Genomic DNA, 56,285 nt, shown 5'->3' on the forward strand with positions numbered 1-56,285 from the left:
TCAAGGATCCGGTTCTGCAGAACTTTGGCAGCAGCCGCGACATCATGGTGCGTATGCCTCCGGTGACCGGCCCTGCCGGTCAGGAGCTGGGCAACAAGGTGATCAGCGTGATTAACGCGTCAGTGGATAAAAACGCCACCGTCAAGCGCGTTGAGTTCGTTGGCCCGAGCGTGGGTAGTGAATTGGCGCAAAACGGCGGCATGGCGCTGCTGGTGGCGTTGATCTGTATCTTGATTTACGTTGGTTTCCGCTTTGAATGGCGTCTGGCGGCTGGGGCGGTTATTGCGCTGGCACACGACGTGGTGATCACCCTCGGGGTGCTGTCACTGTTCCATATCGAAGTCGATCTGACCATCGTGGCGTCCTTGATGTCGGTCATCGGCTACTCGTTGAACGACAGCATCGTGGTTTCCGACCGTATTCGTGAGAACTTCCGCAAGATCCGTCGCGGTACCTCTTACGAAATTATCAACGTGTCGCTGACCCAGACGCTGAGCCGTACATTGATGACCTCCGGGACCACCCTGATGGTGGTACTGATGCTGTACATCTTTGGCGGTGCGATGCTGCATGGCTTCTCGCTGGCGATGCTGATCGGCGTGTCCATCGGTACCGTATCCTCCATCTACGTCGCGTCTGCGCTGGCGTTGAAGCTGGGTATGAAGCGTGAACACATGCTGCAGCAGAAAGTAGAGAAAGAAGGCGCCGATCAGCCTTCAATTCTGCCCTGATTGCGGTAGGTCAAGCTGAAAAAAGAGCGCCGATTGGCGCTCTTTTTTTATTTTGATGACGCAGTCGGCATTGGTGTAGGCCGAGGGAGCCGGCAGCGTGGTGAACGGGGTTATTTTGCCACTCAGCGCCGAGCGGCTCGACCTCGTGCAGGCGAATGTAACCCAGCTGTTGCGGAGTTACGCCGCTGAAACGCAGCTCAAAGCTCTGCTCGGTTTTCGACAGCAGAGATTCACCGCTCTGGATAGGCTGCGAAAGCGCTCCGGCGCTCTGCAACTGGCCGTTGGCGTCCAGTTGACCCCATTCCACCATGGCCTTGAAGGCTGGCAGCGATTTACCGGAGAGCGTGCGTATATGCAGTATTGCCTGGGTACCGTTAGCTTCGGTCTTCACATGGCTAAGTGATACGCTCAGTTCGCCGAGTGCGCTTTGCAAACGTGCGCCAGTATTGGCGGTCGGCAGCAGATACACGCCGCTGGCGGAGTTGCTGTTCAACTGATTCTGGCGCTCCAGCGCCGTGGCCTGGTCGGTTAGCGTATTCAGCTTTTGGTTCAGCTCGACCATCTGGTTCTGCAATTTCGGCACTTCGCGATTCTGCGCGCAGCCAGCCAGCGTAACCAGGGCGCCAAGCAAGAGAACTTTACGATAACTAATTGTCATGGCAGTGATTTCCTATTCAATAACTCCTGTTATCAGCTTAGTCGCAATCGCGATGAAAGTCATGCGCACACCGGTACAATGCCGCGTCAAGCGGCGTGGCGTCGCAACAAATGCCCCATGCCCTTTGTTGTAACCAAACTTCGCGGTAAACTATTCTCAACTATGAGAACGCTTGTCAGGACGTGTTATGCATTGCCCTTTTTGCGCTGCTGTTGATACCAAAGTGATTGATTCCCGTCTGGTAGGCGATGGCTCACAGGTGCGCCGTCGTCGTCAGTGTCTGGTTTGTAACGAACGCTTTACCACCTTTGAGGTGGCGGAACTGGTGATGCCGCGCGTGATCAAAAGTGACGAGGTACGTGAGCCTTTCAATGAGGACAAGCTGCGTCGCGGCATGCTGAAAGCGCTGGAAAAGCGCCCGGTCAGCTCCGATGATGTGGAAAACGCCATCAACCATATAAAATCCCAGTTGCGGGCCACCGGCGAGCGTGAAGTGCCGACGAAAATGGTCGGCAATCTGGTAATGGACGCGCTGAAGAAACTGGACAAGGTGGCTTACATCCGCTTTGCTTCGGTTTATCGCAGTTTTGAAGATATCCGCGAGTTCGGCGAAGAGATCGCCAGGCTCCAGGACTGACAGGTTTCGAAATGCACAACGACGAATTGTATATGGCGCGCGCCTTTGAACTGGCGCGGTTGGGGCGATTTACTACCGCGCCGAACCCCAACGTCGGCTGCGTCATTGTGCGCGATGGCCAGATCGTTGGTGAGGGGTATCATCTGCGCGCCGGTGAACCGCATGCCGAAGTGCATGCGCTGCGCATGGCCGGTAAGCGTGCACGCGGTGCCACCGCCTACGTTACGCTGGAACCCTGTAGCCATCATGGCCGCACGCCGCCGTGTGCCGACGCCCTGATCGATGCCGGCGTCAGCCGCGTGGTGGCGGCGATGCAGGATCCCAATCCGCAGGTCGCCGGGCGCGGGCTGTACAAACTGCAGCAGGCGGGCATCGAGGTGCGGCATGGCCTGATGCTGGCCGAAGCCGAAGCGGTCAACCTGGGGTTCCTCAAGCGCATGCGTACCGGTTTCCCCTATGTGCAACTCAAACTGGGGGCTTCACTCGATGGCTGCACCGCGATGGCTTCCGGTGAAAGCCAGTGGATTACCTCCCCCCAGGCGCGTCAGGACGTACAGCGTTTACGCGCCGAAAGTGCGGCGATACTCAGTACCAGCGCCACCGTGCTGGCGGACGATCCATCGCTGACGGTGCGTTGGGATGAACTGGACGCAGAAACTCAGCGTAGCTATCCGCGTGAAAACCTGCGCCAGCCGCTGCGGATCATTCTCGACGGTCACAACCGCGTCACGCCTCAGCATAAGTTGATCCAGCAACCCGGCACCACCTGGCTGGCGCGTTTACAGCCGGATCAGGGTTTATGGCCACAAAACGTCGAACAGTTGCAATTCCCGGCGCACGGCGGCGGTATCGATTTGGTGGTGATGATGATGCAGTTGGCGAAACGTCAGGTGAATTCGATCTGGGTGGAAGCGGGCGCCCGGCTGTCCGGTGCATTATTGCAGGCCGGCCTGGTAGACGAGCTCATTTTGTACATCGCGCCAAAACTGTTGGGGGATAATGGCCGTGGCCTTTGTCACCTGCCGGGACTGGAACAACTGATCGATGCACCGGAGTTCGTCTTCAGCGAGGTGCGGCAGGTCGGGCCGGATTTACGCTTGCGCCTGAAAGCCAAACACCCGTAATCAGCCCTGCAGCACGGTAGCCCGTCGGGTTTTACAAAACCGCCGCGCAGGCGTGCAAAGAATATGATAGAATCCGCCCCCCTGCGGGGTATTGAACCCATTTTTAAGGAAAGCCCATGAACGTTATCGAAGGTGTTGTTGCTACTCCAAATGCCCGTGTGGCGATCGCAATTGCACGTTTTAACAATTTCATCAACGACAGCCTGCTGGAAGGCGCCATCGATGCGCTGAAACGCATTGGCCAGGTTGCAGACGACAATATCACCGTTGTCTGGGTACCGGGTGCCTATGAGCTGCCGTTGACCGCTCGCGTGTTGGCCAATACTGGCAAGTACGACGCCGTTATCGCGCTGGGCACGGTGATCCGCGGGGGAACCGCGCACTTTGAATATGTGGCAGGCGAAGCCAGTTCTGGCCTGGGCAGCGTTTCTCTGAACGCTGAAATCCCGGTTGCCTTTGGCGTTCTGACCACCGAAAGCATCGAACAAGCGATCGAGCGTGCCGGCACCAAAGCGGGCAACAAAGGCGCAGAAGCTGCCCTGACCGCACTTGAAATGATTAATGTTATCAAAGCTATTAAAGCCTGAATTTAGTTAAGGGGAATTCCGTGAAACCTGCTGCTCGTCGCCGCGCTCGTGAGTGCGCTGTTCAAGCGCTTTACTCTTGGCAGTTGTCAAAAAATGACATTGCCGATGTTGAATTACAGTTCCTGACGGAGCAGGATGTCAAAGACGTTGACATCGCCTATTTTCGCGAGCTGCTGTCCGGCGTGGCAGTGAATGCAGGTACGTTGGATGCTCTGATGGCGCCTTACCTGTCTCGTCAGCTCGAAGAGCTGGGCCAGGTAGAAAAAGCGGTGCTGCGCATTGCGCTGTTTGAGCTGAAAATGCGTGAAGATGTCCCTTACAAAGTGGCAATCAATGAAGCAATCGAACTGGCGAAAACCTTCGGTGCCGAAGATAGCCACAAGTTTGTGAATGGCGTGCTGGATAAAGCAGCGCCAAGCATCCGCAAGAAGAAATAAATTTTAAGGCCGGTTTACCGGCCTTAAATTCATCTGTACACCACGTCATTCATTTTGCACCGCCCGGTGCAGCGATTCCTGGTTTTGACCAAGTCAATGGCAGGGGACAGGGCCGAGTGGGTAACATGAGCGATGAAAAGTCTATTGGAATATGATTATGGCATGCGGCGAATTTGACCTCATTGCCCGCTATTTTGACCGGTTCAAGAGCGTACGCCGGGACGTACAGTTGGGCATTGGAGATGACTGCGCACTGCTGACAGTGGCAGAAAAACAGCTTTTGGCCGTCAGTACCGATACCCTGGTTGCGGGCGTTCACTTCCTGCCGGATATCGATCCGGCCGATCTTGGCTACAAGGCGCTGGCGGTAAACCTCAGCGATCTGGCGGCGATGGGCGCCGATCCTGCCTGGTTATCGCTGGCATTGACCTTGCCAAGCGTTGATGAGAGCTGGTTGAAGGCCTTTAGCGATAGCCTGTTCGAGCAGCTCAATTATTATGGCATGCAGCTGATTGGCGGTGACACCACCCGTGGCCCGCTCAGCATGACACTGACCATCAATGGCCTGATCCCTGCCGGACGCGCATTAACGCGTGGTGGGGCGCGTATCGGCGACTGGATTTACGTTACCGGTACGCTGGGTGACAGCGCCGCCGGTTTGGCCATTTTACAGGATCGTCTGTCGGTAGCCGATGCCAGCGCGCGCAATTATCTGTTGGGACGTCATTTACGGCCGCAGCCACGGGTATTGCAAGGGCAGGCGTTGCGCGATCTGGCCAGTGCGGCGATCGACCTTTCCGACGGTCTGATTTCCGATCTGAAACACCTGTTGAAAGCCAGTGAGTGCGGCGCGCGTATCGATCTGGGTGAATTGCCGATGTCGCAGGCGCTGACCGGCCATAGCGATGCCGAGCAGGCATTGCGCTGGGCGTTGACCGGCGGCGAGGATTACGAACTATGCTTTACGGTGCCGGAGATCAACCGTGGCGCGCTGGAAGTGGCGCTGAGCCATTTGGGCGCCGATTACACCTGTATTGGCCAGATAGGGCCGCTTTCCGAAGGCCTGCAATTCTTGCGCGACGACAAGGCGGTGGATTTGCCGTGGGCCGGTTTTGATCACTTTAGCGTGGAATAGGGCATTGCATGGATGAAGCGACGCGCCGGTTGCGTTTAAGCAACCCATGGCACCTGCTGGCCACCGGCTTCGGCAGTGGACTCTCGCCGATCATGCCCGGCACCGTCGGGTCATTGGCGGCGATACCGTTCTGGTTGCTGCTGATCCAGTTACCGTGGCAGCTCTATTCGCTGTTGGTGATGTTCAGCATCTGTATCGGTGTCTATCTGTGCCATCAGACGGCGAAAGACATGCGTGTGCACGATCATGGCAGCATCGTCTGGGATGAGTTTGTCGGGATGTGGATCACGCTGATGGCGTTGCCTATCAACGACTGGCGCTGGGTTGCCGCCGGTTTTGTGATTTTCCGCCTGCTGGATATCTGGAAACCGTGGCCGATTCGCTGGTTTGATCGCAACGTGCACGGCGGCATGGGCATCATGATCGACGATATCGTCGCCGGGGTAATTGCCGCCGGGGTGATCTATCTGATAGGCCATCATTGGCCGATCGGACTATTTTGATCGTGTAACGGGGCGCCAGCGAGCGCCCCGTTGGTTATTCAAACCCGGTGACGCGATGCGGCACATAGGCCGTTTCCAATTCGGCAATGTCAAGCGAGCTCAACGTCAGATCGACGGCGGCAATGGCGTCTTCCAGTTGCTCGCTGCGCGAGGCGCCGACAATCGGGGTGGTGACGACCGGTTTACTCAGCAGCCAGGCCAGCGCCACCTGAGCGCGCGAAACGCCGCGCTGTTCGGCGATGGTCGCTACACGTTCGGCAATGATCTGGTCAGTGCCTGCGGTGTCGTCATACAGGCTTTTGCCAAACTCGTCCGAGACCAGACGGGCGGTGCTCTCACCCCACGGACGCGTTAGTCGTCCGCGCGCCAGCGGGCTCCATGGCATGACGGCAATCCCTTCCGCCGCGCACAATGGCAGCATTTCACGCTCTTCTTCCCGCTGAATCAGATTATATTGGTTTTGCATGGTGGCAAAGCGCGTCCAGCCGTGTAAATCGGCGGTGTAAAGCGCTTTGGCAAACTGCCAGGCATACATCGACGAGGCGCCGATATAACGAGCCTTACCGGCCTTGACCACCTCATGCAGCGCTTCCAGTGTTTCTTCGAGCGGCGTCTCGTAATCCCAGCGGTGGATTTGCAGCAGATCGACATAATCGGTGCCCAGTCGCTTCAGGCTATCGTCGATCGATTGCATAATCTTGCCGCGCGACAGGCCACGCTCCAGATTGCTAAGCGGAAAGTACACTTTGGTGGCGATCACCACCTGGTCACGGCGCGCATAATCACGTAGCGCACGGCCGACGATCTCTTCGCTGCTGCCGTCTGAATAGCTGTTGGCGGTGTCAAAAAAGTTGATGCCCGCTTCTAGCGCCTGTTTGAGCAGCGGGCGACTGCTCTCTTCCGGCAGGGTCCAGGCGTGATTGCCACGATTGGGTTCGCCATAGGTCATGCAACCCAGACAGATGCGGGATACGTTAAGATCGGTATTACCCAGTTTTACATACTTCATGCTTGCCTCCGGTTTAGCTCCGACAGTAACTGTAGCGGATTATCGGGGCGCGAGGAGGGGGATATTGAACAAAAGGGGCTTCAGTGAAGCCCCAGAAGGTTTATTCTGCCAGCCAGTTGGTGATTTGGCGTTGAATACCGGCGGCATCAAGGCCCAGATCGTGGCGGATCTCGTCCTGGCCACCCTGCGGTACAAAGGCGTCCGGCAGGCCGATGTTCAGCACCGGTACTACGCGGCGTTTGGTCATTAACAGTTCATTAACGCCGCTGCCGGCACCGCCCATGATGGCGTTTTCCTCCAGCGTCACCAGTGCTTGGTGGCTGGCGGCCATTTCCAGCACCAGCGCTTCATCCAGCGGTTTGACGAAACGCATGTCGACCAGCGTGGCATTGAGCGCCTCGGCGGCCAACTGTGCTTCCGGCAGCAGGGTGCCGAAGTTGAGAATGGCGACTTTCTCGCCTTCGCGGCGTACCACGCCTTTACCCAGCGGCAACGCGGCCAGCGGCTCCAGTGTGGCACCGGTACCGTTGCCACGCGGGTAACGCACCGCGCTTGGGCCGTCGTTGTGGTGATAGCCGGTAAACAGCATTTGACGGCATTCGTTTTCATCGCTCGGCGTCATGATCACCATATTCGGGATACAACGCAGGAAGGAGAGATCGAACGCCCCTTGGTGGGTCTGCCCATCGGCACCGACAATACCGCCGCGATCGATGGCGAACAGCACCGGCAAATTCTGGATCGCCACGTCGTGGATCACCTGATCGTAGGCGCGTTGCAGGAAGGTGGAGTAAATCGCCACCACCGGCTTGTAACCGCCAATCGCCAGGCCGGCGGCAAAGGTGACCGCGTGCTGTTCGGCGATCGCCACGTCGAAGTATTGCTGTGGGTAATCGCGAGAAAATTGCACCATGCCCGAGCCTTCGCGCATCGCGGGCGTGATGGCCATCAGGGCGCTGTCCTTGGCGGCGGTTTCACACAGCCATTCGCCAAATATTTTAGAATAGGTCGGCAGACCGCCGGCGCTCTTCGGCAGAGTGCCGCTGGCCGGATCGAACTTGGGTACCGCATGGAAGCTGATCGGATCCTTTTCTGCCGGCGCATAACCACGGCCTTTCTTGGTCATGATATGCAGCAGCTGTGGCCCTTTCAGATCGCGCATGTTCTTCAGCGTGGCGACCAGTCCCTGTACGTCATGACCGTCGACCGGGCCGATGTAATTAAAGCCCAGCTCTTCGAACAGCGTGCCCGGAACTACCATACCCTTCAAATGTTCTTCGGTGCGCTTGATCAGTTCCTTGATCGGCGGCAGGCCGGAAAGCACTTTTTTGCCGCCTTCGCGCAGCGTGGAATACAGTTTTCCCGACAGCAATTGCGCCAGATGGTTATTCAACGCGCCGACGTTTTCCGAGATCGACATTTCGTTGTCGTTCAAGACCACCAGCATGTCCGGATCGATGTCGCCGGCGTGATTCATTGCTTCAAATGCCATACCGGCGGTAATCGCGCCGTCGCCAATCACGCATACCGTACGGCGGCCCTTGCCTTCGCGTGCGGCGGCTACGGCCATGCCCAGGCCGGCGCTGATCGACGTCGATGAATGGCCAACCGACAACACGTCGTATTCGCTTTCAGCGCGCCAAGGGAAAGGATGCAAGCCATTCTTTTGGCGAATGGTCGAGATGCGATCGCGGCGACCGGTTAGAATTTTATGCGGGTAGGCCTGGTGACCAACATCCCATACCAGATGATCGAACGGGGTGTTGTAAACGTAGTGCAACGCCACCGTCAGTTCGACGGTACCCAGCCCGGAAGCAAAGTGGCCGCTCGAGCGGCTGACGCTGTCCAGCAAATATTGCCGCAGCTCGTCGCACAGCTTCGGCAGGCTTTCTTTTGGCAACGAGCGGAGTTCCTCGGGGTTATCCGCCAGCGCCAACGTTGGGTATTTGGCTATATCAAGACTCATTCGATACTCATATCAGAGGTATGCCATTAATTGTCCATTGAGCCTGTGGCACAATGACAGCCAATGGCGATAACGTCACACGTTAATTGTCGCGTTCAATAATGAAGCTGGCTAACGCCCTTAATGGCGCGGTATTGTAAGAGTGTGCCGCCAGCGTATCCAGCGCGGCCAAGGCTTCCAGGTGCAAATCGCTGGCTTTGGCTTTGGCGTTTTCCAACCCGAGCAGCGCAGGATAGGTGCTCTTGCCATGCTGCTGGTCGGCCCCTTGGCGCTTTCCTATTTTGGCAGTTTCGCCGATGACGTCGAGAATGTCATCCTGAACCTGGAACGCCAGGCCAATCGCCGCGGCGTAACGATCGAGCTGCACCAACGCCGCTCGGCCCGGTTCACCCGCTGCCAGCGCGCCCAGGCGCACCGCGGCGCGGATCAATGCCCCGGTTTTAAGCCGGTGGATCTGCTCCAGCGCTTCCAGATTAATCTGACGACCCTCGGCCGCCAGATCCAGAGCCTGACCGCCGCACATGCCGGCAACGCCGCTGGCGCCGGCCAGTTCAGACACCATCGCCAACCTGTCGCGCAGCGCGACGTCGGGCATATCGGCATCGGCCAGGATCGAGAATGCCAGCGTTTGCAGCGCGTCGCCGGCCAGGATGGCATTGGCTTCGCCAAACTTGATGTGGCAGGTCGGCTGGCCACGGCGTAGATCGTCATTGTCCATCGCCGGCAGATCGTCGTGGATCAGCGAATAGGCATGGATGCATTCTATGGCGGCAGCCGGCACATCGAGATTATTCAGCGATACACCGAACATCTCGCCAGTAGCGTAAACCAGGAACGGGCGCAGGCGCTTTCCACCCAATAACGCGCCGTGACGCATGGCTTCGACCATCGCGTCTTTATTAAACGGCAGCGGGGCGATAAACCCCAGTAACGCATCGTCGGCACGTTGACGATAAACCTGCAACTGGCTGTTAAAGTCAGACATCAATAATTACTCGGCATCCGGGGTAAAAGACGTTAATGCGGCATCATCGTTGCTATCGTTCAATAAAATCTGTACGCGCTGCTCCGCCTGCTGCAACTTTTGCTGGCCCTGACGCGCCAATTGTACGCCGCGCTCAAATTGATTCAACGCGTCTTCCAGCGGCAGCTCGCCGGATTCCAGGCGTGTCACGATGCTCTCCAGCTCGGTGAGGGAGTTTTCAAAACTGACGTTTTGCTCGGTACTGTCTGATTGCGCGGGTTTTTTAGGCATAATTTTCTTTTTACATCATCATGTGAACAGTGGCGCCAGAGCCTATCCTAGCGGATCTTGATTAGCAAATCATGGCGTGCGCGTGTGGTTTTGTGCGCAGAGCCATACCGGATGGTGATATACTCCGCACCGTTAATTTTATCTGACCATAAAGACCGCCATGAAGTTTATCATTAAATTGTTCCCGGAAATCACCATCAAGAGTCAATCTGTGCGCTTGCGCTTCATTAAGATTCTGACGACCAACATCCGTAACGTTCTGAAGCAGTATGATGAAACCCTGGCGGTTGTTCGTCATTGGGACTTCATCGAAGTCCGCGCCAAGGACGAAAACCAGCGTCCGGTGATTGCCGATGCGCTGACGCGTATCCCCGGTATTCACCATATTCTGGAAGTGGAAGATCGTGAATACACCGATATCCACCATATTTTTGAACAAACGCTGGAGGCCTATCGCCAACAGCTGGAAGGTAAGACCTTCTGCGTGCGGGTAAAACGTCGCGGCAAGCAGGATTTCAATTCGCAGGACGTGGAACGTTACGTTGGCGGCGGCCTGAATCAGCATATTGAGAGCGCGCGCGTCAATCTGACGCGTCCCCAGGTAACGGTTAACCTGGAGATCGAAGACGACAAGCTGATGCTGGTGAAGGCGCGTCGCGAAGGTATCGGCGGTTATCCGATCGGTACCCAGGAAGACGTGATGTCGCTGATTTCCGGTGGCTTCGACTCCGGCGTCTCCAGCTATATGCTGATGCGTCGCGGCTGTCGGGTACATTATTGTTTCTTCAACCTCGGCGGCTCGGCGCATGAAATCGGCGTCAAGCAGGTGGCGCACTATTTGTGGAACCGTTTCGGCAGTTCGCACAAGGTGCGTTTCGTGGCGATTGATTTTGAACCGGTGGTCGGTGAGATCCTGGAAAAGGTCGATGACGGCCAGATGGGCGTGGTGCTGAAACGCATGATGGTGCGCGCAGCGTCTAAAGTGGCGGAGCGCTACGGCGTGCAGGCATTGGTGACCGGCGAAGCGCTGGGACAGGTTTCCAGCCAGACGCTGACCAACCTGCGCCTGATTGACAACGCCTCTGACACGTTGATCCTGCGGCCGCTGATTTCGCACGACAAAGAGCACATCATTAACGTCGCGCGGCAGATCGGTACCGAAGATTTCGCCAAAACCATGCCGGAATACTGTGGCGTGATCTCCAAAAATCCAACGGTAAAAGCGGTCAAAGAGAAAATCGAAGAAGAAGAAGGGCATTTCGACTTCGAGATCCTCGAGCGTGTGGTGCGCGAAGCCAAGAACGTCGATATCCGTACCATCGCCAGCGATATGCAACAGCAGGTCACCGAAGTGGAAACCGTGGCGGCATTTGGCGCCGACGAGGTGATACTGGATATTCGTGCGATTGACGAACAGGATGAGCGACCATTGCAACTGCAGCAGGTCGAGGTGAAGTCGCTGCCGTTTTATAAGCTTGGCAGCCAGTTTGCCGATCTGGATCAGAGTAAAACCTATCTGCTGTACTGTGAGCGTGGCGTAATGAGCCGCTTGCAGGCGCTGTACCTGATTGAGCAGGGCTACGGCAATATCAAGGTCTACCGCCCGTAGTCCTACCGACCAAGCATTGCCGGCGTTGTCTGACGCCGGCTTGCTTATCCCTTCATTGTCCTGCCGCGGTGTCCGCCAGCGTTACTTCCCATTATACGGCTTCGAATATATAAATATATTTACTGAAGTTTCTTTATTATTTTCATATTAAATATATTAAGAAATAATTGATTTTTTAATTTACGACTATCGTTATAGTTGATTTCTGTCGCAATGATTGAGCGACTGCCTGTTATTCACTGCTAGGTAATTGTCGCGGATCTGATGCTTTTAATCATAATTAATTTATGTATTTTCCGTCGTGTTTATCGGTCGTGTGAATTATTTGCGTAAGTTGTTAGCTTACGTTTTTTATAAAGGAATAATCCGCTGGCGCACCGGCTGTTTTGAACGTCAAGCTGGCGAGTGGGTTATATGAAAATAATGGATGAGTTATTTTATGCAAGGAGAAGGCCAATGGAAATCACAAGGGTAACGCTGCTTTCTGCATTGACGCTGCTGGGGTCGAGTCTGTCCGCCCAGGCGGAAATCACCCCGCAAGCCGCGGGTGCAGTGAGCCAGGTCAATCAGGTACCGGTAGTGAACATCAACGCGCCGAGTCAGGATGGCGTATCCCATAACCGCTATTCGCAATTTGACGTCGAGGCGCAGGGCGCGATCCTGAATAACAGCCTTGCCGGTGCACAAACCACGCTGGCTGGCGCGGTAGCGGGAAATAGTCAATTTAACGGTCGTGCCGCGACGGTTATTCTCAATGAGGTTGATTCAGCCAATAAAAGTATTCTTAATGGTATGGTGGAAGTGGCCGGGCAGCGCGCCGACGTGGTGATTGCCAATAAAACAGGTATCACCTGTAACGGCTGCGGGTTTATTAACGCCAGCAACGGCGTATTAACCACAGGGGAATTACAGTTCAGCAATGGCACCTTTAGCGGTTATCGGGTCGAGCAAGGGAATATCCTGGTGGATGGCCAGGGCATGAAAAAGGGTGACGTCGACTACACGGCGATCATTGCTCGCACCGCCAACGTCAACGCCGCGATACATGCCGATGCGCTGTTTGTCTCCGCCGGCAAGAAAACGCTCACTGCGGATTTGTCTGGTGCCAGCAATGCCGCGTTTTCTCGCGACAGGCCTGAGGTGTTGATTGATGTTTCCGAGCTGGGCGGAATGTATGCCGGCAAGATCAGGCTGGTGGCCAATGAAAACGGCGTTGGCGTTAATAGCGCCAATGCCAATGCGGCGCAGCAACGCTCCGGCGGCGCATTCAACCATATCAGCGTTGCCAACCGTGGTCAGATTTTTGCCAAGGGCGGCAGTGCCAGCATCAGCGCGACGACGCTATACAATCAGCGTGATATCGGCGCGGATCGGCTGAGCATTAGCGCGACCCAGTTGCAAAATGACGGCAACATCCTCGGGCCGAACGTATCGGTGACGGCGACCGAATTGCAAAACAACGCTCTGTTCCACGCTAATCGGCTGCAGGTCGCCGCTACCCGCCTGACTAACCGCGGCAAGATGCAGTCGCTGAACGCCCCGTTGTCGCTCAATGCCACCACGCTGCGTAATGACGGACAACTGTTGTCCGGCAGCAGGTTGCAGATCGGTAGCAGCAATATGCTGAACGGCAAAAACGGCGTAATTAAAGCGAACGACAAGGTCAATATCCAAGGCACCACTCTCAATAACGCTGGCAAAATTTCCTCGCTGAATTCATCGGTGAGTCTTAGCGACACCACTTTCCGCAATAGCGGCAGCGTGACCGCAGCGAGCACCGTCAGCCACGTTGGCACCAGTTTCCGCAACGAGGGCACCATGACCGCCGGCAACGGGGTGGTGACCAATAACGGGCGGGATATCAATAAGCCGTTGCCGCCGCGCAAACGTCCAACATACGGTTGGCCGTTTAGCTGGTAGAACAGAGGCAATTGCCTCCGCCAGCGTGCGGAGGCGTTGGCGGGCAAAAATGAAAAAATCGCTTCTTATCGGATTGCTGGCTGCCGCGATCGGCATTGACGCTCATGCTGAGCAGTACCCGCCACAGCTTAAAGAGGTCATCGCTCAGGAAAGCATTATCAGCGATACGCAGCGCAAGCTGTTGCCGTCGGCGCCTGCCAGCCTGATGGCGGAATCGGAGCATCCGCCGTCGTTCGATCCGCTTATTGTTGAGTCGCCCTGTGTGGTGATTCATCACGTCGCGCTGCCGACAGAGCGGCAGAATCCACGCGCTTTCAACCGGCTGGCACAATCCGCTGTTGGGCACTGCCTGGGTAGTCAGGGGTTGGCGCATATGCAAAGACAACTGCAAAATCAACTGATTGCCAGAGGTTACATCACTTCGCGGGTACGCCTGGTCAGCGAGGGGCGTGCAGCGGAAAGGTTGACGGTTGATGTGGATTACGGCCGCATTGGGCAGTTGAACATGCGTGCTGGCAGTAGCCCGCATTTTCATCCGGCGTTCACCTTTCCTCTGGCACCAGGCGAGGTGCTGGATCTGCGGCGTGTGGAACAAGGGCTGGAGAACATCGGGCTGATACCCGGTGTGCTCAGCGATATCCGCATTGTTCCGGGAGCCCGTCCCGGAGAGAGCGACATCGAGATCTTTCGCCGCCAGGATAAATATTGGCGCGTAACCGCCTGGCTGGATGATGCGGGCACGCGCTCAACCGGCCGTTACCAGGCCGGTGGCGCGTTATATCTGGATAATCTGGCTGGCGTAAACGACGTGTTGTATGCCTCGGCGGCACGTAGCATTTTTGCGGCCCAAGGCCGAGACAGTGCAAGCCGCGCGTTGTACTACAGTCTGCCGCTTGGTTTTTGGAGCCTCGGCGCGTTGGCGGGCGACAGTCGTTACCAGCAGACCATCAATGGCCATGCAGTAGATTACCGTTATCTCGGCCGCTCCGAGTATTGGGGGATGCAGGCGCGATACACTCTCGCACGCGGCATGAATCAAAAGACCATGCTGAACGGCCAGTTGCTGCAACGCAGCTACCGCTATTATCTGAATGATACCGAGATTGCCCTGCAACGCGCCAGCCTGACCAGCCTGAAGCTGGGGGCAAGCCACTTGCACTACACCGCAGACGCGCAGATCTCCCTGGCCATTGACGCGGTGGTGGGAAGCGGCGCCGACAATCGGCAACCTATGATGCAGTTTGCTGGTAGCGTGCTGCGCCCGTTTACGCTTTCTGACTATCGTCTGCGTTATCTTGGTGAGCTGTCAGGGCAAATCGCCGATGCGATGCAACCGGTGCAGGACAAGTGTTTTATTGGCGATCGTTCGACGGTAAGGGGATTTCGCGGTGACAATAAACTGATCGGCAGCAACGGAGGCTATCTACGCAATACGCTGATGCTGGAGCTCAACATGCTACAACCCTACGTTGGGGTTGATTACGGACAACTGCGTCAGCATCAGGGCGATGTCGGCGGCAAACTGGCTGGCGGCGTCTTCGGTATACAAACCGATAAGGGGCCATTTTTCATGGATATTTTTGCCGGCATGCCGTTGATCAAACCGGCAGCGTTGCCAGCCGATCGTCTGGTGCTGGGGTTCTCCAGTCAAATCGGTTTTTGATCGCCTGCCGGCGCAATGTAGCGCCGGCCATCTGGCCTAATTTTCTTCGCCGTCGCGGTAATCGTACATCCCTGGGATCAATACCAGCTGTGCGGCTACTTCAGCCGCTTTGGCTTTCCCCAACAGCAGGTCGATCAATTTCAGGCTGAACTCCATGGCGGTACCGGGACCTTGGCTGGTCAGCAACTTTACCCGTGCGTCATACACCACGCGGCGTTCCATCCATTTATCTTGCGGGATTTGCTGTTTCAAACCAGGAAAGCCGGTCATATTCCCGACCGGGAACAGATCGTGATGCTGTAAAACCAGCGCTGGTGCGGCGCAAATGGCAGCAACGTACTTACCTTGTAAATGCATTTGCCGCACTTTTTCTACCAGTAGCGGGCTGTCACGGAAACACTCTGCGCCTTTGACTCCGCCGGGCAGCACGATAGCGTCAAATGGCTGGTCAACAATAGCTACCAGTGGGGCATCCGCCAGCAGCTTTACACCGCGTGAACAGACAATGGTCAGATCGCCATCGCTGGCTACGCTGGCGGTCGTGACGTCAATGCCGGCGCGAACCAGCAAGTCGATGGCGGTGACGGCTTCGGTTTCTTCGCTACCAGGCGCCAGACAGACCAATACGTTCATAAACACTTTCCTTTCGCTTAATCAAATCAAACAGCCGGGCATTTTCCTCTAGGATAAGGCCGTGGCTGCGCGCCCGACGCAGTAGATAACCGGTAATGTAATCGATCTCGGTGTGCCGTTGGGCGCGGATGTCCTGCAACATCGAAGAAATATTATCCGCTGTACTTTCAATGACCTGCATGACGTAATACTGCAAACCTTCGCATGAGGTATGGTGTCCTTCCATTTCCATGACGCTGGAAACCTCGCGACAAATCGCCGTTATCTGCGCCGGGTATTGCACTAAATCGCCATTGCGGCAGTCATACAGCGCAGTGAGCGGATTAATGACACAGTTTACCGCCAGTTTTTGCCAGTTGGCGGCGGCAATATTATTGTGCCAGGCGACGTCTGGCAGCGCCTGATGCAATACTTCCGCCAAATGACTGAGCTGGGTGGCCGCCGGGCTGGTTGGGCCAATATGGGTGGTACCATTGGCGACATGAATAATGGTATTGCCATCGTGGCGTGCGGCGTGGGTGGTGGTGCCTTGCAGCATCGGCTGCTGCGTGGCCGGTAGCTCATCTTGCGTACCCATGCCGTTGTGCAATAACAAAATGGCGCACTGCGGATTCAGCTTGGGCAATAGCGAGCTGACCGCGCCAGAAACCTGCCAGGCTTTGAGCGTCACCAGCAGCAATTCGCTCTGGCTCAGGTGTTCGGGATCGTTGGTAGGCAAATTGCGATTAAAGGAATTGCCCTCTGGCTCGATGACGTTAACCGCGCAAAACGGCTGCGGAACGCGTAACCATCCCTGCACATCATGGCCTTGCTGATAAAGCCGCGCAAGCCACAGTTGCCCGAGTGCACCGCAACCAAGAATTGTTATTTTCATCCAGCCTCCTTGGAGTAACGGCGGTTTTCCCGCGCATATATCAGGTTTATTATAGACTTTTCCGTTGTGATTCGGGGGCTGAGCGTGGCATTGGCGTTTTGCCTGAGCCAGTAAAGCGGGTATCATGCTCGCCATCGAAATCGCCCGCTCAATTGGGCTTTAATTCAGGAGGAAGAAGTATGCCATCTTTCGACATCGTTTCCGAAATTGATATGCAGGAAGTACGCAACGCCGTGGAGAACGCGACCCGCGATCTTGGCACCCGTTGGGATTTTCGCAATGTTCCGGCCAGCTTCGAGCTTAACGAAAAAAATGAAACTATCAAGGTAGCCAGCGAGTCTGATTTCCAAGTGAATCAGCTGGTTGATATTTTACGTGAAAAACTGGCCAAACGCGGTATAGAAGGTGCGGCGCTGGAGATCCCTGAAGAGATGGAGCACAGCGGCAAAACCTATAGCGTTAACGCCAAATTGAAGCAGGGTATTGAAACCACGCTGGCGAAGAAGATCGTGAAACTGATCAAAGACAGCAAGCTGAAGGTTCAGGCGCAGATCCAGGGCGAAGAGGTGCGGGTGACCGGTAAATCGCGTGACGACCTGCAAAGCGTTATGGCACTGGTGCGCGGTGGGGATTTGGGGCAGCCGTTCCAGTTCAAGAATTTCCGCGACTGACATTGTCGCGGCGGTGATTGTACGGCATCAGAAAGCTACAGACCGGCATGGCCCGGTCTGTGTTTGCTCTAGAGCGCGTTGACCAGCGCTTCTAGCCGGCCGCGATCGGTCTGTTTGGTATCAATCTTCACGTAGGCACTGCGTTCCTCTGGCACCACAACCACATCAGCAACTCCCGGCTGAGCTTTCAAACGGCTTTCCAGCGCCGAATCCTTGACGGCCAGTTCGGAGAGCGTAATGCGCAGGCTGCTGACGTAAGGCGGTTCCTTCATGGTGCTGCTGACAACAAACCAGACGGCGGCAATCACCGCGCCAGCGATGAACACCGCGCCAGCGCCCTGTAGCCCATACAGCCAGCCGCCGAGACTGCCGCCAATCGCCACACCGATAAACTGGCTGGTGGAATATACGCCCATTGCCGTTCCTTTGTAGCCCGCCGGTGATTCCTTGCTGATCAACGACGGCAAAATGGCTTCCATCACGTTAAACGCCATAAAGAACAGCTGCACGCCAGCGATAATGCCCCACAGGTGCTGGCCGGAGAACCACAGTAGCACTTCAGCGCAGAACAGTACCGCCACGCAACCCATGAATACCTGTTTCATGCGGCGCTTCATTTCGGCATAAATGATAAACGGCACCACCGCGGCGAACGACACCAACATGGTAACCAGGTACACCATCCAGTGCTGGCTGGCGGCCAATCCGGCTTTTTCCATCGCCAGCGGCAGCGCGACAAAGCTCGACATCAGCAGAATATGCAGGCACATAATGCCAAAATTCAGCTTCAGCAGGCGTGAGTTGCTCAGCACCTTGCTAAAGCTGCCGCGCACGATGCCCGATTCGCGATTCAATATGTGACTGTCAGCCGACGGCACCACCGCCAGCGTGATGACAATGCCGGCCAGCGCCAACGCGGCGATCATCCAGAACAGCGCATGCAGACCCAGCGAATGGGTGACGATCGGGCCGAGCACCATGGCGATAGCGAAGGTAATGCCAAAGCTGATGCCGATAAACGCCATCGCCTTGGTGCGGTTCTGCTCGCGCGTCAGATCCGATAATAATGCCATGACCGCGGCGGCAATCGCCCCCGAGCCTTGCAGCGCACGACCGATAATAATGCCCCAGATCGAATCGCTGACTGCGGCGATCGCGCTGCCCAGCGCGAAGATCAGCAGGCCGCCGACGATCAACGGTTTGCGGCCAATACGGTCGGACACCAAACCGAACGGGATTTGGAAAATGGCCTGCGCCAGGCCATAAATACCGATGGCGATGCCGATCAACGCCTCGCTGGCGCCATTCAGCGCCATGCCGTAGGTGGTGAGAACCGGCAGCACCATAAACATGCCCAGCATGCGTAATGAAAATACTGTCCCTAGTCCCCAAGTCGCTCGGCGTTCCAGCGGCGTCATTGTGTTATCGTTCATGCACCATCAAACCTCAATAAAAACCATTCCGTCAGACTCTGAACGACAGCGTCTGACGGAATGGCCTCTGCAAAGATGCATCATTTTAAAGTGAAGGGCAGGGGGGGTAAACGTATTGTTGTTTAGCAGATATTACAGTTTGATCGATTTTCGACGAGACAAATAAAAAGGGCCGCTAAGCGGCCCTTTCGTTACCAAACGTAAGTCAGTAATGCGTCCGGTGAGGCGGTAGCGCTGAAGTCAATTGACATCATCACGCTCAACGAAGTGATGGCAACGATTGAGAACACAAACAGTTTGCGTGCCCAAATGCTGTCATTTTCGGTTTTGTAACCGCGCAGGGCCATGCCCAGCCACCATACGCTGACGGCTGCCGCCACCACCAGGTATTTATAACCGGCGTAACCGCTCAGGGTCAGCATCAGCGTGGCAATCATAAACGCCAGGATGTAGACCGTGATGTGGTTTTTCGCTACGGAAATACCTTTTACGACCGGCAATACCGGGATGTTGGCCGCCTGGTAATCTTTAAAGCGGAAGATGGCAATCGCATAAGAATGCGGCATCTGCCACAGGCTAAAGATAGCCAGCAGGATCAACGCACCGGCGTCGAACTCGTTGGTCACTGCGCAATAACCGATAACCGGTGGCGCAGCGCCGGACAGGCTGCCGATCAGGGTGCCGTAAACCGAGTGGCGTTTCATGTACAGGCTATAGACGCCGACATAAACTACGAAGCCCATCACCGCCAGCCACATGGCCAGCGGGTTGGCTGCGGTATACAGCAACGCAAAACCAGCAATACCCAGCGCGGTAGCGTAAACCAGAGTGACATTCGGCGCGATCAGGCCCTTTACCAGCACCCGATTCTTCGTTCTCTCCATTTTCTTGTCGATGTCGCGGTCAATGTAGTTGTTAAACACACAGCCCGAGGCGACAACCAACGAGACACCCACCAGGGTAGCGAGAAACAGGGGATAGTCGATGCTTCCTTTGGAAGCCAACAGGAATCCCCCAACGACAGAAATTAAATTGCCGAAAATAATTCCTGGTTTGGTTACTTGCAGGTATTGCTTAATCATCACGTGCAGCTCGGCTCTTAACTGACCATCATATTGATGTTGAGGTTGTACATAATCCAGAGTGAACCCACAACAACGATACCGATGATCATAGCGGTGAACAGCAATGCCACCAGGTTCCAGCGCTCTTCCGATGAGGTATTCATGTGCAGGAAGTAAACCAGGTGAACAATCACCTGGATAACCGCCATGCCGACCACGACCGCCAGGATGGTAGCATGAGAGGCGGTGCCGCTCATGACCATCGAGAATGGAATTACCGTCAGGATGACCGACAGAATAAAGCCGATCACATATGACTTAACGCTGCTGTGGCTTGCGCCGCCGTGAGAGGTTTCATGGGATGAATGGCTCATTACATAACCCCCAGCAGGTAAACAACGGTAAATACGCAGATCCAGACCACGTCCAGGAAGTGCCAGAACAGGCTCAGGCACATCAGGCGAGTCTTGTTGGTTGACGTCAGGCCATGCTTGCTCACCTGAATCATCATGATGATGATCCAGACCAGACCGGCAGACACGTGCAGACCGTGAGTACCGACCAGCGCAAAGAAGCTGGACAGGAATGCACTGTGATCCGGGCCGAAGCCTTCGGCGATCAGGTGATGGAATTCATAGATTTCCATCGCCACGAAGCCGAGACCGAACAGGAAGGTCAGGAACAGCCAGGTATTGACGCTGCCCACTTTCCCTTTGTTCATGCCGATCATCGCCATACCGTAGGTGATGGAGCTGAACAGCAGCAGGAAAGTTTCAACCAGAACAAACTTCAGATCGAAGATGTCTTTGCCTGAGGGACCGCCAGCGGTCCCGTTCACCAGGACTGCATAAGTCGCGAACAAGCTCGCAAACAAAATACAGTCGCTCATCAGGTAGATCCAAAATCCGAAGACTTTGGTTTCTCCTGCATCGTGGTGCCCATGCTCTGCATGGGCTGCGTTATGGTTAGTCAGAGTATCAGTTGACATGTTTCACGCCTGCTTTGCTGATTTGTTCATAGTGTTGGTTTTCAATGTGCTCGATTTCGTCAACCTGCACATAGTAATCAACATCTTGGTCGAAGCTCTTGGCAATCCAGACTACGATCATGCCGATGAAGCCGGCCAGCGCCATCCACCAAATTTCCCAGATCATTGCGAAACCGAATATCAGGCTGAAGAAGGCGATGATAACGCCGGCGCCGGTATTCTTAGGCATATGGATCGGTTCGTATTTCGCCGGTTTCTTATACGCTTCGCCTTTTTCTTTCATGTCCCAGAATGCATCACGGTCGTGAATTTCTGGTACTACAGCGAAGTTATAGAATGGAGGTGGAGACGATGTCGCCCACTCCAGCGTACGGCCGCCCCATGGGTCACCGGTCAGGTCACGGTTCTGATCGCGGTCACGAACGCTGACGAAGATCTGAATCAACTGACACAGGATACCGCAGGCAATCAGTACCGCACCACCTGCAGCCACCAGCAGCAGAGGGTGGAACTCAGGGTTGATGTTCTGGCTGATACGACGGGTCATCCCCATAAAGCCCAGCGCATACAGCGGCATGAAGGCAACGAAGAAGCCGATGATCCAGAACCAGAAGGCACGTTTACCCCAGGTTTCGTTCAGCGTGAAGCCGAAGGATTTCGGGAACCAGTAGGTCAGGCCAGCAAAGCAACCGAACACCACACCGCCGATAATCACGTTATGGAAGTGCGCGATCAGGAACAGGCTGTTGTGCAGTACGAAGTTGGCACCCGGAACGGCCAGCAGTACGCCGGTCATACCACCGATGGAGAAGGTGATGATGAAGCCGATGGTCCACAGCATTGCCGAGTTGAACTGAATGCGACCCTGATACATGGTGAACAGCCAGTTGAAGATTTTCACCCCGGTCGGGATGGAAATGATCATGGTGGCAATACCGAAGAAGGCGTTAACGTTCGCGCCGGACCCCATGGTGAAGAAGTGGTGCAGCCATACGATGAACGACAGCACGGTAATCGCGATGGTTGCCCACACCAGAGAGGTGTAGCCAAACAGGCGTTTCTTCGAGAAGGTCGCGGTAACTTCGGAGAACACACCGAACACCGGCAGAACCAGAATGTACACTTCCGGGTGGCCCCAGGCCCAAATCAGGTTGATGTACATCATCATGTTGCCGCCCATATCATTGGTAAAGAAATGGGTGCCCAGATAGCGATCCAGGGTCAGCAACGCAATGGTGACGGTCAGAATTGGGAATGAAACGATGATCAGCACGTTGGTACACAGCGCTGCCCAGGTGAACACCGGCATTTTCATCAGCGGCATGCCTGGGGCACGCATCTTCAGAATGGTGGCGAAGAAGTTCACACCGGTCAGCAAGGTACCCAGACCGGAAATCTGCAGACTCCAGATCCAGTAATCGACCCCGACGCCAGGACTGTACTCTTTGCCCGACAGTGGCGGATACGCCAACCAGCCGGTCTGTGCGAATTCACCGACCCCCAGGGAGATGTTGATCAGGACGACACCGACCACGAAGAACCAGAAGCTCAGGGAGTTCAGGAACGGGAAGGCAACGTCACGCGCACCGATTTGCAGCGGAACCACCACGTTCATCAGGCCGACCACGAAAGGCATCGCCATGAAGAAGATCATGATCACGCCGTGGGCGGTGAAGATCTGGTCGTAGTGGTGCGGCGGCAGGAATCCGGCCTCGCCGGCGGACGCAAGCGCCTGCTGGCTACGCATCATGATGGCATCGGCAAAACCGCGCAACAGCATGACCATCGCCACGATAATGTACATGATACCAATTTTTTTATGGTCAACGGAGGTCAGCCATTCGCTCCACAACCATTTCCATTTGCCCAAATATGTTAGCAGCGCCAGCAGTGCCAGGCCTCCAACGATAATTGCAGCAACGGTGACCATGATGATCGGTTCATGGTACGGAACCGCATCAAGCGTTAATTTTCCCAACATCAGATTATTCCTCGGCTCCGGCGTGAGCATGTTCGCCCATGTCCATACCCTGGTTCATGTCCATGCCTTCGTGTGCAGTAGTCACTGCGCTCTTGTGCGTGTGCATATCACCCATGAATTTGCCAATTGTTTCCTTGAACAAATTCGGTTTGACAGTGGAGAAGTACTCAACCGGGTTGTTTTCACTCGGCTCAGCCAGTTTGTTAAAGTCGTCGGTGGTATTAAGATTCTTGGAGGATTCTTTCACCTTGGCCACCCACTGATCGAAGTCGCCTTCGGTCGGCGTGACAATGGCGGTGAATTTCATTCCGGAGAACCCGCGACCGCTGAAGCTGCTGGAAATACCGTCGTATTTGCCCGCTTCGTTGCCGATCAGATGCAGTTTGGTCTGCATGCCGGCCATCGCATAAATCTGCCCACCTAACTGAGGAATAAAGAACGAGTTCATTACCGAGTTAGAGGTGATCTTGAATTCGACTGGAACATCCTTCGGGAAGGCCAGTTCATTTACCGTTGCGATACCCTGCTCCGGATAGATGAACAACCATTTCCAGTCCAGCGACACCACTTCAATGGTCATTGGCTTCTTGTCGGTGACAATCGGCTTGAATGGATCCAGTTCGTGGGTGGTTTTCCAGGTAATGGTGCCAAGGATGGCGATGATAATGATAGGAATGGTCCAGACGACCGCTTCGATCTTGTTGGAGTGTGACCAGTTAGGACTGTACTTGGCGTCTTTGTTGGAAGCACGGTACTTCCAGGCAAAGGCGAACGCCATGATAATAACTGGTATCACCACGATCAGCATCAAAGCGATCGCGGTGAGTATCAGTGTCCGTTGCTCAACACCTATTGCTCCTTTGGGATTCATCAGAACCATATCGCAACCACTGAGCATTACAGTGGATGCAATTAATGACAGCATCCCAATACTTTTATTGTATTTCTTAAGTCTCATCTAACGACCTCAATTACAAAGGCTCTATTGTCGTTTCATGTGTGCGGGCATTTTACGGGAAGGTTGCAGTACTGTAAACATGCTTAGGGTTGTGTCAGCGGCTTGTTGACACTTTCTGTTAAGGGGGTCACAGATGTAACGTTGCGTGACAATTTACCAATGGCAACAACGCGTTGGCGCGCTGAATCGTGACGAGTGACCTCTATGTTAAGGAAAAATAAAGGTAAGCTGTTTTAACGAGCAAAAACGGTTTTTTTTAAATGACAGGGAAAGGTTTATTTAATGTAAAATAAATGTGTATCAAAGGTGAATTTAATTTTATTTCCGAGTGCATTAGTCGGATAAAAAAATTATTTGCGCCGCAATTATATTTTTTTTGCAGAATTAATTCATCCTGCTTACGCTTTTTTGACGGCCGGCGGTTACGCCGGCCGTGGCGTCAGGCGAGCTGCGTACGGCGCAGCGCCAGATAGTCCAGCAGACTGCCCATGGCAATACCCAGCAGGCTCAGCGCAGCGCCGAGCTGTAAAACGCCGTCGGTCAGCACTGGCAGCACGCCCCAGCCCAGCGCACCAACGATCAACAGCAACAACCAGATACCCAGCAGTGAGCAACCGAGGGCCAGCAGGCGCAGCGCCCAGCGGTAGAGCTGGCGGAATTTGCTGCGTGGCATGAAGTGGTCGGTTTTTTGCGTGTATTCCAGCGTCTGGCGGCACACCGCCAGCAGCAGCAGTCCTGGCAGGGCGGCGGCAATGGAGAACAGATAGAACAACGGCCAGCCGTGCGCTTCGACAAACCAGCCGGCGATGGGGCCGACATAGACGCGACCGACGGCGGACAGCGCCGACAGCAGCGCAAACTGGGTGGCGGAGAACGATTTGTTGCACAGCGTCATCAGCAGCGCGACGAAGGCTGCGGTACCCATGCCGCCGCACAGGTTTTCCAGGAAGATGGCGCTACCCATGGTGATGATATTCTTGTCGGTAACCGCCAGGATCCAGTAGCCCAGGTTTGAAACGGCCTGCAGCAGGCCGAACAGCATCAGCGCGCGGAACAGGCTGAGGCGCTGCATCAATACGCCGCCAAACAGCGCGCCGACGATGGTGGCAAACAACCCAAGCGTTTTGTTGACCAAACCGACCTCACCGGCATCAAAGCCGACGCCGCGGATCAAAAAGGTGGTGCTGAGACTGCCGGCGAAGGCGTCGCCCATTTTGTACATTACGATCAGCAGCAGGATCAGCCAGGCATTGTTGCGCGCAAAAAAGTCGCGTAGCGGCGCGACCACTGCCTGTTCGAGGGTGCGTGGGGCGGCAATGCTGTCATCTGGCTCCGGCGCCCATAGCGTAGCGGCAATGCCGATCAGCATCAGACCGGCCATCAACCAGTAGGTCGATTGCCAGCCAAAATAGCGATCGGCCAGCCACAGCGCCAATCCACCGGAAACCAGCATCGCCAGCCGATAGCCCAGTACCGAAATCGCTGCGCCGGCACCTCGTTCTTCTGCCGCCAGCAAATCGGTTTTGTAGGCATCGAACACGATGTCCTGCGACGCAGAGCAAAACGCTACCAGTACTGCCAATGTTGCCAGCCACCACAGGTGTTGTGCCGGGTTCATAAAGCCCATCGCCACAATGGCCGCCACCAGCAGTAGCTGGCTGATCAGCAGCCAGCCACGCCGCCGGCCAAGGAACGGCGGCGTGTAGCGATCCATAAACGGCGACCAGAGGAATTTGAATACATAGGCCTGACCCACCAGCGAAAAAATGCCGATGGTCTTGAGATCGATATTCTCGACGGTCATCCAGGCTTGCAGGGTGCCGGAGGTGAGAGCCAGCGGCAAACCCGACGCAAAACCCAGTAGCAGCAGAACCACGGAGTTACGCTGGGTGAAGATATTAAAGTACTGTTTCGACATGAGATCCCTGTCTGTACTGCCCGGTCGCCCGGGCAATACTGGGCACTAACGCATTAACGTGCGTTCTGCTTGATAAAGTCGTTGACGCTGGTGTCTTGCGCCATATCGGCGATGACGTCGCCCAGCACGGTGTTGACCGCATTGGTGATTTTGTCATTGGTCGCGGTGAACGCGCCCTGCACATTATAGGTTGAGCGGTAGTTCTTCACCTGCTTGTTGCCGTTTTTCGCCACTGCAATAATGGAGATGTCGGCTTTGGTGGTGATGTTATAACGCAGATTGCCTTCGGAAACGTCGGCATACAGGTTGTTGACGATGATTTGCAGGTCTACCGCGCCGTCCGGGCCGATCATGTAGCCGCGAGCGCCCATTTGTTTTTCCAGCACTTCTTGCAACAGGAAACGCAGATCGCGTGATGGCGTGAGGGTCACCAATTGGCCGTCGCGGTTCACTTTGGCCAGCGCCTGATCTTTACGCTGGTCAGCGCCGTTGATACTGATGGTCACGCCTTGCAGAGTCGGATCCTGCGTCGGCAGCACAATCTTTGGCGTAACGTTCAGGGTATTGCTGCTGGTAGCGCAACCGGCCAGCAGTAATGCGGCCAGGAAGGGAAGACAAAGTTTCTTTAACATAGTTACTGTCTCATTCTCGATGGAATAGTAATAATCTGAGCGGGATAGCCAACAATATATTGTTGACATCATAGCATCGCCGCCGGCCGGGGGAAGTGCTCAACGCGCCCGAGTGACAATTTTTTACCTACCGTTGATAAAAACATGCTTTTTTGCCGCTCTCAATCAGATAAACCCCAAGCAAAGGCCGGCGTTGGCTGTTTTTTCACCGCAAAGTGCAGAAATTTACGATAGGAATATTCTAACGGGGGCAAAACCGGCTAATATTGAACTAGATGGCATGGTCCTCTGCCGGTGTTGTAAGGAGATCCTATGATTCGCGAGCAAATAGAAGCAAAGTTAAGGGCGGCGTTCGAGCCCGCGTATCTGGAAGTGGTTGATGAAAGCTATCGTCATAACGTTCCGGCGGGTTCAGAAAGTCATTTCAAGGTGGTAATGGTCAGCGATCGCTTTCTCGGCGAACGTTTTCTGACTCGCCATCGTTCCATATATGGCGTATTGGCCGATGAACTGGCTGACGGCGTGCATGCGCTGGCGCTGCATACCTATACCCAGAAGGAATGGGAGGGCCTGCAGGACACCGTTCCTGCTTCGCCACCCTGTCGCGGGGCTGGGACCTTGGCCTGAAGCGTAAAAACTCAGGTATCAGTGGAACTTTAGCCTCGATCTAGGGTATTACTACTGACGAATTTTGAAACGGCCTACGGGCCGTTTCTGTTTTTGACGACGACGCGGCCCATACGAGATGCAACGCAGAAAGGTCGGCAACGGCGATTTTTTAGCGGAAATCGGTAAAAGTGTGAGTTTTAACGCGCATGCACCGTCTTGCTTTCCTCGACTCGCTCCGCATGCGCCGCTATAATGTCGCGTCTTATTTTTCGGAATGGTTTCGGGACGCTCTCGGCATCAGGGAACTCGGTTCTGTAATGCAGCCGTCCTGGTTCTTGGAACGGGGTTGACCGAGCACTGTGATATTTTTGAGGTAACAAGATGCAAGTTTCAGTAGAAACCACTCAAGGCCTTGGGCGCCGTCTCTCTATTACTGTACCCGCCGATACTATCAAGCAGGCAGTAAAAAAAGAGCTGATCAATGCAGCGAAAAGCGTGCGTATTGACGGTTTCCGTAAAGGCAAAGTGCCAATGAACATCGTTGAGCAGCGTTATGGCGCCTCTGTTCGTCAAGACGTGCTGGGCGACCTGATGCAGCGCAACTTCGTTGACGCGATCATCAAGGAAAAAATCAACCCGGCCGGCGCACCAAACTACGTGCCGGGCGAGTATAAAGAAGGCGAAGACTTCAATTTCTCCGTCGAGTTCGAAGTGTATCCGGAAGTCGAGCTGAAAGGCCTGGAAAGCATCGAAGTTGAAAAACCGGTAGTAGAAGTTAACGATGCCGATGTCGACACCATGCTGGACACCCTGCGCAAGCAGCAGGCGAGCTGGAAAGACACCGACCGCGCGGTAGCAGCTGAAGACCGCGTGACCGTTGACTTCAGCGGCTCTATCGACGGTGAAGAATTTGAAGGCGGCAAAGCGTCCGACTTCGTGCTGGCCATGGGCCAGGGCCGCATGATCCCAGGCTTCGAAGAAGGTCTGGTAGGTCATAAAGCCGGTGAAGAATTCACCATTGACGTCAACTTCCCGGAAGATTACCACGCTGAAAACCTGAAAGGGAAAGCAGCCAAGTTCGCCATCGTGCTGAAGAAAGTCGAAGAGCGCGAACTGCCTGAACTGACCGAAGAATTCATCAAGCGTTTCGGCGTGGCTGATGGTTCTGTTGCAGGTCTGCGCGCCGAAGTGCGTAAAAACATGGAGCGCGAGCTGAAAGGCGCGGTGCGTAACCGCATCAAGACTCAGGCGATCGACGGTCTGGTGAGCGCCAATGAAATCGACGTGCCGGCTGCGCTGATCGACGGCGAAATCGACGTGCTGCGTCGTCAGGCTGCACAGCGTTTCGGCGGTAACGAGAAGCAGGCGCTGGAACTGCCACGTGAACTGTTCGAAGAGCAGGCGAAGCGTCGCGTTGTCGTTGGTCTGCTGCTGGGCGAAGTGATCAGCACGCACGAACTGAAGGCTGACGAAGATCGCGTGAAAGCGCTGATCGAAGAAATGGCTTCCGCGTACGAAGATCCAAGCGAAGTGGTTGAGTTCTACAGCAAAAACAAAGAGCTGATGAACAACATGCGCAACGTTGCCCTGGAAGAGCAGGCGGTTGAAACGCTGCTGGCCAAAGCGAAGGTGACCGAGAAAGCCACTACCTTCAGCGAGCTGATGAACCAGACTCAACAGGCGTAATGTCTGAACCTTGGGGGCGGCGTGCCGAACCCCGGGTGTAATCTGAAAAAGCCCGTAACTTCGGTTACGGGCTTTTCTTTTTGCCACGTGGCTGATTAATCTCAGGTTAAGCGAGGCAATTTGCACTATATTTACCCTGTTGCCGGCGCTGATTGCTGGCATGATGGTGCCTGTGCGCGCGAAAGCTGCAGCTGGCGATCGCGGAAAGTTGCGCACCGGGCTTGAAATTTCGCCCGCTGCCCCCCAACTGGTATAAACCAGGGCTGTTTGCCGAGCACGGGATGATAACGACCGTCAGGGTCATGTGGCGCGAGTCGGATGCTTGAACGTAGTCAGCGTGGCTGTTCTCAAGTAGAATCGACAAACAATGGCGCCAAGGCAATTTCTATTAGGAGACGGTAATGTCATACAGTGGCGAACAAGATCAATTTGCACCTCACATGGCACTGGTGCCGATGGTGGTTGAGCAGACCTCACGCGGGGAGCGTTCTTACGACATCTATTCCCGCCTGCTGAAAGAGCGCATCATTTTCCTGACCGGCCAGGTTGAAGACCACATGGCCAACCTGATCGTGGCACAGATGCTGTTCCTTGAAGCGGAAAGCCCGGAAAAAGACATTTTCCTGTACATTAACTCGCCGGGCGGGGTGATCACTGCCGGTATGTCAATTTACGACACCATGCAATTTATCAAGCCTGATGTCAGCACTATCTGTATGGGCCAGGCATGCTCCATGGGGTCATTCCTGCTTACCGCCGGCACCAAGGGCAAACGTTTCTGCCTGCCAAATTCGCGGGTGATGATCCACCAGCCGCTGGGTGGCTATCAGGGGCAAGCGACGGATATCGAAATCCACGCGCGGGAAATTCTGAAGGTGAAAGCGCGCATGAACGAGCTGATGGCGCAGCACACCGGACAGTCGCTGGAGCAGATCGACCGTGATACCGAGCGCGATCGCTTTATGACTGCGGAAGAATCGGTAGAATACGGTCTGGTCGACGGCATTCTGACGCACCGCAGCTAGTAGCACGCGGCCGGCGAGCGTTAAGTGCGAGCCGATAGACTATAGTAAACAGAGCGGGGATAGCCCGTTCTGTACAGCATTATCGGCGTTCCCGGTATCAGTTTGGGCGCACTGCCGCCATGATTTTCCTGCGGGACAAAGACAAAAGAAGAGGTTTACTGATGACAGATAAGCGCAAAGACGGTTCAGGAAAGCTGCTGTACTGCTCTTTCTGCGGCAAAAGCCAGCATGAAGTGCGTAAGCTGATTGCCGGTCCGTCAGTGTATATCTGCGATGAATGTGTTGACCTGTGTAACGACATTATTCGCGAAGAGATTAAAGAAGTTGCCCCGCATCGTGAGCGCAGTGCGCTGCCGACGCCGCACGAAATCCGCCACCACCTGGATGATTATGTTATCGGCCAGGAGCAGGCGAAGAAAGTGCTGGCGGTTGCGGTGTACAACCACTACAAACGTCTGCGCAACGGCGATACCAGCAACGGCATCGAGTTGGGCAAGAGCAACATCCTGCTGATTGGCCCGACCGGTAGCGGTAAAACGCTGCTGGCTGAAACGCTGGCGCGTTTCCTGGATGTGCCATTTACCATGGCCGATGCCACCACGTTGACCGAAGCCGGTTACGTAGGTGAGGACGTGGAAAATATTATCCAGAAACTGTTGCAGAAATGTGATTATGACGTGCAGAAAGCGCAGCGCGGCATCGTTTACATTGATGAAATCGATAAGATTTCGCGCAAGTCCGATAATCCGTCGATTACCCGCGACGTGTCGGGTGAAGGCGTACAGCAGGCGTTGCTGAAGCTGATCGAAGGTACCATTGCCGCGGTTCCGCCGCAGGGTGGCCGCAAGCATCCGCAACAGGAATTCCTGCAGGTTGATACCTCCAAGATTCTGTTTATCTGCGGCGGTGCATTCGCCGGGTTGGACAAGGTGATTGGCCAGCGCGTGAATACCGGTTCCGGCATTGGCTTTGGCGCGACCGTGAAGGGCGAGGCAGAAAAAGCCACCGAAGGCGAACTGCTGTTGCAGGCAGAGCCGGAAGATCTGATCAAGTTTGGTTTGATCCCGGAATTCATCGGCCGTTTGCCGGTGGTAGCCACCCTGAGCGAACTGAGCGAAGACGCGCTGATTCAGATCCTGAAAGAGCCGAAGAACGCCCTGACCAAGCAGTATCAGGCGCTGTTCAATCTGGAAGGTGTCGAACTGGAGTTCCGTGACGAAGCGTTGAACGCCATTGCCAAGAAAGCCATGGCGCGTAAAACCGGCGCCCGTGGTCTGCGTTCGATTGTTGAAGGCGCGCTGCTGGACACCATGTACGATCTGCCGTCGATGGACAGCGTAGATAAAGTGGTGATCGACGAATCGGTGATTGCCGGCCAATCCAAACCGCTGTTGATTTACGGCAAGCCGGAAGCTCAGGCATCCGGTGAATAATTCGCCAGTCAAACCAGAAAGTTAATACAAAATGGGGGATTTTATCCCCCATTTCTTTTTCCTGCATTCTTGCCGTTGAATGTAAGAGATTCATCCCCATATACTCAATAACCAGATTTTATGAAACGTTTGATGCTTGCGTCTCATGAGAATCCCCTAAATCCTGGCGGAAATTAAACTAAGAGAGAGCTCTATGAACCCTGAGCGTTCCGAACGCATTGAAATCCCCGTCTTGCCGTTGCGCGACGTGGTGGTTTATCCGCATATGGTGATCCCGTTATTTGTTGGCCGGGAAAAATCGATTCGGTGCCTCGAAGCCGCAATGGATCACGATAAGAAGATCATGCTGGTGGCACAGAAAGAGGCCTCAACGGATGAACCTGGCATTAACGATCTGTTCTCGGTCGGCACCGTAGCGTCGATCCTGCAAATGCTGAAACTGCCCGACGGCACGGTAAAAGTGCTGGTGGAAGGCTTGCAGCGCGCGCGTATCACCACCCTGTCCGACAGCGGCGAGCATTTTGCCGCTCAGGCCGAATACCTTGAGTCGCCGGCGATCGACGAGCGTGAACAGGAAGTGCTGGTACGCACGGCAATCAATCAGTTTGAAGGCTACATCAAACTGAACAAGAAAATTCCCCCGGAGGTGCTGACGTCACTGAACAGCATCGACGACGCTGCGCGCCTGGCGGACACCATTGCCGCGCATATGCCGCTGAAGCTCAGCGACAAGCAATCGGTGCTGGAAATGTTTGACATCACCGAGCGCCTCGAATACCTGATGGCGATGATGGAGTCGGAAATCGATCTGTTGCAGGTCGAAAAACGCATCCGTAATCGCGTCAAGAAGCAAATGGAAAAGAGCCAGCGCGAGTACTATCTGAATGAGCAGATGAAGGCCATTCAGAAAGAACTGGGTGAGATGGACGACGCGCCGGACGAGCACGAAGCGCTGAAGCGCAAGATCGACGCGGCAAAAATGCCGAAAGAAGCGCGTGAGAAAACCGAAGCCGAACTGCAAAAGCTGAAAATGATGTCGCCGATGTCGGCGGAAGCGACCGTGGTACGCGGTTATATCGACTGGATGTTGCAGGTACCGTGGAACGCGCGCAGCAAGGTGAAGAAAGATCTGGTCAAGGCGCAAGAAGTGCTGGATACCGATCACTACGGCCTGGAGCGGGTCAAGGATCGCATCCTTGAGTATCTTGCAGTGCAAAGTCGCGTCAGCAAAATCAAGGGGCCGATCCTGTGCCTGGTGGGGCCACCAGGGGTGGGTAAAACCTCGTTGGGGCAATCCATCGCTCGCGCTACCGGTCGTCAGTACGTGCGTATGGCGCTGGGTGGCGTGCGTGACGAAGCGGAAATCCGCGGTCACCGTCGTACCTACATCGGTTCGATGCCGGGCAAGCTGATCCAGAAGATGGCCAAGGTCGGGGTGAGAAACCCGTTGTTCCTGCTGGACGAGATCGACAAGATGTCTTCCGACATGCGCGGCGATCCGGCTTCGGCGCTGCTTGAGGTGCTGGATCCGGAACAGAACGTGGCGTTCAACGACCACTATCTGGAAGTCGATTACGATCTGTCCGACGTGATGTTTGTCGCCACCTCGAACTCGATGAATATCCCGGCGCCATTGCTGGACCGTATGGAAGTGATCCGTCTGTCCGGTTATACCGAAGACGAGAAGCTGAACATCGCCAAACAGCACCTGCTGCCGAAGCAGATCGAACGTAACGCGTTGAAGAAAAACGAGCTGACGGTTGATGACAGCGCCATTATCGGCATTATCCGCTATTACACCCGCGAAGCCGGGGTGCGTAGCCTGGAGCGTGAAATCTCCAAGCTGTGCCGTAAAGCGGTGAAGACGCTGTTGATGGACAAGAAGATCAAGCACATCGAGATCAACGGTGACAACCTGAAAGACTATCTGGGCGTTCAGCGTGTGGATTATGGCCGTGCGGATACCGAAAACCGCATCGGTCAGGTCACCGGTCTGGCGTGGACGGAAGTCGGCGGCGATTTGCTGACGATTGAAACCGCCTGCGTACCGGGCAAGGGCAAGCTGACCTATACCGGCTCGCTGGGTGAAGTCATGCAAGAGTCGATTCAGGCTGCGTTGACGGTGGTGCGCGCGCGCGCCGACAAGCTGGGCATCAATGCGGATTTCTATGAAAAACGCGATATCCACGTGCATGTGCCGGAAGGTGCGACGCCGAAGGATGGTCCAAGCGCCGGTATTGCGATGTGTACCGCGCTGGTCTCTTGCCTGACCGGTAACCCGGTGCGTGCCGATGTGGCAATGACCGGCGAGATCACCTTGCGTGGTCAGGTGCTGCCAATCGGTGGCCTAAAGGAAAAACTGCTGGCAGCCCACCGCGGCGGTATCAAGACCGTATTGATTCCGTATGAGAACAAACGCGATCTTGAAGAGATCCCTGACAATGTTATTGCCGATCTTGAGATTCATCCGGTACAGAAAATCGATGAAGTTTTGAACATTGCGTTGCAGAACCCGGCCTTCGGTGCACAGCCGATCGCGGTAAAATAGTGACGTATAGCAAAATCCATTGATAAAACTTATGCTGGCAAGCCATTTCTGACTTGCCAGTATTTTTTTGTGCCGCTAAGTTAGACTACTGTTGGCCTGCGTTCTGTCCTATTGTGGGCACTTGCACAGGTTCGACGGGCTTGATATAACAGCTGCGCTGTCGCGCCGTAGGGATTTTTCGGCGCGACGATAGAATTCTAGAGGGGATGATAGAGTGAATAAGTCACAACTGATCGACAAAATTGCCGCAGGTGCTGATATTTCCAAAGCGGCAGCTGGACGTGCTTTAGATGCAATCATTGCATCCGTAACTGACTCCCTGAAGGAAGGGGATGATGTAGCTCTGGTTGGTTTCGGTTCTTTCACCGTGCGTGAGCGTTCTGCCCGCACCGGCCGTAATCCGCAGACCGGTAAAGAAATCAAAATCGCTGCTGCCAAAGTACCGGCTTTCCGTGCAGGTAAAGCGCTGAAAGACGCGGTAAACTGATTGCAGCGTCTAACCGGTTAGCGTCAATGGGTTTTGTGTCAAACAATCACCTGACGCAACGGAGTTGGTAAGGTAAGATACAAGGCGCATCGTTTGATGCGCTTTTTTTATTTTTGTCGCAGGGAACGCGCCTGCACAAGGGTTTTTAATCTATGCCCGGCAGCATCGGGTTGCAGCAAGACGGCAACGCTCCTTCGGCAGGTACGTGCAGTACCCGGTCGAGATAGGTGCAGGAGTCGGCGCGCCAGCAGTCTGACGCATAAAGGGAATACATCACAGCGGAGCGTTGTCACACTATGATGGACAATTTACGCGCGGCAGCTAACAACGTCGTGCTCAAAATAATCCTGGCCCTGATCATCTTGTCATTTGTATTGACCGGGGTGGGTAACTACCTGATCGGCGGTTCCGGCGATTATGCAGCGAAAGTAAATGGCCAGGTGATCGAACGCGCTCAGCTGGAGCAGGCCTTCCAGAGCGAACGTAGCCGTATGCAGCAGCAGTTGGGCGAACAGTTCTCTGCGCTGGCCGGTAATGAAGGTTACATGCAGCAGCTGCGCCAACAGGCGCTGTCACAGCTGATCGACAACATGCTGCTTGATCAGTACGCCAAGAAACTGGGTCTGAGCATCAGCGACGATCAGGTCAAGGATGCGATTCGCAAAGCGCCTTATTTCCAGACTAACGGCCAGTTCGATAACGCCAAGTATCTCGATCTGATCACCCGCATGGGGTACAGCGCCGACAACTATGCGCAGTCAATGCGCCAGCAACTGCTTAACCAGCAGGTGATCCAGGCGTTCGGCAACTCCGGCTTCGTCCTGCCGAGCGAGTCTGACGCGATGGCCGCGCTGGTATTGCAAGAGCGTGATGTGCGCCTGGCAACCATCGATCTGAATGCGTTGCAAGCCAAGCAGAACGTCAGCGATGACGAGCTCAAAGAGTATTACAACCAGAACAAGAACAGCTTCATTGCGCCAGAGCAGGTGGAAGTCAGCTATATCCCGATGGATGCCGCCGCGATGCAAAGCAAGATCACGGTAAACGATGCGGACATCAGCGCGTATTACGACCAGCACAAAAGCAGCTACGGCCAGCCGGAACGCAAGAACTACAGCGTCATCCAGCTGAAAACCGAAGCCGAAGCCAAGGCGGTGCTGGATGAGCTGAACAAAGGCGCCGACTTCGCCACGCTGGCAAAAGAGAAGTCCACCGACATCATCTCCAAACGCAACGGCGGCGAGCTGGGTTGGTTGGAGCCTGATACCACCGCAGACGAGCTGAAAGAAGCCAAACTGAGCGAAAAAGGCCAGCTTTCCGGCGTAGTGAAATCCTCGGTAGGCTACCTGATCGTACGCCTCAATGACGTTGAGCCGGAAAAGCTCAAGCCGTTGAGCGAAGTACGTGACAGCATCGCCGACAAGGTCAAGCAAGAGAAAGCGGTCGACGCCTATTATGCGTTGCAGCAAAAAGTCAGCGAAGCCGCTACCAATGACAACGAGTCGCTGGCGTCGGCAGAAGAAGCCGCAGGCGTAAAAGCTGCGAAAACCGCCTGGTTCACACGGGATAACGTGCCGGCTGAACTGAACTTCAAACCGGTGGTGCAGGCGATCTTCGACGGCTCGCTGATCGGCGAAAACGGTAGTCCGGGTAGCAACTCGGATGTGATCAACGTTGAGGGCGATCGCGCCTTTGTTATTCGCGTCTCGGGTCACAAGCCGGAAGGCGTTGAACCATTTGACAAGGTAAAGGATCACGTTGCCGAGCTGGTTAAGCGCAACAAGGCGGTGCAGCAGGCCAAACTGCAGGGCGAGAAGCTGCTGGTCGAACTGAAGCAGGGTAAGGGCGATGAGGCGTTGAAAGCGGCCGGCCTGAGCTTTGGTGCCGTGCAGAAGATGGCGCGTGCGCCGGAAGATAGCCAACTGACCGAAAGCGTATTTGCCCTGCCGCACCCGCAGCAAGGCAAGCCGGTATACGGTATGTCACAGGATCGCCAGGACAACGTAGTGCTGATTGCCCTGGAGGCGGTGAAGCCAGGAACGCTGCCGGCTGATGAAATGAAAACCTTTGCCGGCAAAATGCAGGAAAGCGCGATCGGCGTAACCTTCGATTCGCTGCTGGCCAATCTGCGCAAAGAAGCCAAGATCAAAATGGGCGCCGCCGAACAACAGCCGCAATAACCCGCGCATTTTTCTGCAACCCGATGTAATCACCAAAGGCCGCTTTCGCGGCCTTTTCCATATTTAACATCCGTCGATTGCTGTCGCCGAGTATCTGCCGCAAGGTGACCGTGCTGTCAAATACAAGGAGGATACAGCAATGACATCAAACGAAATCAGTCAGGTTCAAGGTTATCGGCACAGCATCAAAACCCTGTTGGCAACCACGTTGTTGCTGCTGACGCTGGCGCCGGCGATGGCGGCGGAGAAACCGGCTGCGGGCCAAAAAGCCGCCACGACGGCCTCTGCGGCAAAAGCGCCGACGGCAGCCGCCGAGGTTGAAGCGACGGTAAGCATCAATCAGGCGGATGCGGAACAGTTGGCCAGCGTGCTCAATGGCGTTGGGTTGAAAAAGGCCGAGGCGATCGTGCGCTACCGCGAGCAGCATGGGCCGTTTACCGAAATTGACCAGTTACAGGAGGTGCCAGGCATAGGTTTGTCGTTGTTTGAACGTAATCGTGGCCGGCTGAAAATGTGATCCGGATCGCGGCCGCGTGGCAAAATATGCTGGCCGCCGCATTCCTCTGCTACATTTTTACAGGTCATACCAGTGTGTGACACATTCTCACATTGGCGGGGCGCAATCTATCGCCTCGCCTTATTTTGTTACCACCGGGCAGGAGCGAACGTGCATTATGCAAACCTTGATTAAAGTCCGCGGTTATCACCTTGATGTTTATCAACATGTTAATAACGCTCGCTATCTGGAGTTCCTGGAGGAGGCTCGCTGGGAATGGCTGGATAATCTGGATGCCTTCCGCTGGATGACGGAAAACAACATCGCCTTCATCGTGGTGAATATCAACATCAATTACCGCAAGCCGGCGGTGCTGGGTGACAGGTTGCGCATCGACAGCCGGATGGAACAGTTGAACGGCAAAAGCGGCGTGCTGAGCCAGAAGGTGACCCTGGAACCACAAGGTTCAGCGGTGGCGGATGCGCTGCTGACTTTTGTTTGCGTTGACTTGAAAACTCAGCGGGCGTTACCGATTGAAGGGGAGCTGCGTGAGCACCTGATGAGCCTGCAGCAGCCGGTAATCAACGCCACGGGCGATGGGCGGCTATGAGTGCCGCCCTTGCAGAGCTTAGATCAGCCCGGTTTTTTGCTTCAGGCTCGCCATGATGTCGGCTTGTCGGCTTTGATACTGCGTCAGGCCATTGGCGCGCAGGTGGCAGGCAGCGCATTCGCCACAGCCGTCGCCCTTGATGCCGTTATAGCAGGTCAGGGTATCCTGGCGTATGCGGTCAAGCTGATGGTAATAATCCGCCAGCGCCCAGGTTTCCTCCTTGTTAAGCCACATCAGCGGCGTTTCAAAACGAATATCGCGGGCGATGCCCAGCACGATGGCCTGATTGAGCGCCTTGACGAATTCGTCGCGACAGTCCGGATAACCGGAAAAGTCGGTTTCGCACACCCCGGTAATTACCGCTTCCGCTTCCACCTGATAGGCATAGATGGCTGCCAGTGTCAGGAACAGGATATTGCGGCCCGGTACGAAGGTGCTCGGCAGGCCGCCCTCGGTTTCGCTACCAAACGCCGGAACCGGAATGTTGTCGCGGGTCAGGCTGCTGATTGCCAGTTCGTTGAGCAAGCCGACGTCCAGGATCTTGTGGGCCTTGGCGCCGAGCGAGTGTGACAGTTCCTGAGCCACGTCAATCTCAGCGCGATGGCGCTGGCCGTAATCGAAGGTGATGCAGTGAACCTCGTCATACTGCTGCAAAGCCTGGATCAAGCAGGTCGTGGAGTCTTGTCCACCGCTGAATACCACTACGGCACGTCTCATAGAATTATTCCTTTGCTGCGGCCATTCCCGATACACATTCGGGCGGCCTGATAAAAGACATTGGTCAGCATTATGGTAGCAGAACTGATGGGCTGGGCGTAGCGGCGGTTACGCCACCGGCGGGGGCAACCAGGCCTGGCAAAAATCAAACCAGCCGTGAGCGGTGAGCGTGACGCCATGAATGCGTGGCGGCGCACTGACCTGATATTGATAATTGAACAGCGGAGTGATGATCGCCGTCTCCATCAATTGTTGATAATAAGACTGCATTGCGGCAAAGCGCCGCGACTCGTCCGGGTATTGCTGAATTTGCCGCAGCCTGTGCGTCTGCTGGCGGGCCGCGGACGGCGGCAAAATGGCCTGCCACAGCGCGTCCTGCCGCAGCCAGCTTTCCAAGGTTGCCTCCGGTGCTTCACCGATCAGATTATCGGCCAGCAGCAAATCGGCCTCGGCGATTTGTTCCGCGCTCTGCCAACGCTTACCGGAAAAATAACGGATCTCCAACTCACAGCCGTGTTCGGCCAATAGCGCTTTCAGCGCCTGGGTTACCGTCATCAGTTCCACCGGCGGGCGATACAGCAGCGTGAGTTTTGGTGGCAACGCCAGGTTTTTAGCGGCCGAGTGCTGCGGAATGGCCCAGCCAGGCAGCATTTCCTGGCTGGGGGTGATGACGCCATTGGGGATCGGCAGGTTGGCCAGCAGGCCAGACTGCTGGATCAGCATCAGCAGCTTCTTGCCCTGGGCCTGGCTGAGTGCGCCGCGTCGCAGGTTGAGCGCCAGATAACACCAGCCGAGGCTCATGCTGCGTTGTACCGGTCGGGCAAAGGGCAGTTCCTCCTGCTGGCCAATGGTGATGCGTACCGGATGCTGACAACTGGCGTCGCCGCCGGCCGCCAGCGCCGGTGTGATCCAGTATTCGATACTCTCCAGGTACGGGTGCTGCAAATGATAATACGGGTGCTGTTCCAACCGTACCAGGTGCGGTTCGTTCAGCGTCAGCTTGAACGCGCCGGCGCCGAGCGTAGCATTTTCCGGGTGGGTCATCAGGCAGGGCAAGTCGGCCAATCGATGCGCCAGCCAATAATCCGGCGTATGCAGATCGAACTGGATGCATAACGCATGTGGCAGAGCGATCGCGGCGACGCTTGCCAGACTCGGCATGCTGCGCGGGTGCGAGCGCAGTTTTTCCAGGGTCTGCAATAGTTGCTGGCCGCTGAGCGGTTCGCCGTTATGCCAACGCAATTGACTACGCAGAAAAAACTGCCAACGCAGGCCATCGGGGCTGATTTGCCAGTGGTGCGCCAGATCCGGCTGTGGAAGCCGGTTGCCGGTCGTAAAGCGAGTCAAGCCGGCGTGCAGAGTGGAAACCAGATGCTGTTCCGCGCGACCGGTGAGCGACAACGGATCCAGCGATTCCAATCGCCGATAATAAGGGATACGCAACGTTGGGCTATCCGCCTGCCATTGCCCGCCGAGGTGCGGGCTCAGCACCTCCTGCAGATGTTGCGGATCCAATCGAACCAGCGCCAGCGCGCCTTGATGATCGCCTTGCTGTAATAGGCGTTGTAACAGTGCGCTGCGCAGCTCGTCCGGCATTTTCAGACACTGCAGGCTGGCGCGTTTGCCGCGACCGGCCTGTGAATGCCAACTCAGCCAGCCCTGGTGCTGCATTTGCTGCACCAGGGTGCGTGCGTGTCGTTCACTGCAATAAAACAACGCCGCCAGCTGCGCCATGGTCATCAATACCGGTTCGCTACCGAGTTGTTGATACAGGCGTTGATACTGGCCAAGACGGTGAATCAGGCGCATGGCATCCCCTCGTTATTCCATGCTGCCGCGCCGTTGGCTGCGGTATGGAATTTATCGTTGATAAATCAGGAACGGTTTTTTCAAATTGTTCACTATTACTTCCGTAAATACCACCCCATACTTTCAGCACGGTAACTGATTCGACATTTATGAGGTCTTTATGTATCGCCTGGCAGCGTTCGATATGGATGGCACATTGCTGACTCCCGACCATCGCATTGGGCCGGAAACGCTGGCTGCGCTGAATCAATTGGTTGAACGCGAGATGATCGTTACCTTCGCCACTGGCCGTCATTACCTTGATGCGCAACCGATCATGGCGCAGTTGGGCCTGCAGGGCTACCTGATTACCGGTAACGGCACCCGGGTCTACGATAATCGCGGGCAGCAACTGCATGCCAGCGATTTGCCGGCGCAGATTGCCGAACAGCTGCTGCATCGTCAGTGGGATACCTCGGCCAGCATGCACGTTTTTCGTGATGAGGGGTGGCTGACCGAATTTGCTGCGCCGGAACTGTTGCGGGCGCACCATCTGAGCGGTTTTCATTTTCAGTTGACCGATCCGCGCAATCTGCCGACCAGCGGTAACAGCAAGGTATGTTTCGTAGGAGCGCATCAGGAACTGATGCGGTTGCAGACGCAGTTGCAGGCGCATTTTGCCGGGCGGGTGGATCTGTGTTTTTCGGCTTACGATTGCCTGGAAGTGCTGCCGCTGGGCTGCAATAAGGGGGCGGCGCTGACCGTACTCGGCGCTCACCTGGGCGTCCCCATGGCGGAGTGCATGGCGTTTGGCGATGCGATGAATGATAAGGAAATGCTCGCCGCCGTCGGCCACGGCGTGGTGATGGGCAATGCATTACCGCAGTTGAAAGCGCAACTGCCGCAACTTACGGTTATCGGCCACTGCCAAACGCAGGCGGTGGCCCACTATTTGAACCATTGGCTGTGTTCACCTGGCTCCCCATATACCCCCGTATAGCGGAGCCCCCCTTGCAGCCGGCCGGGTATGATTACCCGGCTTTTTTTATCGCTGTCGCCTGCGGGATGCGCGGGTGACTTACAGGTTGCGCAGCTGTTCCAGGTACGGCGTCAGATCGCCGATATGGCTGCTGACCCATTGCGGGTTGTAGTAGGTATCCAGATAGCGTTCGCCGCTATCGCACAGCAAGGTGACGATAGCGCCTTGTTCTCCACGCTCACGCATTTGCCTGGCCAGTTGCAGCGCTCCCCACAGATTGGTGCCGGTGGATGCGCCCACCTTGCGCCCCAGAATGCCTTCCAGCCAGTGGATGGTGGCAACGCTGGCGGCATCCGGTACGCGCAGCATATTGTCGATCACCGAAGGAATAAACGACGGTTCCGCGCGTGGGCGTCCGATACCCTCTATCCGGCTGCCACAGCTGCCGATCAGCGTGCGATCGTGATGCTGGAAACAGTCATAGAACACCGAGTTTTCCGGATCGACTACCGTCAGTTGCGTATCATGCCCTTGATAGCGGATATAGCGGCCCAGCGTTGCCGAGGTACCGCCGGTGCCGGCGCTCATCACGATGTGTTTCGGCACCGGGAACGGTTCGCGCGCCATCTGGCGAAAAATACTGTCGGCAATATTGTTGTTACCGCGCCAGTCGGTCGCACGTTCGGCGTAGGTGAACTGATCCATATAGTGGCCATTCAGCTCTTGGGCCAGTTGTTCAGAAGCGGCATAGATCTGTGCGGCATGATCGACAAAGTGGCAGCGGCCGCCATAGAAGGTAATTTGCTCCACTTTGCGCCGCGCGGTGCAAGATGGCATCACCGCAATGAACGGCAGGCCAATCATGCGCGCGAAGTAGGCTTCCGATACCGCAGTGCTGCCGGAAGAAGCTTCGATAATCGGCGTATTCTGGTTGATCCAGCCATTGCACAATCCGTACAAAAACAGCGAACGGGCCAGGCGATGCTTGAGGCTGCCGGTCGGGTGGGTGCTTTCATCCTTCAGATAAAGGTGAATGCCGGGAAACTCAGCCAGGTTGAGGCGGATCAGGTGGGTGTCGGCGGAGCGCTGGAAATCCGCTTCTATTTCACCGATAGCATATTTTACCCAAGTGTTTGTCATCGTCTGGCCTTAAACTAGTAAGTTGTTTTGCGCGTAGCATAGCGCGTTGCCAGGAAAAAAAGATTGCCATTTTTCCTGTTTAATCGCCAAATAAGAGAAAATATTTCTCCATGGTGGCCTTATGCTAGATAAAACAGATCGTAAGCTGTTGCGCCTGTTACAACAGGACTGTACCCAGTCGCTGCAGGCGATGGCCGAGGCGGTCAACCTGACCTCGACGCCGTGCTGGAAGCGACTGAAGCGCCTGGAGGATGAAGGTTACATTCGCGGTCGCGTGGCATTGCTGGATAACGAAAAGCTCGGATTGGGGCTGACGGCGTTTGTGCTGATCAAAACCCAGCAGCACAGCAGCGAGTGGTATCAGGCTTTTGTCGACCTCACGGCGCAGATGCCGGAAGTGCTGGCGTTTTATCGCATGGCGGGCGAGTACGACTATCTGCTGCAAGTGCAGGTTGCGGACATGAAAAGCTACGATAACTTTTACAAACGGCTGGTAAATGGCGTACCGGGATTGATTGACGTCACGTCGAGCTTCGCGATGGAAAAAATCAAATATACTACTGCGCTGCCGGTTCCGGAGTGAAAAGTTCACCGAATTGGCCGCTCAACGGTGGTATTCTACGCTGCTAAAGCACAACAAGAGTAAAAACCAACCTATTTTGGATAAGACTGCGTGAGATTATTTGCTCAAATCGGCTGGTATTTTCGCCGTGAATGGCGCCGCTACCTCGGTGCGGTGGCACTGCTGATTATCATCGCTATTTTGCAACTGCTGCCGCCCAAGCTGGTGGGCGTGATTGTCGACGGCGTAACGGTAAATCATATGACCAGCGGCGTGTTGATGGCCTGGCTGGGATTGATGGTTGCCACCGCCATTGTCGTTTACCTGCTGCGTTACGTGTGGCGGGTGCTGTTATTCGGTGCCTCCTATCAATTGGCGGTTGAACTGCGCGAGAATTTTTACCGCCAGCTCAGCCGACAAAACCCGGCGTTCTATTTGCGTCATCGTACTGGCGACCTGATGGCGCGCGCCACCAATGACGTTGACCGCGTGGTGTTTGCCGCGGGCGAGGGAGTATTGACGTTGGTGGATTCGTTGGTGATGGGCCTGGTGGTGCTGATCGTGATGAGTACCCAGATCAGTTGGCAACTGACGCTGTTGTCGCTGATCCCGATGCCGATCATGGCTATCGTGATCAAATATTACGGCGATCAGCTGCACCAGCGTTTCAAATCAGCGCAGGCGGCGTTTTCCAACCTGAACGATCAGGCTCAGGAAAGCATGACCAGTATCCGTATGATCAAGGCGTTCGGGCTGGAAGATCATCAATCCAATCAGTTTGCCGACGTGGCGGCGCAGACCGGCGCCAAGAATATGCACGTGGCGCGGGTCGACGCGCGTTTCGACCCGACGATTTATATCGCCATTGGCGCGGCCAATCTGTTGGCGATCGGCGGCGGCAGCTGGATGGTAGTCAACCAGATGCTGACGCTTGGCCAACTGACCAGTTTTGTCATGTATCTCGGCCTGATGATTTGGCCGATGCTGGCGCTGGCCTGGATGTTCAACATCGTTGAACGCGGCAGTGCGGCCTACAGCCGTATTCGCAGCCTGTTGGCCGAAGCGCCGGCGGTGCGTGACGGCGACAGCGAACTGCCGCCGGGGCGTGGGCAACTGGCGGTCGACATTCGCCGTTTCCATTACCCGCAAAACGCGCATAGCGCGTTACATGATGTGGCGCTGCATCTGGCACCCGGCCAGATGCTTGGTCTGTGTGGTCCGACCGGCGCAGGCAAGAGCACGCTGCTGGCGTTGATCCAGCGGCAGTTTGATATTGATGAAGGCGATATCAGTTACCACGGCCTGCCGCTGACCGAATTGAAACTGGATGCGTGGCGTGCGCGCCTGTCGGTCGTTAGCCAAACGCCTTTCCTGTTTTCCGACAGCGTGGCGAATAACATCGCCTTGGGCAAGCCGGGGGCTACGCAGGAACAAATCGAGCAGGCGGCGCGCCTGGCCAGCGTTCACGACGATATTCTGCGCTTGCCGCAGGGCTATGAAACCGAAGTCGGCGAGCGGGGCGTGATGCTGTCCGGTGGGCAAAAGCAGCGAATTTCAATCGCGCGAGCGCTGCTGCTGGAGGCGGAAATCCTGATCCTCGACGACGCCTTGTCGGCGGTGGACGGCCGTACCGAGCACCAGATCCTGCACAATCTGCGTAGCTGGGGGCAAAACCGCACGGTGATCATCAGTGCGCATCGCTTGTCGGCGCTGACCGAAGCCAGTGAAATTCTGGTGATGCAGCACGGCACCGTGGCACAGCGCGGCGAGCACGCAACGTTGTCGGCGCAGCCCGGTTGGTATCGCGATATGTATCGTTATCAACAGTTGGAGGCCGCGTTGGACGAGGCGCCGGAAATCGGCGTGGAGATGTTAACCAATGAGTAAAGTACAAACGCTGTGGCCGACGCTAAAACGGCTATTGGCCTATGGCTCACCATACCGCAAACCGCTGGGGATAGCGGTGCTGATGCTGTGGGTTGCAGCGGCGGCGGAAGTGGCCGGGCCGATCCTGGTCAGCTATTTCATCGATAACTACGTTGCCAAAGGGCAACTGCCGCTGACGATCGTTACCGGACTGGCGGCGGCGTATATTCTGCTGGAGCTGCTGGCGGCGGCACTGCACTATTTTCAGGCGATTTTGTTTAATCAGGCGGCGGTCGGCGTGGTGCAGCGTCTGCGCACCGACGTGATGGACGCCGCGCTGCGTCAGCCGCTGAGCGCGTTTGATACCCAGCCGGTCGGGCAGTTGATTTCCCGCGTCACCAACGATACCGAAGTGATTAAGGATCTGTACGTGATGGTGGTCTCCACCGTGCTGAAAAGCGCGGCGCTGATCGGCGCGATGCTGGTGGCGATGTTCAGTCTCGATTGGCGCATGGCGCTGGTAGCGATCTGCATCTTCCCGGCGGTTTTGATCGTAATGGGTATTTACCAATATTACAGCACGCCAATTGTGCGGCGGGTGCGCAGCTATCTGGCGGATATCAACGACGGTTTTAACGAAGTGATCAACGGCATGGGGGTGATCCAGCAGTTCCGTCAGCAGCTTCGCTTTGGCGAGCGCATGAGCAATGCCAGTTGGTCGCATTATACTGCGCGCATGCAGACGCTGCGGCTGGACGGCTTTCTGCTGCGGCCACTACTCAGTCTGTTCTCGGCGCTGGTGCTGTGTGGCTTACTGATGCTGTTTGGCTTCAGCGGCGAAGGGAGCATCGGCGTTGGGGTTCTGTACGCTTTTATCAATTATCTCGGTCGGCTGAATGAGCCGCTGATCGAGCTGACGTCGCAGCAATCGATTTTGCAGCAGGCGGTGGTGGCCGGCGAGCGTATCTTTGAGCTGATGGATCGTCGTCAGCAGAGTTACGGTACCGACGAACATCCATTGGCAAGCGGCCGCATCGAAATCGACAACCTGACCTTCGCTTATCGTGAAGACAAAAAGGTGCTGCAACATATCTCGTTGCAGGTGCCGTCACGCGGTTTCGTGGCGCTGGTCGGCCATACCGGCAGTGGCAAAAGTACTCTGGCCAACCTGTTGATGGGCTATTATCCGGTCAATGAAGGGGAAATACGGCTGGATGGCCGACCGCTGTCGAGTCTGTCGCACCGTACCTTGCGCCAAGGGGTGGCGATGGTGCAGCAGGATCCGGTGGTAGTGGCCGAATCGGTGCTGGCCAACGTGACGCTTGGCCGCAATATCAGCGAACAGGCCGTATGGCAGGCGCTGGAAACCGTACAGTTGGCGGAACTGGTGCGGGGGTTCCCACAGGGGATCCACACGCGGCTTGGCGAACAGGGCAATAATCTGTCGGTCGGGCAAAAGCAACTGCTGGCGATGGCGCGGGTGCTGGTGCTGGCACCGCAGATCCTGATCCTTGACGAAGCCACCGCCAATATCGACTCCGGTACCGAACAAGCGATCCAGCGCGCGCTGCGGCTGATTCGCGAGCACACCACGCTGGTGGTGATCGCTCACCGTTTGTCGACCATTGTCGATGCGGACTCGATACTGGTGTTGCACCGCGGGCATGCGGTGGAGCAGGGCCATCATCAGCAACTGCTGGCGCAAAAAGGCCGTTATTACCAGATGTATCAGTTACAGTTGGTGGGTGAAGAGCTGGCCGCCAGCAGCCGTGAAGATATCCAAACGGCATGATCTGTTCTCGGGAGCCATTGCGGCTCCCGCATTAATCCTCTCGCACCACAATCAGGCAGCGTGCCAGGTAAAATGCCCTGCCATGCACCCTCACGGCGCACGCTGCACAATTGCAGTGCACACTAATTGACCACCGTTGCATATCGATCCTTGCTGGGCGCGGCTTTCGTCGTCGGCGATTGCCCTTATGCTGGGTAATTGGCTGAAACTGCATATAAAACCATTTATGGCACAACCTTTGCTTTATTAGCCTGGTACCCAGGGTGAGTTTGGGCTTAATCGTGGAGAGGCAATATGAAGCTGGTTACCGTGGTGATCAAACCGTTCAAATTGGAGGACGTGCGTGAAGCCCTATCCTCTGTAGGTATTCAAGGGCTGACCGTAACCGAAGTGAAAGGGTTCGGACGCCAGAAAGGGCATGCCGAGCTTTATCGCGGTGCCGAATACAGCGTCAACTTTTTACCAAAGGTCAAAATCGATATCGCCATCGCTGACGATCAATTAGATGAAGTGGTTGATGTCATTAGTAAAGCTGCCTACACCGGCAAAATCGGTGACGGCAAGATTTTCGTTGCCGAATTGCAACGTGTTATTCGCATACGCACCGGCGAAACAGATGAAGCAGCACTGTAAACACTGGCTCAGTTAAGTAGATGGGATGGATTGATAATGAAAAAACTTTTATCCATGTTGGGCCTGAGTACGGTGACCCTGGTTCCCTCTTTGGCTCTGGCCGCTCCGGCGGTAGCAGACAAGGCAGACAACGCGTTTATGATGATTTGCACCGCGTTGGTGCTGTTTATGACCTTACCTGGCGTGGCGCTGTTTTACGGCGGTTTACTGCGCTCAAAAAACGTCCTGTCGATGCTGACGCAGGTTACCGTTACCTTTGCATTGGTGTGCGTACTGTGGGTGCTGTACGGTTATAGCCTGGCCTTCAGCGAAGGCAACGCCTTTTTTGGCGGGTTTGAAACGGCGATGCTGAAAGGCATCGGTATTGACAGCGTTACAGGCACCTTCAGCCAAATGATCCACGTAGCGTTCCAATGCTCCTTCGCCTGCATTACCGTGGCGCTGATAGTCGGTGGCTTCGCCGAACGCATTCGTTTTTCTGCGGTGGTGATTTTTGCCGCCATCTGGTTCACCATTTCCTATCTGCCGGTGGCGCATATGGTGTGGGGCGGCGGTTTCCTGGCGGCGGACGGTGCGCTGGACTTCGCTGGCGGCACCGTGGTGCATATCAACGCCGCAAGCGCCGGCCTGGTGGGGGCTTACCTGTTGGGCAAGCGCGCCGGCTTTGGCAAAGAAGCGTTCAAACCGCATAACTTGCCAATGGTGTTTACCGGGGCTTCGATTCTGTATATCGGCTGGTTTGGCTTCAACGCCGGCTCGGCCAGCGCGGCCAACGGCATTGCGGCATTGGCGTTCCTTAATACCGTGGTTGCTACCGCAGGCGCGATCCTTTCCTGGACCTTTGCCGAATGGATTGTGCGTGGCAAGCCGTCGCTGCTGGGGGCATGCTCCGGCTGCATCGCCGGACTGGTTGCCGTAACGCCGGCCGCAGGCACCGTTGGTGTGGGGGGCGCGTTAATCATTGGTCTGGTGGGCGGCGTTGCCGGCCTGTGGGGCGTGGTCACGCTGAAGAAATGGCTGAAAGTGGACGACACCTGTGATGTCTTCGGCGTGCATGGCGTATGTGGCATTGTCGGCTGCCTGTTGACCGGCGTGTTCACGGCATCGTCGCTGGGCGGCACCGGTTACGCCGAGGGCGTCACCATGGGTCACCAGGTGTGGGTACAGCTGTTAAGCGTGATCATCACGCTGGTGTGGTCTGGCGTAGCGGCGTTCATTGCCTTTAAAGTGGCCGGCGCCATCGTCGGGCTGCGGGTACCGGAAGAACAGGAGCGCGAAGGCCTGGACGTCAACAGTCACGGCGAGAGTGCCTATAACCAGTAAGATAAGCAGTAAGTCGTAAAGAAGAGCAGTGCGCTAAACATAAAAAATAATGATGATGCAAAAAGGGCGATGATCACATCGCCCTTTTCCTTGCTGACGTATCAGGCCTGACGCTGGCGAATAACCCCTTCCTGTACCGTGCTGGCAACCAGTACGCCCTCGCGCGTGTAAAACTGACCGCGTACAAAGCCGCGGGCGCCGGACGCCGAGGTGCTTTCAACCGCGTACAGTAGCCAGTCGTCCAGGCGGAATGGGCGGTGGAACCACATCGAATGGTCAATCGTGGCAACCTGCATGCCGGGTTCGAGGAAGCCGACGCCGTGTGGCTGTAGCGCCGTTGGCAGGAAGTTGAAGTCCGAGGCGTACCCCAACAGGTATTGGTGGATGCGCTGGTCGTCCGGCATGTTGCCATTGGCGCGCAGCCAGACGTAGCGATGTGGTTCTTCTACGCTACCCTGCAGCGGATTATGGAATTTCACCGGGCGTATTTCGAGTGGCTTCTGGCCGATAAATTTGTCTCGTACCTTTTCCGGCAGCATATGCGCCAGCTTCTGTGCGATTGCCGATTCCGACATCAATCCTTCCGGCGGCGGCACTTCCGGCATGGTGTTTTGATGTTCAAAACCCTCTTCCGGGCTTTGGAACGATGCGGTCATGTAAAAGATCGGCTTGCCGTTCTGGATGGCGCTGACCCGGCGAGCGCTGAAGCTGTTGCCGTCCCGCAGCGTTTCGACGTCATAGACGATGGGTTTGCTGCTGTCGCCCGGACGCAGAAAATAGCTGTGGAACGAGTGCACGCTGCGTTCGGCGGGGATGGTCTGTTTGGCGGCGTAGAGCGCCTGGCCGACGACCTGGCCGCCAAATACCTGGCGCAAACCGAGATCTTCGCTTTGGCCGCGGAACAACCCTTCTTCGATTTTTTCCAAATCGAGCAGTTCAAGGAGATTTTGCAGTGCCTGGCTCATAAAAAGTTACCCTTTTAATAATCATTTTATGCAGTGTGCGGAATATCACGGCGGGACGTCAATATCTTGCGTTATGGCACAGACGAAATTGCCTTAATAGCGAGCGTTATTAGAACGCTAAGTGATTAATAGGTAGGCCAATAGGAATTTTTCAGGATTTTGTGCTAGGTTTAATGGGTCAGGTGGTGAAAGCCACCAGCATGTTGAGAATAAAAAAGGAGACCGATCCATGAAACTCTGGCAAATCCTTGGTGGAGCTACTGCATTAACCGTCACATTGGCCGGCTGCGCCCAGAAGAGTGCAGAGGTGCCAACACCGGCAGCAGGCAGCCCGGCGACTGCGCAGCAAATGCAGGTTCAGGGCCCGGCGGTGACAGGTTCGGTTAATATGCGTCAACGTATCGCGCTGCCGCCGAATGCGGTGCTGACGGTGACCCTTTCGGATGCTTCGCTGGCCGATGCGCCTTCCAAAGTGATTGCCCAGCGGGTGATTCGCACCGAAGGTCAGCAGGCACCGTTTAACTTCGCCATACCCTTCAACCCGGCGGACATTCAGCCGAACGCACGTATCATTCTGAGCGCGGCAATCACCGTGGATGGCCAATTGACCTTTATCACCGACACCATTCAGGAAGTGGTTAATCGCAACGGTACCCGTGCCGATTTGCAATTGGTTCCGGTACAAAACATCCCGGTGCAGGCGACGCCAACCGCCATGCCATAATGCGATAAATTTTTATCTCGGCGCGTTGTTCTACAGCCTTTGGCCAGCAGGTCAAAGGCTGTTTTATTCTAGGCGCCAGCCAAAACGGCGCAGATCGACCACGCCGTCGATGCCAAATTGGATACCTTCAGCCAATAACGCCTGGCGCTGACGCTGAAAATCCTCTCCGCGCAATGAGATTTTGCCATGACGATTGATCACCCGGTGCCATGGCAAACTGCTGCCTGGCGGTAACTTCTTCAATACGCCACCGACCTGGCGCGCAGCGCGCGGAGATCCCGCCAGTTGCGCCACCTCGCCATAGGTGGTGACTTTACCCGCAGGAATTGCCGCGACGACATGAAATACCCGTTGGCGGAAGGTGGCATCTGTCGATTCCATCTGCTGTTTACCTACCCTGTAAAACCCAGGTTGGCAGTGTGCCACAGCAAGGGTGGGTAAGAAAACAGCGGTCAGGCCCGGTTGGCTTGCTATTTGGGGTGCCATCAACGATAATGCCCACCGCTTCGAAGTACAGAAGTCGTCAATGGGGGCCCTGTTGGTTCTCCCGCAACACTAACTTGTGAACTCGGTCAGGTCCGGAAGGAAGCAGCCGCAGCAGGTGACGTGTGTGCCGGGATGTAGCTGGCAGGGCCTCCACCAATTTCAGCTCTGGCTGCCTGTCGTTATCGTCTTCAATTCCTGAATATCATGATTACCGTCTGTGCCTAACCCGTTTTGTCACTGCCGGGATCTGTCCACCTCACGCATCCTGTTGACTCGGTGGCAAACAGGTAGATGAAAGGCGGGAGTCTTAGATTGGTAGGGGGCATTTAACGGTTGCCAACGGTAGCTTGTTCAGACGAACCCTGTTGGCGTGAACTGCACTGCACAGGGTGCGGTATCCTTGCACGGTGGCAAGGCGAGTGGGGGATTCATTGCCTGGATATTAACGGAACAAGAACCGGCCTTTAACTGATGGCATAAGCACATCCAGGTTGGGATACAATGAGTCGCAAAAAGTAAATTGATTGTTCATGATGCCAGATATTGACGTAATATCTTTCAGGAATAAAAAGGGTATTAAATAACGTTATCATTGAGGCCGATCGCGGCATCGGCTCAACGCAGACAAATCTTGGATTATCTTACGTATTTCCAAACGGCAGTCGGCACTTTGTCATACAATTTATTCATCGTCAGCTCGGCCAGCCGATGATCTGCCGCAGAGTAAAAAAGTTCCAGCTCGTCGTCAGAAAGTTCATACTTGTTTTTTTCTATAACGCGTTCAAGCGTGTCAATCGTGGTGCATTTACGTAAACGCATCAGATAGTCAATTTTAGTCATGATAACCTTTAGTCTTATTAACCGTAGATATAGTTTGGGGATAATTATCCCCTAAGTTTTCATCGTAGTACAGATGCCCTCTCCTGAGAACATTCTGAATAGTCGCGCTTTGGTTTTTTGCCAACGACGCAGATCGGAATCATTAATACCGTAACTACTAAACAGCGTGTAGGTATCGTCGAGATATTCTTCGACCAGTTCCGAAAAATCGCTTTCGTCCATGTATTTTATTTTATAGCTCATGATAAACGAAGCAATATGCTCAATCAGTTCATTAAGCTGTAGGTTGACCGCAGACGTTGGATCGTTTACCCAGCCGTGGTGGCTGTCACCAAGAGTCGCGATGCCTTCGTCGTACAAAGTTTCGCACAAGAATTTGAGCTGAGCAATATCGTGCCGCTTCGGCGAATACTCATCCATATCATCCCCTCCGTAAGTCTTAATTTCGGTGTGATAACACTCTGTGAGTAAGCTGATGGACTTCTTTCTCGGAGGTAGCTTAAGTGATGCTATATAAACTTTCCGTATTATTAATATAAATCATTTTTCCGCAGCTGACCTGTAATTATTACGTAATCTTACAATTCGTCTGCCGTTGACGGGCGAGAGTTGTCGATTATATCAAAAACCAACTCTTGTCGACCCAGGCTAAAACGCACACTGTCACTAAGGTATTCCTGAGCATAGATATCAATGCAGGCATTGAAAATGTACCACTGATAACGGTAACTCATTGAATACTCAAGCGTGGATAGCTGCCGTAACTCAAATATTTCTAATGAACCCTCAGTGTAGTGAGCATTTTCTGAATAAAAGTTCAGGCCGCTGGTTAACGCGGGAACTAACTCTGACAGCCGATCGTTAATCACTTTCATTAATTGATCGCTAGAAAGTGCGCTAACGTTCTGCTGACAAGCCAAGGTTACGTGCATTTATCTCTGCCTGCTCTCGACAACGTTAGCCTTATCTTACTCTTTTTTCGCCCGGTCGTCGGCAGACTTTTCACTTACTATAGTTTTTTTACAGTTCCCAGACGTTTACCACATGGGAAATATCCTTGCTTATTTAAGAACAATCTTAGCAATAACCTTCAATGTTCTACGTAGAGAAAAAATGCAGGGTGTATTGTCGGTTGTTACGTTAAGTTGCAATAAAATCGTCTCCGTCGCTTGAGCCTGCGGTACTATTGTGATGTTATATTATAACATTTACTGAAAGGCGTTTAGCGACATGAAGCATTCTTCTGTCTACGGCAAATCGGAGCCAAAGCCGGTTTACAGCTGGTTCACCGCCTCCGCCGGGGCGCGTTGCGCCGCTGTGCTGCTGTTGTTGGTGGCATTATGGCTGGCTATTGACTGGGCGGTGGTATTGCCATGATTGCGTTACGACATGCGATTTTTGGTTACGGCACCGGCGCCCTGTTCCCACCATTAAACGGCCGTTTCGCCCGTGGATCGCTGACGGCAGTGATCGGTGTCAACGGTGCTGGCAAATCCACTTTATTGAAAACCATCGCCGGGCTGTTGCCGTTGCAGGGTGGCAGTATCGATTATGGCAGCAAAAAATTTCCCTCCATTGCCTATTTGCCGCAGCAGGCGGAACTGGATCGGCAGTTTCCGATCGTGGTCAACGATGTGGTTGCCATGGGCTGTTGGCGGCAACTGGGCATGCTGGGCGGGTTAACTGCCTGCGCGCGCCAGCGGATAGCCGATGCCTTGGCCACGGTGGGTATGAGCCAGATGGCGCATTCGCCAGTGAGTGAGTTGTCTGGCGGCCAGTTGCAGAGGGTGTTATTTGCCCGGTTGTTAGCCCAGCAAGCGCCGCTGATCCTGCTGGATGAGCCTTTTACCGGCATCGACAGTGCGACGATCGGCTTATTGCTGCAGGTGATTGCACGTTTGCATCAGCAGGGGCAAACGGTGATCGCAGTTTTACACGATATGGCGATGGTGGCCGGGCATTTCCCTCAGGCATTGCTGTTGACGCCACAGGACTGCCATTGGGGCGATGCTGACTGCGTTCTCGCGCAACTGCCGTTGCTGCATGCCGCCAGTTCCCCGGTTAGCCGGATCAAGGTTGCGCCATGATGTTGCTTCATCTGCTGATCGATCCCTTCGTATCCTTCGGTTTTATGCGCCGGGCGCTGGTGGCCTGTCTGGCACTGTCGCTCAGCACTGCGCCGCTCGGAGTGTTCCTGCTATTGCGCCGCATGAGCCTGGTGGGTGATGCGCTGTCGCATGCGGTACTGCCCGGCGCGGCGATCGGCTATTTGATTTCCGGCATGTCATTGGTGGCGATGGGGATTGGCGGGTTTATCGCCGGTCTGGCGGTGGCGATGCTTTCCGGCCTGGTTAGCCGCCATACGCCGCTCAAGGAGGATGCCAGCTTCGCCGGTTTCTACCTCGGTTCGCTGGCGCTAGGAGTGACGCTGGTATCGCTGCGCGGCTCCAGCGTTGACTTGCTGCACGTATTGTTTGGCTCGATTCTGGCGGTGGACAGCCATGCCATGGTGATGGTGGGCGGTATCGCCAGCGTGTCGTTGCTGGCGCTGGCCGCGTTGTACCGGGCGCTGGTGATCGAATCGTTTGACGCGACCTTTTTACGCGTTGGCGCACCGCGCTGGCTGGCATGGGGGCATGGTCTTTTTTTGGCGTTGGTGGTGGTCAATCTGGTGGCCGGGTTTCAAATTCTAGGCACTCTGATGTCGGTTGGGCTGATGATGTTACCGGCCGCCAGTGCGCGCTTCTGGGCAGGTAATCTGCCGCAGACTCTGGCGGCGTCGATGGCGATCGCCGCACTCGCCAGTATCGTCGGACTGCTGTGGTCTTATTATGCATCGCTGCCCGCCGGCCCGGCGATCGTGCTCAGTGCCAGTCTGATATTTTTCATTTCGATTCTATTTGGGAGGCGTGGTGGGATTTATGCCCGCGCGCGTCGTTGAGAAGTGCCATGTACAAGGAGATACCAATGAAAGGCTTATCAATAACGCTGGTGGCGGCGGCTCTGCTTTCCAGCCCGCTGGTAATGGCCAATACCGTCAACGCGGTGGCCAGTTTTTCGGTGTTGAGCGACATCGTCAAACAGATCGGCGGCGAGCACGTCAAGGTGGCGTCGCTGGTGGGGCCGAACGGCGATCCGCACAGTTTTGAACCGTCGCCTCAGGACAGCAAACTGCTCTCGCAGGCAGATCTGGTGTTTGTCAGCGGTTTGGGGTTGGAAGGCTGGATCGACAGGCTGGTGAGCGCTTCTGGTTACCATGGTCCGTTGATTACCGCCTCACAGGGAATTTCAACTCGCCAGATGGCAGAGGATGGCAAACAGATTACCGATCCGCATGCCTGGAACAGCATGAAAAACGGCGTCCAGTATGCGACGAACGTGATGAATGCGCTGATCGCCGCCGATCCACAGGATGCCAACTATTTCCGTCAGCGCGGCGCCGAATACATACAGCAGCTGCAACGGCTCGATCGCTGGGCGCTGGCGGAGTTTGCCGCCGTGCCGGCAGAAAAGCGCAAGGTGCTGACCAGTCACGATGCGTTTGGTTATTTTGGTCAGCAATATGGCGTGACCTTCCTGGCGCCGGTAGGTTTTTCTACCGAGGCGGAGGCCAGCGCCAGTGACGTTGCCCAGTTGATTAGCCAGATCAAACGGGAAAAGGTGCATACCTATTTCATCGAAAACCAGACCGATCCACGCCTGGTGAAGCAAATCGCTGCGGCAACCGACGCCAAGGCCGGTGGGGAATTGTATCCTGAAGCCCTGTCAACCGCCCAGGGACCGGCAGCAACCTATGTTCAGGCGTTCAAACACAACGTCGAAACCATTGTCGCCAGCATGAAGTAACCGTGGTTTAGCCCCGCCAGGACGGCGGGGCTTGTCAGAACTGGCCGCTAATGGAAAATAAAAAAGCCCCGTTGAACAGTCACGGGGCTTTGACGATAAACCAGGTTGTCTACGGCAGTTAACGCTTTTTCTTACGTCCCTGTACCGCTTTAAAACGCGGATTGGACTTGCAGATCACGTAGATGCGGCCTTTGCGACGCACCACGCGGCAATCTGGATGGCGATTTTTCGCCGAACGCAATGAACTCAAAACCTGCATGCTGATTCCCTTTACTTACTGCCAATAAATCGACCGAAACGCTGCTGGAAGCGCGCGGTGCTGCCTTCTTTGGAAAACTCTTTCTGCTTGCCGGTGTAGTACGGATGCGAAGCGGAAGAGACGTCGATGGTGACATACGGCAGAGTTTCCCCGTCATGATCGATAGTGCGATCGGTCTTGATGGTCGACCCTACTTTGAAATAGGCATTGGCGCTCAGATCGTGAAACACCACGGTACGGTATTCTGGATGGATATCGGCTTTCATGATGACCTCTCATGTAATGTTATACTATAACAATTAGTATGCGCCGAACGGCGTATTCGATCAAGTATAAATTGTCGACGCACAGCGGCCATTGCGCGTGGCGGGAGAGGGAAGCATAAAAAAAGGCCGCATAAGCGGCCTTGGTATTCAGGGAAGAAGGGGATCAGCGATGCTCAACCGGGTGAGAATGTTCGATGTCTTCGTTCTTCTTGGAGAAGCGGCGGCGTACCACCACGAAGAACACCGGAACAAAGAAGATCGCCAGCACGGTTGCGGTGATCATCCCGCCCATAACGCCGGTACCTACCGCGTTCTGCGCACCGGAGCCAGCGCCGCTGCTGATAACCAGCGGCAGTACCCCGAGGATGAAGGCCAGCGAGGTCATCAGAATCGGACGCAAACGCATACGAACCGCTTCCAGCGTTGACTCGATCAGTCCCTTGCCCTCTTTTTCCATCAGATCCTTGGCGAATTCCACGATCAATATCGCGTTCTTCGCCGATAGCCCAATGGTTGTCAGCAGGCCCACCTGGAAGTAAACGTCGTTGTTCATACCGCGCATGGTTGCCGCCAGCAGCGCACCGATAACCCCCAGTGGCAGAACCAGCATCACCGAGAACGGAATCGACCAGCTTTCAT

General features: G+C 55.3%; 56 protein-coding genes, 1 other RNA gene and 1 pseudogene (2 of these 58 only partly in view). 32 read left to right on the plus strand and 26 right to left on the minus strand.

Annotated features, from left to right (window positions below; genetic code table 11):
- Positions 1-731 carry the 3' portion of a protein translocase subunit SecF gene (gene secF, locus AC2AXP_RS00850; protein WP_004954684.1) on the plus strand. The gene continues 238 nt to the left of window position 1, outside the view, so only the last 731 of its 969 coding nucleotides appear in the window; the start codon falls outside the window, past its left edge; it ends in the stop codon at positions 729-731.
- Between the two features lie 133 nt (positions 732-864).
- Here secF and AC2AXP_RS00855 read toward each other — a convergent pair.
- Positions 865-1,389, minus strand: a pseudogene (locus AC2AXP_RS00855) (SadB/YajI family lipoprotein); the annotation flags it as partial.
- A gap of 187 nt (positions 1,390-1,576) precedes the next feature.
- Here AC2AXP_RS00855 and nrdR point away from each other — a divergent pair.
- The 6 genes from nrdR to pgpA all read left to right on the plus strand — a co-directional run bounded on the left by nrdR (position 1,577) and on the right by pgpA (position 5,812).
- On the plus strand, positions 1,577-2,026 hold the full coding sequence (nrdR, locus tag AC2AXP_RS00860; protein ID WP_004954675.1) for a transcriptional regulator NrdR: 450 nt from the start codon (positions 1,577-1,579) through the stop codon (positions 2,024-2,026).
- An 11-nt stretch (positions 2,027-2,037) separates the two neighbouring features.
- A complete protein-coding gene (gene ribD, locus AC2AXP_RS00865; RefSeq protein WP_004954672.1) occupies positions 2,038-3,150 on the plus strand; it encodes a bifunctional diaminohydroxyphosphoribosylaminopyrimidine deaminase/5-amino-6-(5-phosphoribosylamino)uracil reductase RibD in 1,113 nt (370 codons plus the stop codon).
- A 116-nt stretch (positions 3,151-3,266) separates the two neighbouring features.
- The gene (gene ribH / locus AC2AXP_RS00870; protein WP_004954670.1) at positions 3,267-3,737 is read left to right on the plus strand and encodes a 6,7-dimethyl-8-ribityllumazine synthase; all 471 of its coding nucleotides are present in this window, start codon (positions 3,267-3,269) and stop codon (positions 3,735-3,737) included.
- 20 nt (positions 3,738-3,757) lie between these two features.
- A complete protein-coding gene (gene nusB / locus AC2AXP_RS00875) occupies positions 3,758-4,174 on the plus strand; it encodes a transcription antitermination factor NusB (protein WP_039991056.1) in 417 nt (138 codons plus the stop codon).
- Positions 4,175-4,331: 157 nt separating this feature from the next.
- The gene (gene thiL / locus AC2AXP_RS00880) at positions 4,332-5,309 is read left to right on the plus strand and encodes a thiamine-phosphate kinase (RefSeq protein ID WP_039991055.1); all 978 of its coding nucleotides are present in this window, start codon (positions 4,332-4,334) and stop codon (positions 5,307-5,309) included.
- An 8-nt stretch (positions 5,310-5,317) separates the two neighbouring features.
- Positions 5,318-5,812 carry a phosphatidylglycerophosphatase A gene (gene pgpA, locus AC2AXP_RS00885; RefSeq protein WP_198773365.1) on the plus strand — a complete coding sequence of 165 codons (495 nt, stop codon included), beginning with the start codon at positions 5,318-5,320 and terminating at the stop codon, positions 5,810-5,812.
- A 34-nt stretch (positions 5,813-5,846) separates the two neighbouring features.
- On the opposite strand, the gene AC2AXP_RS00890 is transcribed toward pgpA, so the two are convergent.
- From AC2AXP_RS00890 to xseB, 4 genes are all read right to left on the minus strand, one after another.
- On the minus strand, positions 5,847-6,821 hold the full coding sequence (locus AC2AXP_RS00890) for an aldo/keto reductase (RefSeq protein ID WP_004954661.1): 975 nt from the start codon (positions 6,819-6,821) through the stop codon (positions 5,847-5,849).
- A 100-nt stretch (positions 6,822-6,921) separates the two neighbouring features.
- Complete coding sequence (gene dxs / locus AC2AXP_RS00895) at positions 6,922-8,787, minus strand: 1-deoxy-D-xylulose-5-phosphate synthase (RefSeq protein WP_430299467.1); 1,866 nt, start codon at positions 8,785-8,787, stop codon at positions 6,922-6,924.
- 82 nt (positions 8,788-8,869) lie between these two features.
- Complete coding sequence (gene ispA / locus AC2AXP_RS00900; RefSeq protein ID WP_004954657.1) at positions 8,870-9,772, minus strand: (2E,6E)-farnesyl diphosphate synthase; 903 nt, start codon at positions 9,770-9,772, stop codon at positions 8,870-8,872.
- Positions 9,773-9,778: 6 nt separating this feature from the next.
- The gene (gene xseB, locus AC2AXP_RS00905; RefSeq protein WP_004954655.1) at positions 9,779-10,042 is read right to left on the minus strand and encodes an exodeoxyribonuclease VII small subunit; all 264 of its coding nucleotides are present in this window, start codon (positions 10,040-10,042) and stop codon (positions 9,779-9,781) included.
- 160 nt (positions 10,043-10,202) lie between these two features.
- Between xseB and thiI the strand changes: the two genes are divergently transcribed.
- The 3 genes from thiI to AC2AXP_RS00920 all read left to right on the plus strand — a co-directional run bounded on the left by thiI (position 10,203) and on the right by AC2AXP_RS00920 (position 15,234).
- Positions 10,203-11,651, plus strand: coding sequence for a tRNA uracil 4-sulfurtransferase ThiI (gene thiI, locus AC2AXP_RS00910; protein ID WP_004954653.1), 1,449 nt, complete (start codon positions 10,203-10,205; stop codon positions 11,649-11,651).
- Between the two features lie 456 nt (positions 11,652-12,107).
- Positions 12,108-13,571, plus strand: a complete 1,464-nt coding sequence (locus AC2AXP_RS00915; RefSeq protein WP_039991053.1) for a filamentous hemagglutinin N-terminal domain-containing protein — start codon at positions 12,108-12,110, stop codon at positions 13,569-13,571.
- Positions 13,572-13,620: 49 nt separating this feature from the next.
- Positions 13,621-15,234: a ShlB/FhaC/HecB family hemolysin secretion/activation protein gene (locus AC2AXP_RS00920; protein WP_198773363.1), complete on the plus strand. Its 1,614-nt coding sequence runs from the start codon at positions 13,621-13,623 to the stop codon at positions 15,232-15,234.
- 36 nt (positions 15,235-15,270) lie between these two features.
- On the opposite strand, the gene yajL is transcribed toward AC2AXP_RS00920, so the two are convergent.
- Positions 15,271-15,867 carry a protein deglycase YajL gene (gene yajL / locus AC2AXP_RS00925; protein WP_233092331.1) on the minus strand — a complete coding sequence of 199 codons (597 nt, stop codon included), beginning with the start codon at positions 15,865-15,867 and terminating at the stop codon, positions 15,271-15,273.
- The gene (gene panE / locus AC2AXP_RS00930) at positions 15,836-16,741 is read right to left on the minus strand and encodes a 2-dehydropantoate 2-reductase (RefSeq protein ID WP_039991051.1); all 906 of its coding nucleotides are present in this window, start codon (positions 16,739-16,741) and stop codon (positions 15,836-15,838) included. Before panE ends, yajL begins: the two co-directional genes overlap by 32 nt.
- Positions 16,742-16,920: 179 nt before the next feature.
- On the opposite strand from panE, the gene AC2AXP_RS00935 reads away from it, so the two are divergent.
- Complete coding sequence (locus AC2AXP_RS00935) at positions 16,921-17,412, plus strand: YajQ family cyclic di-GMP-binding protein (RefSeq protein ID WP_004954641.1); 492 nt, start codon at positions 16,921-16,923, stop codon at positions 17,410-17,412.
- A 68-nt stretch (positions 17,413-17,480) separates the two neighbouring features.
- Here AC2AXP_RS00935 and AC2AXP_RS00940 read toward each other — a convergent pair whose 3' ends face one another.
- The 8 genes from AC2AXP_RS00940 to AC2AXP_RS00975 form a co-directional block, all read right to left on the minus strand.
- Entirely contained in the window at positions 17,481-18,845 is a 1,365-nt protein-coding gene (locus AC2AXP_RS00940) for an MFS transporter (RefSeq protein WP_039991050.1), read from the minus strand.
- 191 nt (positions 18,846-19,036) lie between these two features.
- On the minus strand, positions 19,037-19,927 hold the full coding sequence (cyoE, locus tag AC2AXP_RS00945) for a heme o synthase (protein ID WP_004954635.1): 891 nt from the start codon (positions 19,925-19,927) through the stop codon (positions 19,037-19,039).
- 17 nt (positions 19,928-19,944) lie between these two features.
- The gene (locus AC2AXP_RS00950; RefSeq protein WP_004954632.1) at positions 19,945-20,283 is read right to left on the minus strand and encodes a cytochrome o ubiquinol oxidase subunit IV; all 339 of its coding nucleotides are present in this window, start codon (positions 20,281-20,283) and stop codon (positions 19,945-19,947) included.
- A complete protein-coding gene (locus AC2AXP_RS00955; protein ID WP_004954628.1) occupies positions 20,283-20,897 on the minus strand; it encodes a cytochrome o ubiquinol oxidase subunit III in 615 nt (204 codons plus the stop codon). Before AC2AXP_RS00955 ends, AC2AXP_RS00950 begins: the two co-directional genes overlap by 1 nt.
- Positions 20,887-22,878 carry a cytochrome o ubiquinol oxidase subunit I gene (gene cyoB / locus AC2AXP_RS00960; protein ID WP_039991049.1) on the minus strand — a complete coding sequence of 664 codons (1,992 nt, stop codon included), beginning with the start codon at positions 22,876-22,878 and terminating at the stop codon, positions 20,887-20,889. Before cyoB ends, AC2AXP_RS00955 begins: the two co-directional genes overlap by 11 nt.
- Before the next feature lie 4 nt (positions 22,879-22,882).
- Positions 22,883-23,836 (minus strand): cytochrome o ubiquinol oxidase subunit II, encoded by a 954-nt coding sequence (gene cyoA, locus AC2AXP_RS00965; RefSeq protein ID WP_004954621.1) that lies wholly within the window; start codon positions 23,834-23,836, stop codon positions 22,883-22,885.
- 439 nt (positions 23,837-24,275) lie between these two features.
- Positions 24,276-25,754 (minus strand): muropeptide MFS transporter AmpG, encoded by a 1,479-nt coding sequence (ampG, locus tag AC2AXP_RS00970; RefSeq protein WP_484381375.1) that lies wholly within the window; start codon positions 25,752-25,754, stop codon positions 24,276-24,278.
- Positions 25,755-25,807: 53 nt separating this feature from the next.
- On the minus strand, positions 25,808-26,386 hold the full coding sequence (locus AC2AXP_RS00975; protein WP_004954616.1) for a lipoprotein: 579 nt from the start codon (positions 26,384-26,386) through the stop codon (positions 25,808-25,810).
- Positions 26,387-26,698: 312 nt separating this feature from the next.
- Here AC2AXP_RS00975 and bolA point away from each other — a divergent pair, with 312 nt between their 5' ends.
- From bolA to AC2AXP_RS01020, 9 genes are all read left to right on the plus strand, one after another.
- Entirely contained in the window at positions 26,699-27,013 is a 315-nt protein-coding gene (gene bolA, locus AC2AXP_RS00980) for a transcriptional regulator BolA (RefSeq protein WP_004954613.1), read from the plus strand.
- Between the two features lie 363 nt (positions 27,014-27,376).
- Positions 27,377-28,681 carry a trigger factor gene (gene tig, locus AC2AXP_RS00985; RefSeq protein WP_004954610.1) on the plus strand — a complete coding sequence of 435 codons (1,305 nt, stop codon included), beginning with the start codon at positions 27,377-27,379 and terminating at the stop codon, positions 28,679-28,681.
- Positions 28,682-29,082: 401 nt separating this feature from the next.
- Positions 29,083-29,706: an ATP-dependent Clp endopeptidase proteolytic subunit ClpP gene (clpP, locus tag AC2AXP_RS00990; protein WP_004954607.1), complete on the plus strand. Its 624-nt coding sequence runs from the start codon at positions 29,083-29,085 to the stop codon at positions 29,704-29,706.
- 161 nt (positions 29,707-29,867) lie between these two features.
- Positions 29,868-31,139, plus strand: coding sequence for an ATP-dependent protease ATP-binding subunit ClpX (gene clpX / locus AC2AXP_RS00995; protein WP_039991048.1), 1,272 nt, complete (start codon positions 29,868-29,870; stop codon positions 31,137-31,139).
- Between the two features lie 193 nt (positions 31,140-31,332).
- Positions 31,333-33,687: an endopeptidase La gene (lon, locus tag AC2AXP_RS01000; protein ID WP_004954602.1), complete on the plus strand. Its 2,355-nt coding sequence runs from the start codon at positions 31,333-31,335 to the stop codon at positions 33,685-33,687.
- A 214-nt stretch (positions 33,688-33,901) separates the two neighbouring features.
- Positions 33,902-34,174 (plus strand): nucleoid-associated protein HU-beta, encoded by a 273-nt coding sequence (gene hupB, locus AC2AXP_RS01005; RefSeq protein ID WP_004954599.1) that lies wholly within the window; start codon positions 33,902-33,904, stop codon positions 34,172-34,174.
- A 296-nt stretch (positions 34,175-34,470) separates the two neighbouring features.
- Positions 34,471-36,354 carry a peptidylprolyl isomerase gene (gene ppiD, locus AC2AXP_RS01010; protein WP_004954596.1) on the plus strand — a complete coding sequence of 628 codons (1,884 nt, stop codon included), beginning with the start codon at positions 34,471-34,473 and terminating at the stop codon, positions 36,352-36,354.
- A gap of 139 nt (positions 36,355-36,493) precedes the next feature.
- Positions 36,494-36,871, plus strand: a complete 378-nt coding sequence (locus tag AC2AXP_RS01015; protein WP_004954594.1) for a ComEA family DNA-binding protein — start codon at positions 36,494-36,496, stop codon at positions 36,869-36,871.
- 157 nt (positions 36,872-37,028) lie between these two features.
- A complete protein-coding gene (locus AC2AXP_RS01020; protein WP_004954593.1) occupies positions 37,029-37,460 on the plus strand; it encodes a YbgC/FadM family acyl-CoA thioesterase in 432 nt (143 codons plus the stop codon).
- A gap of 18 nt (positions 37,461-37,478) precedes the next feature.
- On the opposite strand, the gene queC is transcribed toward AC2AXP_RS01020, so the two are convergent.
- Complete coding sequence (gene queC, locus AC2AXP_RS01025; protein WP_484381376.1) at positions 37,479-38,177, minus strand: 7-cyano-7-deazaguanine synthase QueC; 699 nt, start codon at positions 38,175-38,177, stop codon at positions 37,479-37,481.
- A gap of 108 nt (positions 38,178-38,285) precedes the next feature.
- Positions 38,286-39,986 (minus strand): SgrR family transcriptional regulator, encoded by a 1,701-nt coding sequence (locus AC2AXP_RS01030; RefSeq protein ID WP_484381377.1) that lies wholly within the window; start codon positions 39,984-39,986, stop codon positions 38,286-38,288.
- A gap of 160 nt (positions 39,987-40,146) precedes the next feature.
- Between AC2AXP_RS01030 and cof the strand changes: the two genes are divergently transcribed.
- Positions 40,147-40,965, plus strand: a complete 819-nt coding sequence (gene cof / locus AC2AXP_RS01035) for an HMP-PP phosphatase (RefSeq protein WP_484381378.1) — start codon at positions 40,147-40,149, stop codon at positions 40,963-40,965.
- 78 nt (positions 40,966-41,043) lie between these two features.
- Here the strand turns inward: cof and AC2AXP_RS01040 are convergent, their stop codons facing one another.
- Positions 41,044-42,084 carry a PLP-dependent cysteine synthase family protein gene (locus AC2AXP_RS01040; RefSeq protein ID WP_273868931.1) on the minus strand — a complete coding sequence of 347 codons (1,041 nt, stop codon included), beginning with the start codon at positions 42,082-42,084 and terminating at the stop codon, positions 41,044-41,046.
- A 121-nt stretch (positions 42,085-42,205) separates the two neighbouring features.
- Here AC2AXP_RS01040 and AC2AXP_RS01045 point away from each other — a divergent pair, with 121 nt between their 5' ends.
- From AC2AXP_RS01045 to amtB, 5 genes are all read left to right on the plus strand, one after another.
- Positions 42,206-42,667 (plus strand): Lrp/AsnC family transcriptional regulator, encoded by a 462-nt coding sequence (locus AC2AXP_RS01045; protein WP_004954581.1) that lies wholly within the window; start codon positions 42,206-42,208, stop codon positions 42,665-42,667.
- 90 nt (positions 42,668-42,757) lie between these two features.
- Positions 42,758-44,533: a SmdA family multidrug ABC transporter permease/ATP-binding protein gene (locus AC2AXP_RS01050; RefSeq protein ID WP_198773360.1), complete on the plus strand. Its 1,776-nt coding sequence runs from the start codon at positions 42,758-42,760 to the stop codon at positions 44,531-44,533.
- Complete coding sequence (locus AC2AXP_RS01055; RefSeq protein ID WP_004954574.1) at positions 44,526-46,304, plus strand: SmdB family multidrug efflux ABC transporter permease/ATP-binding protein; 1,779 nt, start codon at positions 44,526-44,528, stop codon at positions 46,302-46,304. Before AC2AXP_RS01050 ends, AC2AXP_RS01055 begins: the two co-directional genes overlap by 8 nt.
- A gap of 294 nt (positions 46,305-46,598) precedes the next feature.
- Positions 46,599-46,937, plus strand: a complete 339-nt coding sequence (gene glnK / locus AC2AXP_RS01060; RefSeq protein ID WP_004949337.1) for a P-II family nitrogen regulator — start codon at positions 46,599-46,601, stop codon at positions 46,935-46,937.
- A gap of 36 nt (positions 46,938-46,973) precedes the next feature.
- Positions 46,974-48,260, plus strand: a complete 1,287-nt coding sequence (gene amtB, locus AC2AXP_RS01065) for an ammonium transporter AmtB (RefSeq protein ID WP_004954573.1) — start codon at positions 46,974-46,976, stop codon at positions 48,258-48,260.
- A 101-nt stretch (positions 48,261-48,361) separates the two neighbouring features.
- Here the strand turns inward: amtB and tesB are convergent, their stop codons facing one another.
- Positions 48,362-49,225 carry an acyl-CoA thioesterase II gene (gene tesB, locus AC2AXP_RS01070; protein WP_004954570.1) on the minus strand — a complete coding sequence of 288 codons (864 nt, stop codon included), beginning with the start codon at positions 49,223-49,225 and terminating at the stop codon, positions 48,362-48,364.
- Between the two features lie 229 nt (positions 49,226-49,454).
- Between tesB and AC2AXP_RS01075 the strand changes: the two genes are divergently transcribed.
- Positions 49,455-49,949, plus strand: coding sequence for a YbaY family lipoprotein (locus AC2AXP_RS01075; RefSeq protein WP_004954567.1), 495 nt, complete (start codon positions 49,455-49,457; stop codon positions 49,947-49,949).
- Between the two features lie 63 nt (positions 49,950-50,012).
- Here AC2AXP_RS01075 and AC2AXP_RS01080 read toward each other — a convergent pair whose 3' ends face one another.
- A complete protein-coding gene (locus tag AC2AXP_RS01080; protein WP_039991041.1) occupies positions 50,013-50,330 on the minus strand; it encodes an MGMT family protein in 318 nt (105 codons plus the stop codon).
- A 155-nt stretch (positions 50,331-50,485) separates the two neighbouring features.
- On the opposite strand from AC2AXP_RS01080, the gene ffs reads away from it, so the two are divergent.
- Positions 50,486-50,582: signal recognition particle sRNA small type (ffs, locus tag AC2AXP_RS01085), an RNA gene on the plus strand.
- Positions 50,583-51,071: 489 nt separating this feature from the next.
- Here the strand turns inward: ffs and AC2AXP_RS01090 are convergent.
- The 3 genes from AC2AXP_RS01090 to AC2AXP_RS01100 form a co-directional block, all read right to left on the minus strand.
- Positions 51,072-51,275, minus strand: coding sequence for an HHA domain-containing protein (locus tag AC2AXP_RS01090; RefSeq protein WP_088499884.1), 204 nt, complete (start codon positions 51,273-51,275; stop codon positions 51,072-51,074).
- Positions 51,276-51,326: 51 nt separating this feature from the next.
- Entirely contained in the window at positions 51,327-51,695 is a 369-nt protein-coding gene (gene tomB / locus AC2AXP_RS01095; RefSeq protein ID WP_004954559.1) for an Hha toxicity modulator TomB, read from the minus strand.
- A 158-nt stretch (positions 51,696-51,853) separates the two neighbouring features.
- Positions 51,854-52,207 (minus strand): hypothetical protein, encoded by a 354-nt coding sequence (locus tag AC2AXP_RS01100; protein ID WP_273868968.1) that lies wholly within the window; start codon positions 52,205-52,207, stop codon positions 51,854-51,856.
- Positions 52,208-52,505: 298 nt separating this feature from the next.
- Here AC2AXP_RS01100 and AC2AXP_RS01105 point away from each other — a divergent pair, with 298 nt between their 5' ends.
- Genes AC2AXP_RS01105 through AC2AXP_RS01120 form a run of 4 tightly spaced genes read left to right on the plus strand, consistent with a single transcriptional unit; the run spans position 52,506 to position 55,121 of the window.
- Positions 52,506-52,652, plus strand: coding sequence for a hypothetical protein (locus AC2AXP_RS01105; protein WP_004954554.1), 147 nt, complete (start codon positions 52,506-52,508; stop codon positions 52,650-52,652).
- Positions 52,649-53,362, plus strand: coding sequence for a metal ABC transporter ATP-binding protein (locus tag AC2AXP_RS01110; RefSeq protein ID WP_004954551.1), 714 nt, complete (start codon positions 52,649-52,651; stop codon positions 53,360-53,362). The genes AC2AXP_RS01105 and AC2AXP_RS01110 overlap by 4 nt, the downstream gene beginning before the upstream one ends.
- On the plus strand, positions 53,359-54,216 hold the full coding sequence (locus tag AC2AXP_RS01115) for a metal ABC transporter permease (protein ID WP_198773344.1): 858 nt from the start codon (positions 53,359-53,361) through the stop codon (positions 54,214-54,216). Before AC2AXP_RS01110 ends, AC2AXP_RS01115 begins: the two co-directional genes overlap by 4 nt.
- Positions 54,217-54,242: 26 nt before the next feature.
- Entirely contained in the window at positions 54,243-55,121 is an 879-nt protein-coding gene (locus AC2AXP_RS01120; protein WP_484381379.1) for a metal ABC transporter substrate-binding protein, read from the plus strand.
- A 118-nt stretch (positions 55,122-55,239) separates the two neighbouring features.
- Here AC2AXP_RS01120 and ykgO read toward each other — a convergent pair whose 3' ends face one another.
- From ykgO to sdeY, 3 genes are all read right to left on the minus strand, one after another.
- Positions 55,240-55,380 (minus strand): type B 50S ribosomal protein L36, encoded by a 141-nt coding sequence (gene ykgO, locus AC2AXP_RS01125; protein WP_004954542.1) that lies wholly within the window; start codon positions 55,378-55,380, stop codon positions 55,240-55,242.
- A gap of 11 nt (positions 55,381-55,391) precedes the next feature.
- Positions 55,392-55,646 carry a type B 50S ribosomal protein L31 gene (locus AC2AXP_RS01130; protein ID WP_004954539.1) on the minus strand — a complete coding sequence of 85 codons (255 nt, stop codon included), beginning with the start codon at positions 55,644-55,646 and terminating at the stop codon, positions 55,392-55,394.
- Between the two features lie 163 nt (positions 55,647-55,809).
- On the minus strand, positions 55,810-56,285 hold the end of the coding sequence (gene sdeY, locus AC2AXP_RS01135; RefSeq protein ID WP_004954537.1) for a multidrug efflux RND transporter permease subunit SdeY. Its footprint extends 2,671 nt past the window's final position; 476 of the gene's 3,147 nt are visible here — the last part of the coding sequence; its start codon lies off the right edge, out of view — the gene reads right to left on this strand; it ends in the stop codon at positions 55,810-55,812.

Source organism: Serratia sp. Sp408 (assembly GCF_057180665.1).

Excerpts from the sequence above, each read along its gene's own strand:
- cyoA (WP_004954621.1), bottom strand. The coding sequence starts at position 23,836 with ATGAGACTTAAGAAATACAATAAAAGTATTGGGATGCTGTCATTAATT.
- thiL (WP_039991055.1), top strand. The coding sequence starts at position 4,332 with ATGGCATGCGGCGAATTTGACCTCATTGCCCGCTATTTTGACCGGTTC.
- queC (WP_484381376.1), bottom strand. The coding sequence starts at position 38,177 with ATGAGACGTGCCGTAGTGGTATTCAGCGGTGGACAAGACTCCACGACC.
- AC2AXP_RS01015 (WP_004954594.1), top strand. The coding sequence starts at position 36,494 with ATGACATCAAACGAAATCAGTCAGGTTCAAGGTTATCGGCACAGCATC.
- AC2AXP_RS01080 (WP_039991041.1), bottom strand. The coding sequence starts at position 50,330 with ATGGAATCGACAGATGCCACCTTCCGCCAACGGGTATTTCATGTCGTC.
- AC2AXP_RS01045 (WP_004954581.1), top strand. The coding sequence starts at position 42,206 with ATGCTAGATAAAACAGATCGTAAGCTGTTGCGCCTGTTACAACAGGAC.
- cyoE (WP_004954635.1), bottom strand. The coding sequence starts at position 19,927 with ATGATTAAGCAATACCTGCAAGTAACCAAACCAGGAATTATTTTCGGC.
- AC2AXP_RS01040 (WP_273868931.1), bottom strand. The coding sequence starts at position 42,084 with ATGACAAACACTTGGGTAAAATATGCTATCGGTGAAATAGAAGCGGAT.
- AC2AXP_RS01090 (WP_088499884.1), bottom strand. The coding sequence starts at position 51,275 with ATGACTAAAATTGACTATCTGATGCGTTTACGTAAATGCACCACGATT.
- AC2AXP_RS01110 (WP_004954551.1), top strand. The coding sequence starts at position 52,649 with ATGATTGCGTTACGACATGCGATTTTTGGTTACGGCACCGGCGCCCTG.
- clpX (WP_039991048.1), top strand. The coding sequence starts at position 29,868 with ATGACAGATAAGCGCAAAGACGGTTCAGGAAAGCTGCTGTACTGCTCT.
- AC2AXP_RS00950 (WP_004954632.1), bottom strand. The coding sequence starts at position 20,283 with ATGAGCCATTCATCCCATGAAACCTCTCACGGCGGCGCAAGCCACAGC.
- lon (WP_004954602.1), top strand. The coding sequence starts at position 31,333 with ATGAACCCTGAGCGTTCCGAACGCATTGAAATCCCCGTCTTGCCGTTG.
- ribH (WP_004954670.1), top strand. The coding sequence starts at position 3,267 with ATGAACGTTATCGAAGGTGTTGTTGCTACTCCAAATGCCCGTGTGGCG.
- xseB (WP_004954655.1), bottom strand. The coding sequence starts at position 10,042 with ATGCCTAAAAAACCCGCGCAATCAGACAGTACCGAGCAAAACGTCAGT.
- nrdR (WP_004954675.1), top strand. The coding sequence starts at position 1,577 with ATGCATTGCCCTTTTTGCGCTGCTGTTGATACCAAAGTGATTGATTCC.
- bolA (WP_004954613.1), top strand. The coding sequence starts at position 26,699 with ATGATTCGCGAGCAAATAGAAGCAAAGTTAAGGGCGGCGTTCGAGCCC.
- thiI (WP_004954653.1), top strand. The coding sequence starts at position 10,203 with ATGAAGTTTATCATTAAATTGTTCCCGGAAATCACCATCAAGAGTCAA.
- cof (WP_484381378.1), top strand. The coding sequence starts at position 40,147 with ATGTATCGCCTGGCAGCGTTCGATATGGATGGCACATTGCTGACTCCC.
- AC2AXP_RS01030 (WP_484381377.1), bottom strand. The coding sequence starts at position 39,986 with ATGCGCCTGATTCACCGTCTTGGCCAGTATCAACGCCTGTATCAACAA.
- panE (WP_039991051.1), bottom strand. The coding sequence starts at position 16,741 with ATGAAAATAACAATTCTTGGTTGCGGTGCACTCGGGCAACTGTGGCTT.
- ampG (WP_484381375.1), bottom strand. The coding sequence starts at position 25,754 with ATGTCGAAACAGTACTTTAATATCTTCACCCAGCGTAACTCCGTGGTT.
- ispA (WP_004954657.1), bottom strand. The coding sequence starts at position 9,772 with ATGTCTGACTTTAACAGCCAGTTGCAGGTTTATCGTCAACGTGCCGAC.
- cyoB (WP_039991049.1), bottom strand. The coding sequence starts at position 22,878 with ATGTTGGGAAAATTAACGCTTGATGCGGTTCCGTACCATGAACCGATC.
- AC2AXP_RS01100 (WP_273868968.1), bottom strand. The coding sequence starts at position 52,207 with ATGCACGTAACCTTGGCTTGTCAGCAGAACGTTAGCGCACTTTCTAGC.
- AC2AXP_RS01020 (WP_004954593.1), top strand. The coding sequence starts at position 37,029 with ATGCAAACCTTGATTAAAGTCCGCGGTTATCACCTTGATGTTTATCAA.
- AC2AXP_RS00955 (WP_004954628.1), bottom strand. The coding sequence starts at position 20,897 with ATGTCAACTGATACTCTGACTAACCATAACGCAGCCCATGCAGAGCAT.
- glnK (WP_004949337.1), top strand. The coding sequence starts at position 46,599 with ATGAAGCTGGTTACCGTGGTGATCAAACCGTTCAAATTGGAGGACGTG.
- AC2AXP_RS00940 (WP_039991050.1), bottom strand. The coding sequence starts at position 18,845 with ATGAACGATAACACAATGACGCCGCTGGAACGCCGAGCGACTTGGGGA.
- tesB (WP_004954570.1), bottom strand. The coding sequence starts at position 49,225 with ATGAGCCAGGCACTGCAAAATCTCCTTGAACTGCTCGATTTGGAAAAA.
- AC2AXP_RS01120 (WP_484381379.1), top strand. The coding sequence starts at position 54,243 with ATGAAAGGCTTATCAATAACGCTGGTGGCGGCGGCTCTGCTTTCCAGC.
- AC2AXP_RS01130 (WP_004954539.1), bottom strand. The coding sequence starts at position 55,646 with ATGAAAGCCGATATCCATCCAGAATACCGTACCGTGGTGTTTCACGAT.
- AC2AXP_RS00915 (WP_039991053.1), top strand. The coding sequence starts at position 12,108 with ATGGAAATCACAAGGGTAACGCTGCTTTCTGCATTGACGCTGCTGGGG.
- AC2AXP_RS00890 (WP_004954661.1), bottom strand. The coding sequence starts at position 6,821 with ATGAAGTATGTAAAACTGGGTAATACCGATCTTAACGTATCCCGCATC.
- AC2AXP_RS00935 (WP_004954641.1), top strand. The coding sequence starts at position 16,921 with ATGCCATCTTTCGACATCGTTTCCGAAATTGATATGCAGGAAGTACGC.
- AC2AXP_RS00920 (WP_198773363.1), top strand. The coding sequence starts at position 13,621 with ATGAAAAAATCGCTTCTTATCGGATTGCTGGCTGCCGCGATCGGCATT.
- yajL (WP_233092331.1), bottom strand. The coding sequence starts at position 15,867 with ATGAACGTATTGGTCTGTCTGGCGCCTGGTAGCGAAGAAACCGAAGCC.
- AC2AXP_RS01115 (WP_198773344.1), top strand. The coding sequence starts at position 53,359 with ATGATGTTGCTTCATCTGCTGATCGATCCCTTCGTATCCTTCGGTTTT.
- tomB (WP_004954559.1), bottom strand. The coding sequence starts at position 51,695 with ATGGATGAGTATTCGCCGAAGCGGCACGATATTGCTCAGCTCAAATTC.
- ribD (WP_004954672.1), top strand. The coding sequence starts at position 2,038 with ATGCACAACGACGAATTGTATATGGCGCGCGCCTTTGAACTGGCGCGG.
- AC2AXP_RS01075 (WP_004954567.1), top strand. The coding sequence starts at position 49,455 with ATGAAACTCTGGCAAATCCTTGGTGGAGCTACTGCATTAACCGTCACA.
- amtB (WP_004954573.1), top strand. The coding sequence starts at position 46,974 with ATGAAAAAACTTTTATCCATGTTGGGCCTGAGTACGGTGACCCTGGTT.
- clpP (WP_004954607.1), top strand. The coding sequence starts at position 29,083 with ATGTCATACAGTGGCGAACAAGATCAATTTGCACCTCACATGGCACTG.
- ykgO (WP_004954542.1), bottom strand. The coding sequence starts at position 55,380 with ATGCAGGTTTTGAGTTCATTGCGTTCGGCGAAAAATCGCCATCCAGAT.
- AC2AXP_RS00975 (WP_004954616.1), bottom strand. The coding sequence starts at position 26,386 with ATGTTAAAGAAACTTTGTCTTCCCTTCCTGGCCGCATTACTGCTGGCC.
- tig (WP_004954610.1), top strand. The coding sequence starts at position 27,377 with ATGCAAGTTTCAGTAGAAACCACTCAAGGCCTTGGGCGCCGTCTCTCT.
- AC2AXP_RS01105 (WP_004954554.1), top strand. The coding sequence starts at position 52,506 with ATGAAGCATTCTTCTGTCTACGGCAAATCGGAGCCAAAGCCGGTTTAC.
- ppiD (WP_004954596.1), top strand. The coding sequence starts at position 34,471 with ATGATGGACAATTTACGCGCGGCAGCTAACAACGTCGTGCTCAAAATA.
- pgpA (WP_198773365.1), top strand. The coding sequence starts at position 5,318 with ATGGATGAAGCGACGCGCCGGTTGCGTTTAAGCAACCCATGGCACCTG.
- dxs (WP_430299467.1), bottom strand. The coding sequence starts at position 8,787 with ATGAGTCTTGATATAGCCAAATACCCAACGTTGGCGCTGGCGGATAAC.
- AC2AXP_RS01055 (WP_004954574.1), top strand. The coding sequence starts at position 44,526 with ATGAGTAAAGTACAAACGCTGTGGCCGACGCTAAAACGGCTATTGGCC.